We start from the raw sequence: 42,801 nt of genomic DNA, 5'->3' as shown, positions 1-42,801 counted from the left end.
GGGGTCAAGAAATAAAAATTGGTTGCCGATGCGGCGATCTTCCATGACGTAAAGAAATCCTTCACGCAGTGGCCTTATTGCGTACGCAGCCTGAGTCAGGGCGCCAGCCTGATGCGCGTGATGCAGGTTGTCTGGCAATTGCGGCAGGCGCTCGCGCAAGCCGGAGTTGCCGCCGACGGCGGCGTAGCGCAGCGGCAGAATGGTGAAGCTGCGGGTACAGCTGACCGCTGGGCCTGCGGCTAGCGGTACGCTGAGGGCTTCGCAGGCAGCCCGATTAATAGCGAAGAGCTTGTCCATGCTGATCATGGTGGCGTCCTTATCGAGGCTGGCAGAAGAGGGGGGCTTGCAGGGCCTCTGCCAGCGGGCGTTTGAGCTCGCTTGCTTCGGCAACGGCCTGCGTCCATGCGGCCGACTCAGCCAGCGCATCGCCGTTGAGGGCCGTCATGGTCACGTAGCTGATCAGGTCGTGCTGGCGGCTCAGGCCAGCTTTGCGAGCTGCACTCAAATGCGCGCGAGCAATGCCTAGGCGAATCATGTGGCATTTGCCGGTCATGCCTGCAGCTGCCATCGCGGTGCCGATGGCGTCGGCCAAGGTGTATTCCAGCGGGTCGCCGGTCAGCGCCTGCCAGCAGGCCGAGTCCAGCTCGAAGGTGTCGCCTTGGCTGGTCGGCGCGCGATCCTCTCCCTTGAGGCATACCCAGCGCTCGCGACCTGGGTCAGGTACCGGTAGCCATATTTTATGGATAGGCGCGAGCCACTCGCGTACCGCCGGCAAGTCGCGCCGTGCATGCAGAACCTGGAGGCTGCGTGCGATGTGCCAACGCAGCAGGTAGCTATCGCCATCAGGCGCGACCGTGCGATTGGCCTGGCTCAGGTGCACGAGCAATTCTGGCGGCGGCATCGCACTGACGACCCACGCGCAGATGCCCTCTTTGCCGTAGTGTTCGACGTCCCAGTAGTTGCTCCACTGACCGTCCAGGCCATAGTGGGGCGCTGGCGTGATCAACCGCGGCCCAAGTGCCTGCAGGTTGGCGAATTCGGGCTGCTGAAGTAATGGCAACGCATATTCCTTGATGAGGCGTAGCAGTTCGCTGCGATTTCGCTCGCTCAAGCGGCTTATCTCGACGATGCCTGTCAGGCGGTAACGTGGGTTGCGCAGTACATCGATGATCTCGTTTCCAAGTTTTGTGGCCGGTGTGGTCATGCTTTGGCTCCTTCGAGGCGGACAACACTGCGCCCCTCTTGAATAGCTTTGAGCAGGCAGCTCAGGCAGACAGGCTCACCCGGCTCAGGCTTGCCGCTGATGCTGAAGGCGTAGGAACTCCCCTCAGGTGCTTGACCGATAGGCCCTTTGAAATTGAGCGCAACACCGTCGAGGGTTATCCCGGAGGCATCCAGGCGTAACGTGCCGCCCGGCGATTTGATCGAGAAGCTGCCAGCGACCTCGATCTCGAAGTCCTGGGTCTGGTAGCGAATCGCTTGGCCGACTTTCAGGTCGACGTGGCCAGCGACCTGTTGTTCGAGGTGCCCGCCGATGTCGACGGTGTGGTTGGCAGTTGTGGTGTCGCGGCGGTGGTTGCCGACCTGCTCGGTGCGGTCCTGAGCGATCGTGATGCTGTGGTGGCGGCCGATTTCGAGCACGTCATCGCGACCAATCTGATGCTGACGATCCTGGCCAATCGAGACCTTTTCATCATTGCCTATCGACTCTGTGCGGTCATGGCCGACGTTGAGAGTTTCATCACGCTCGACTTGCTCGGCGCGATCATTGCCGACCTGGGTGGTTTCGTTGTGCCGGACCACGTTGTTCTGATCTTTCTGGGCGTGAATGAACACCTCTTGGCGGTCCAGTTCGTCCTCGAAGCGCAGCTCATTGAAGCCTTGCCCTTTGTGGGTCTGACTTTTGATGGTCATACGGGTCTTGTGCTGCGGCAAATCATAGGGCGGCAGCTGATTGGCGCAGTAGGTGCGACCGGTAATCAATGGCTGATCGGGATCGGAATTGACGTATTGAACGATCACTTCCTGGCCGATCCGCGGTATGGCCATCGACCCCCAACTGCCGCCTGCCCAGCCCTGGGCGACGCGGATCCAGCACGAGCTGAACTGGTTGTCCCTGCTTTCTCGGTCCCACGGAAAGCTGACTTTGACCCGGCCCCACTGGTCGCAATAAATCTCTTCTTCGGGCGGCCCGACCACTGTCGCCATGTGCGGCCCGTCAATCCGCGGCCTGGCCAACAATGCGGGCTTCCAATCGGTGCGCCCCGGTACCAGCACCGCATGCTGGACATAATGTGTGCCCTGGTCGGCATCCGCTGCCTCTTCCTGCAGGCTGGTGAACTGGCTGCCGACATGACGCACGCTGATCACCCGCCAGTGAGCGTTGAGGTCTTCGCGGGGATGATCGATCAGATTGAAGCTCAGCCCAGGTTGCAGACGAACATCGTCGCCTTCGACTTCAGCCAGGCGCACCGCATGGCGGCGCGCGGTCAGCCGCGTCTGGGTAAACGGCTTACCAACCACATCGAGGTTATAGCGGCCGGGATAGTCGAAGCGTTCGTACTTGGTGCAGGGCAGCTTCCACTGGCTGGCAACCACGCCGTGTTGTTGGCGGTAGGCTGGCCGCAGGAAGGTGTAGTCGCGTTGCTGCTGGTGAGTGGTTGCCACCTGCTCGCTATAGCGAAGCCTGCGCAGGCAAGGGCCGGCGGGATCGCCGCCACTGTTGGAGTGATACAGCACGCTGAGCGGATCGGCAGTGCCGTCCTCGGCATAGCTGCGCAGATCGCCTGCGGGCTTGATGACGCTTCTGTTGATCTGCCCGAGGCTCATCACCCGGTCGGTAACGCGCAGGGTGTGAGCAGTAGCACTGTGGTCAAAGCTGTAGATGTAGCCTTCTTCCGCAGCCAGACGTGCAATGAAGTCGAGGTCGGTCTCGCCGGCTTGCACGCAAAACTCGCGGACCTGGTGGTCGCACGTTGTGCTGAATTCAGTCTGGGTCAGGCCTTGGCGCTTGAACATGACCTCGAGGATCTGTGCTGGGCTCTGCTGCTGGAAGATTCGCCAGTTGGAGCGCAGGCGTGCGCGTGCCAGTTGTGGTTCGACTACGGCTTGATAGCGGGTGCGATAGAAACCGCTTTCGCCCTGGCTGAGGCTGCTGATTAAACCATGCACGTAGCGCACTGGCTGCTGGTCGCGGCAAATGGTGAACAGCGCTGGCTTGTCAATCAGCTCGGCGAAATCTACATCAGCTCGGTAGCAGATCAGCTCCAGCGTGAGCTTGAAAGGCGTGCTGAGGGTTTCTTCGAGGGTGAATGACACCACTTCGAACGGCGTGCGGCTGGCCAGAGGCGCGAAGCAGAAGCTCAGGTCGGATTGGCTGGGCATGGGACGTCCTTTTCAGCGTCTGCAAGCGTCGCCGATAGGGCCGATGATTTGCCGACGGGGCTGGGGGCGGGCCGCTTTTTTCACGGCTTTGATTGCCTGCCAACCATACCGGGGTAGGGCTTTTGAGGGACCTATCCGGGTTCTGATAAGGACGTAGGAAAATTCGCTATCGAGGGTGAAAGGCTACCCGGCTGGCTGCCTAGCCCCGCCGCGCCGGCAGCAACGCCAACGCAACCCCACCGAGCACCACCAGCGAACTCAGCCCGAAGCGCCAGGTCAGTGGCTCGCCCAGCAACAACACCCCACCAAGCGCAGCCAGCACCGGCACACTCAACTGCATGGTCGCCGCCTGCTGCGAGCTGATGCGTTTGACCACGCTATACCAGAGACTGTAACCGGCACCTGAGGCCAGCACGCCGGACCCGAGCGCATACAGCACGCCTTCGCCACTCCAGCGCAGCGATGCGCCGCTCAGTGCCATTGCCGCAAGGGCGACAAGCACCAGCGGCAGGCTGCGCAGGAAATTGCCTGCAGTGGCTGCCAGCGGGTCGGCTGACCCTTTGCCCAGCAGTGAATACGCGCCCCAGGCAATGCCTGCGGTAAGCATGACCAACGCGCTGGCAAGCGGCGGGGCGTCGGTGCCGGGCAGCAGCAATGCAAGGAGCCCGGCGAAGGCAATCAACATCCCTAGCAGCACCTTGCGCTGCAGCGGTTCGCCTCGACATATGCCGAAAGCGAACATGCTCATCTGTACTGCCCCGAACAGAATCAGCGCGCCGGTGCCTGCACTCAGTTGCAGGTAGGCGAGCGAAAACAGCCAGGCATAGGCGAACAGGGCAAGCCCTCCGGCCCAGCTGCCTGCCGGATTGCGAGGCCGCCGAGTGCAATACGCCAATGCGGCGAGCACTACCGCGCCACTACCGAGCCGGATCGCCGTGAAGGCGGTGGCATCGATGGCGCCGTCGCGCAGGGCCAGACGGCAGAATACCGAGTTGGCGGCAAATGCCAGCAAACTCAAAAGAATGGGCAGCAGCAGCGATCGGTGGGTTACCGGCGCGCTGAGCGTGGTCTTGTCGTGCATAAGCAACAGGGGCCTGAACAGCTTGGCGAGCAAGCCTGCGTCGGGTGGTCGTGTACGTAGTCTTGCCGGGCTTGAGTGGGATCGCAACGCTACTTTCGAGATGTATTGCTTCAGGGTGTGCACGAATCATCTGCGTGAAGTCTGATTGATCGATTCCAGATGGCTATCTAATCTGCAGGGACATTCCACCAACTCGGGAAATTGGCCATGTCCGCGCGAATCGTTCTGACTGACACCGGCAGCACAGATGTACTGCAACTGGAGACTGTGCAACCGCAGCAGCCAGGTCCGGGTCAGGTCTGGCTTGAACAGACTGCCATCGGCGTCAACCCGCTCGACCTGCTGCAACGCAGAGGCGCTGCGCCGCTGGCGCTGCCAAGTGGCTTGGGGCTGGAGGGTGCAGGGCGGGTAACGGCCGTGGGCGAGGGCGTCGCCAAGCTGCAGGTTGGCGATCGGGTTGCCTATGCCACCGGGCCGATTGGCAGCTACGCCAGTGGCCGCTTGTACCCGGCCGAGCGGCTGGTCAAGCTGCCGGCCTCGGTCAGTGATGACCAGGCCGCCGCAGTGTTGTTCAAGGGCATCACCGCGCAGTACTTGATCAAGACTACCTATCCAGTAAGTCCCGGCACTCAGCTGTTGGTCTACGGTGCCGGTGGCGCGGTGGGCCAGCTGCTGGTGGCGTGGGCCCGGCACCTCGGCGCGACGGTGATCGGTGTGGTGTCCCGGCCTGAAAGTGTCGGTCGCGCACAGGAGGCAGGCTGCGCGCACGTCCTGGTATTTGATGCGGCGACCTTGGCCGCTCAGGTCAAGGAACTGACTGCGGGGCAGGGCGTGGACGTGGTATACGACAGCATCGGTAAAGTGTCGCTGCAGGCCTCCCTGGACAGCCTGCGCCCGCGCGGCCTCCTGGTGTCGTTCGGCGCGACCTCGGGTGCCCCTGCGCCCATCGAAGTGAGCACGCTCAATGCCAAGGGCTCGCTGTACCTGACTCGCCCGTCGCTGGCGGCCCATACCCAGACGGCCGAGGAATATCAGCAGCGCGCGGCTGACGTGCTGGAGGCTGTCAGCCAAGGTATCATCCAGCCGCGTATCTGGCGCCGCTACCCGCTGGCTGATGTTGCTCAGGCTCATACGGACCTGGAGCAGGGCCGTTCCGAGGGAGCGCTGATACTGATCCCTTGACCCCGCTTGAGAACCTGCCCATGGACGCCTTCGACAGCCGCCGCGCCGATGAACTGGCAAGCTTGCTGGCCTTGCACGAGCAAGGTTCATTTGCCGCTGCCGGGCGCCAGCTTGACCGCCACCCGTCGGTGCTGTCGCGGCGTTTGAGTGCGCTCGAGCAGCGCCTGGGGATTCGCCTGGTCGAACGCACTACCCGCCAGTTGCGTTTCACCGATGAGGGCGAGCGACTGGTGCAGCGGCTGCGCCAGGCCAGCCGCTTGATCGATGAGGCCGAGCAGGAAGCGGCTGAGGGCGCCGCAACCGTGCGGGGTCGTCTACGGCTGGCGCTGCCGGCGGCCATGGGCAGGCGCTGGCTGAGTGGGCTGCTGGCCGACTTCGTCCTTGCGCATCCGCAGGTAACGATGGAGGTCGAGTACTCAGACCGGTTCGTCGATCTGGTGGCTGAGGGTTTTGACGCGGCGATCCGTATCGGTGAGCTGGCAGACAGCCGGTTGGTGGCAAAAAAGCTCTGCGATCATCTGCGCATCCTCTGCGCATCGCCGGAGTACCTGGCCAAACATCCCACGCTTCAAATCCCTGCTGACCTGGCAGAGCATAACTGCCTGGGTTTCAGTGGCTTGCGCTCGTTTCCTGAGTGGAACCTTACGGCCGGTGCGCAGCATGTCAGCGTCAAGGTCTCGGGCTCACTGCGCAGCAATGACAATGAAGCCTTGCTGGAGGCGGCCCGTCGGGGTGTCGGCGTTATCGCTGGCGGCGACTGGTTGATGATCGAGGATCTGGCCGCCGGCAGGCTGGTACGCGTGCTGCCGGACTGGCAACTGGATGTCACGGCCGGAATCTACCTGGTACGGCCCTCGGCGCGATTGCACACTGCAGCCGTCGGCGCACTCAAGGACTGGCTGCAACGCTCATTCCAATCAGGACCACCGTGGCGAATCAAGACCTAGAATATTGATTATTAAGTTCTTGTAAGCCACTGATTTATAATGCTATCGCTTGGCGATTGCGTGCTGCACGCATTGGTCGTAATAGGTTTTCTTGATGGCCGCAGGCTTGAGCCGAGAGCGGCTGTTGTAGGTCTGCTCCGTGATCCCGAAGGCGGTCATGCGCATCCACGGCTTGGCGAACTTGCGCGCTTGCAGGCGCTTGCGCGTGGCGTACACGTTTACCCCGGAAAGCTTGGCCTGCTGCGCCTCGGCGGCAATCTGCGACCCCCAGCTACACACGTTGCGATCGTTCTGGCTCAAGGCTTTGGCCTGGACTGTGATAGCGAAGGTCGCCAGCAGGCAGCCGGCCATGGTTCCTAGAAATACCCGCATGATGCTGTCCTAAGCTTCTGAAGGAGAACGAAGTTTGCCCTCGCTTTCGAGGTTTGGGGGCCAGCAATTTGCCGCTATTCGGTACGGGCGCCGAGGCGCAAAACAGGCAGTGCCAAAGTATCAATAAAAACCGCAGTCTGCGTATGTGATCGTACAACTGCTTGCGCTATCATGGTGCCTGTCTCTCAAGGTGAACTACAGGGCATGACAGAGCAGCAGGTACAGGCAAGGACCCGGCGCAAGCCGCGCAGTCTGGCCCAGGAATTGGTCACGGTGCTGACCGAACGCATCCGCAGTGGTCAGCTCAAGCGCGGCGACAAGCTGCCGACCGAGTCGCAGATCATGGCTGAGGAAGGCGTCAGCCGCACCGTGGTGCGTGAGGCTATCTCGCGGTTGCAGGCTGCCGGGCAGGTCGAGACACGTCACGGTATCGGCACGTTCGTGCTCGAGGCCTCGCCTGGCAGTGGCTTCCGCATTGATCCCGCCACCGTGGTTACCCTGCGTGAAGTGCTCGCTGTGCTCGAGCTGCGCATTGCCCTGGAGATCGAATCTGCCGGGCTGGCGGCGCAGCGACGCACCGACGAGCAGTTGAGCGGGATGCGTGCGGCGCTGGATGAGATCAACGAAGGCGCTGCGCATGCGTCCGATGCGGTATCGGCAGACTTCCAGTTCCACCTGCGGATCGCCCAGGCCAGCGGCAATCACTATTTTGCCGACATCATCAATCACCTTGGCACCAGCATCATCCCGCGCACGCGGCTCAATTCGGCGCGTATTGCCCAGGATGACCAGGCGCATTACATGAGCCGTCTGCGCCATGAGCACGAGGCGATCTACGAGGCGATTGCGCGGGGCGATAGCGAAGGGGCGAAGATGGCGATGCGCATGCATCTGTCCAACAGCCGTGAGCGGCTGCGTCAGGCGCATGAGGCTGCTGAGGCGCAAGGGGTGTAGATTTTTGGGGCTGCTTTGCAGCCCTATCGCGACACAAGGCCGCTCCTACAGTCGACCGCGTCCGCCAGAGGTACGCGGTCGACTGTAGGAGCGGCCTTGTGTCGCGATAGGGCCGCGCAGCGGCCCCAAAAGCTTAAAGCGAGCCGTCACTCCACTGCCCATTCACCAACCGACGCAATCCCAGCGGATTACCATCCTTGAGCGCCTCAGGCAGCAACGCCTGCGGGTAGTTCTGGTAGCACACCGGCCGCAGGAAGCGATCGATCGCCAAGGTCCCCACCGAAGTACCGCGCGCATCCGAAGTTGCCGGATACGGCCCGCCGTGGACCATCGCATCGCAGACCTCAACGCCAGTCGGATAACCGTTGATCAGGATCCGGCCAACTTTCTCTTCCAGCAGCGGCACCAACCAGGCATACGCCTCGAAGTCTTCCGCCTCGCCGATCAGGGTCGCGGTCAACTGGCCACGCAGGCCTTGCAGGGCTGCCCGCAGCTGCTCGTTGTCCTGCACCTCGACCGCCACGGTGGCTGGGCCAAACACCTCTTCCTGCAGCAGTGGGTCGGCATTCACCAGCAGGCTGGCGTCCGCTTTGAACAGCTGCGCACGCGCCTGTGAACCTTCCTGCGCCTGGCCCGCCAGATGCTCGATGCCGGCATGTGCCTGCAGGTGCTCAAGGCCGCTGACGTAGCTGCGCAGGCCGCCGGCGTTGAGCATGGTCTGCCCTGCCTGAGCGTCCAGCGCCTGGCCAACATTGGCTAGCAAGGTGCTGAACTCGGCGGAACGCAGTCCGATGACCATGCCCGGGTTGGTGCAGAACTGCCCCGCGCCCATGCACACCGAGCCTGCCAGCTCGCGGGCGATGGCCTCGCCACGCTTGGCCAGCGCACCCGGCAGGACGATCACCGGGTTGATGCTCGACATCTCGGCAAATACCGGGATCGGTTGCGCACGCTCTGCGGCCATCCGGCACAGTGCATCACCGCCTTTGAGCGAGCCGGTGAAGCCGACCGCCTGGATTGCCGGGTGCTTGACCAGCCACTCCCCGACGCCGCCACCGAAGACCATGTTGAACACGCCTTTGGGCATGCCAGTGCGCTCGGCGGCGCGGATGATCGCGCAACCGACCAGGTCGGCCGTGGCCATGTGGCCGCTATGCGCCTTGAACACCACCGGGCAGCCGGCGGCCAGCGCTGCAGCGGTGTCGCCGCCAGCGGTGGAGAAGGCCAGCGGGAAGTTGCTCGCACCAAACACTGCGACCGGGCCTACGCCAATGCGCATCTGGCGCAGATCAACCCGCGGCAATGGTTGACGATCAGGCAGGGCCAGATCGATGCGCGCACCGAGGTAGTCGCCACGGCGCAGCACCTGTGCAAATAGACGCATCTGGCCGCTGGTGCGGCCACGCTCGCCCTGGATGCGCGCAGCGGGCAGGGCAGTCTCGCGGCAGACGATGGCGACAAAGGCGTCGTCCAGTTCATCCAGCTCGGCGGCGATGGCTTCGAGGAACTCGGCGCGGCGGGCGGGTGCCAGCTGGCGGAATTCAACGAATGCTGCGCCAGCTGCGCGGGCGGCCTGGTCCACTTCGGTTTCGGTGGCCTGCACGAAGCTGTACGGCAGCGCTTCGCCAGTGGTGGCGTCCAGGCTCTGCAGGCGTTGGCTGCCAGCGGCGCTGCGCTGGCCATTGATGAAGTTGTGGCCGAGAATCTCAGGCATGTCTTGCTCCTGTTGAAGTACACAATGGATAGGACAGATCCCGCTGCGGCCCACGCTGCAAGCGCGGCGGCAGCGGGCAAAGCGATCAGGTGATCGGTGCCGGGTTGAACAGGGTGATGTCGTTGTGCAGGCGGTGCTGTTCGGCCCAGGTCTGCTTGCGGCCGCTGGCCACGTCCAGGTAGTAGTGGAACAGCTCCCAGCCCAGCTCTTCGATGCTCGAGCGGCCGGTAGCGATGCGCCCGGCGTCGATGTCGATCAGGTCTGGCCAGCGCTGGGCCAGCTCGGTGCGGGTACACACCTTGACCACCGGCGCCATGGCCAGCCCGTACGGCGTGCCGCGGCCGGTGGTGAACACGTGCAGGTTCATCCCCGCCGCCAGTTGCAGGGTGCCGCAGACGAAGTCGCTGGCAGGGGTTGCGCAGAAGATCAGACCCTTGCGCTCGACCCGTTCACCCGGGCCAACCACCCCTTGAATGGCGCCGCTGCCGGATTTGACGATCGAGCCCAGCGACTTCTCGACGATATTCGACAGGCCACCTTTCTTGTTGCCCGGAGTGGTATTGGCGCTGCGGTCGGCCGCGCCTTGCTCCAGATAACGGTCGTACCAGTCCATCTCGCGCACCAGCGCATCGGCAACTGCCGGCGTTTCAGCGCGCGAGGTGAGCATATAGATGGCATCGCGTACCTCGGTGACTTCCGAGAACAGCACGGTGGCACCGGCGCGCACCAGCAGGTCAGCGGCATAACCCAGCGCGGGGTTGGCGGTGATGCCGGAGAAGGCATCGCTACCGCCGCATTGCATGCCCAGGATCAGCTCGGCGGCCGGCACGGTCTCGCGGCGGCGTTGGTCGAGCTTGATCAAGCGTGCTTCGGCCAGGGCCATGATCTGTTCGATCATTTCGACAAAACCGAGGCTGGCGTCCTGCAGGCGGTACAGCCACGGGTCGCTGAGATCCACCGAGGGGTCGTTTTCATGCATGACCTGGCCGGCCTGCAGTTTCTCGCAGCCCAGGCTGATGACCAGGGCTTCGCCGCCCAGGTTCGGATTACGCGCCAGGTTGCGCACGGTGCGGATCGGGATGTAGGCATCGCGGGCGTTGATCGCCACACCGCAGCCATAGCTGTGAGTCAGCGCCACCACGTCATCGACATTGGGGTATTTGGGCAGCAACTCGCTGCGGATGCGCTTGACCGCATGGTCGAGCACGCCGGCCACGCACTGCACCGTGGTGGTGATACCAAGAATATTGCGCGTACCGACGGTGCCATCGGCGTTGCGGAATCCTTCAAAGGTAAAACCCTCCAGCGGCGGCAGAGGAGCAGGGACGGCGTCACAGCGCGGCAGGCTGTCGAGTTCGGGTGCGGCCGGCATCGACAGCTGGCTTTCCTGCACCCAGCTGCCTTTGCGCAGCGGTTCCAGGGCATAGCCGATGATCTGCCCGTAACGCCGTACTGGCTCGCCTTCGGCGATATCCAGCGTGGCGACCTTGTGGCTTTGTGGCACTGCTTCAACCAGGGTCAGGCCGTCGGCAAAGCGGGCGCCTTCGCCCAGGCCACCGTCGTTGACCACCACCACTACGTTGTCATCTTCGTGCAGGCGCACGTAGCGGGGCGAGTCGGAAGTTTCGATCAGCTGCATGTTCAGGCCCTTCTTGTAGTTATCTCAGGCTTTGTTCGAGACGCCTGCACCCACTTCAACAGGTGCAGGCGCAATCACTCAGTGGCGCGAGCTGGCCAGTTCGCTGCTGGCCGGCTGGGCTGGTTCATCATTGGGCACGTCGCGCAGCTCGATACGCTTGATCGGGCCGACGATCACCAGGTAGCTCAGCACCGCGATCAGGGCGTTGGCACCGACATACACCAGTGCCCACTTGAACGAGCCGGTGGCGCTGATGATGTAGCCGATGATGATTGGCGTGGTGATCGAGGCGATGTTGCCGAAGGTGTTGAACATGCCTCCGGACAACCCGGCGATCTGCTTGGGCGAGGTATCCGATACCACCGCCCAGCCCAACGCACCAAGACCCTTGCCGAAGAACGCCAAGGCCATGATCGCCACCACCATCCACTCGGCGTCGACGTAGTTGCAGATGACCATGCTGGTGGAGAGCAACAGGCCGACCACGATCGGCGCCTTGCGAGCGAAGGTCAGTGAATGACCACGACGCAGCAGGCCATCAGACAATACGCCACCCAATACACCGCCGACGAAGCCGCAGATCGCTGGCAGCGAAGCAATGATGCCCGCCTTGAGGATCGACATGCCGCGTTCCTGCACCAGATACACCGGGAACCAGGTCAGGAAGAAGTAGGTGATGCCGTTGATGCAGTACTGGCCAAGGTAGATACCGACCATCATGCGACTGCTGAGCAGTTGTTTGATGTAGGCCCACTTCGGCCCGCTGGCGCCAGCGGCCTTGGGTTTGTCCATGTCGACCAGGCCGCCGTTGCGCTCGATATGGTCGAGTTCTTCGGCACTGATCATTGGGTGTTCTTTGGGGTTGTAGATCAACTTCATCCAGGCCGCCGAGAAGGCGATACCCAGCACACCCATGACCACGAACACGTGTTCCCAGCCCCAGGCGTGGACGATCCAGCCCATCAGCGGCGCGAACAGCACGGTGGCAAAGTACTGCGCCGAGTTGAAGATCGCCGATGCGGTACCGCGTTCAGCGGTTGGGAACCAGGCCGCCACGATGCGCGCGTTACCGGGGAACGACGGTGCCTCGGCAAAACCGACCATGAAGCGCAGCATGAACAGGGCGATGATCGCGTTGGCCACCGGCAGGTAGCCGACAAAGCCCTGCAGCACAGTGAACAGCGACCAGGTGAAGATACTGAAGGCGTAGACCTTCTTCGAGCCGAAGCGGTCGAGCAGCCAGCCGCCGGGGATTTGCCCGAGCACGTAGGCCCAGCCGAAGGCCGAGAAGATGTAACCGAGGGTGACCGCGTCTATCCCTAAATCTTTCTGCAGACTGGAGCCGGCGATCGAAATGGTCGCTCGGTCTGCATAGTTGATCGTGGTCACGACGAAGAGCATGAACAAGATCAGATAACGTACATGCGTTTTTTTCGTCGCTTGCATGAAGGCGTACTCCCACTAGTTATTTTTGTGCGGGGATCGATAAATCCGGAGCGGGCGTGGCCTCGCTCCGGTTGCGGCATTGGCAGGCCGCGGGTCGCTTATTGCGGGCCCATCTTGTCCATCAGGGCGGCGAGCATTTCATACTCTTCGCCGGTCAGGTCGGTCAGCGGCGAACGCACTAGGCCTGCGTCGTAACCGGCGATCTTGGCGCCAGCCTTGACGATACTCACGGCGTAGCCGGCTTTGCGGTTACGGATGTCCAGGTACGGCAGGAAGAAGTCGTCGATCAGCTTGCCGACGGTGGCATGGTCTTCGCGGGCAATGGCGTGGTAGAAGTCCATCGCGGTCTTCGGTACGAAGTTGAACACCGCCGAGGAGTACACCGGTACACCCAGTGCCTTGTAGGCAGCTGCATACACTTCGGCGGTCGGCAGGCCGCCGAGGTAGCTGAAGCGATCGCCCAGGCGGCGGCGGATCGACACCATCAGCTCGATATCGCCCAGGCCATCCTTGTAACCGATCAGGTTCGGGCAGCGCTCGGCCAGGCGCTCGAGCAGCGGCGCGGTCAGGCGGCAGACGTTACGGTTGTAGACCACCACACCAATCTTGACCGATTTGCACACCGCTTCGACGTGATCGGCAACACCGTCCTGGCTGGCTTCGGTCAGGTAGTGCGGCAGCAGCAGCAGGCCTTTGGCACCCAGGCGCTCGGCTTCCTGGGCGTACTCGATGGCCTGGCGGGTAGAACCACCGACGCCGGCCAGAATTGGCACCGAATGCTCGCAAGTGTCGACTGCAGTCTTGATCACCTGGCTGTATTCGCTGGCAGCCAGGGAGAAGAACTCACCGGTGCCGCCGGCGGCGAACAGGGCAGTAGCGCCATAGGGGGCAAGCCATTCCAGGCGCTTGATGTAGCCCGCCTGATTGAAGTCGCCCTGGGCATTGAAGTCGGTTACCGGGAACGACAGCAGACCGTGGGAGAGGATGGACTGCAGCTCTAGTGGATTCATTGTTGTTGGTTTCCTGTGGCGCTTTTGGGGTGGTGAATCAATCTGAGAGGTAAGTTATCGTACAACTGCATCGATGGCTAGTCCTTGGGGGAAGATTTTTTGTTGGATAGGTTTCGGGTTGGATAGTGGGGGCTCGTGAGGCGCTCGCCCTGGGGGGCAACCTTTCGTCTCTGAGACTGAGTTGCTGGAGGATGCCGGGGCTGCCTTGCAGCCCTTTCGCGACACAAGGCCGCTCCTACAGGGACGGCGTAGGTCGCGGGTGCGCGCTGTCTGTAGGAGCGGCCTTGTGTCGCGAAAGGGGCGCAGAGCGCCCCCAAGAATTTCGAATTCAAGAGAAATACGAAAATCATGAAGAGGGGCAGATGACGAGCGCCAGTCATCCTATCTCTGCCTAGGTGGCAAAAAAAGGACCGCGGGGACAGGCACAAGCCCGCCACCCGCTTCCACGGGAGGTGTTCTGGGACCAGCAGAGGGTGACCGGGGAAGCGGGGGCGGCCTTGCGCCGCCCCGCGATCAAACTAACGAAGCAGGGAGTCAGGCAGCCTGGTTGCGCTTGCTGGCCTGGGACTTGCGGAACTGGGCGCGGCAAGCATCGCCAAACGCCTCGAAAATCTTGATCGAGTCAGGGTTTTTCGCCGCTTGCCACTCCGGGTGCCACTGCACCGCGAACAGGAAGGGCGAAATGCTTGGGCCATGGATGGCCTCGACCAAGCCGTCTTCAGCCTGGGCGATCGGCTCAAGGCCCTCACCCAGGTTGCGCAGGCCTTGGCCATGCAACGAGTTGACCCGGATCTGGTCAGTGCCCAGGGCATCCCGCAGCCAGCTGCCTGGCTTGATGGTGACGCTGTGCACAGCTTGGTACTGCACCTCAACCGGATCCTCGGGGTTTTCCCGGTGATCATTGAAGCCCGGCTCGGCGTACACCTTCTGGTAGATATCGCCGCCCAGCGCGACGTTGATTTCCTGCATGCCGCGGCAGATGCCGAAAATCGGCAGGCCGCGGGCCAGGGCCAGCTTGACCAGCGGAATGTCGAACAGGTCGCGGTTCTTGTCCTGGCCTTTGCCTGGCGTCTCGTTCTCCTGGCCGTACAGGGCCGGGTCGATGTTGCTGCCAGCACCGGTCAGGTAGACGCCGTCGGCCATATCCAGATAACGCTCGAGGTCATCGGTGCCGCAGCAGGTCGGAACCAGCACAGGCAGGCAGTCGGCGAAGTCGACCAGCGGGGTAATGTATTTGTGGGTCATGACCTGATAGTCATGGCCTTTGCGCTCTTGGCTGCCCATGGTCATCAGGACGACAGGTTTGCGCAGGGAAGTTTGCTTGTTGCCAATGTTGCTGTTGGACATATGTCACCTTGGGACAGGTGCTTCCTGTCGATATTGTGCAGGCGCACGGCCTGGGCCTTGTGTGCGGCCTGGAGCCCCGAGCACTGCCGGCTCGCTGAAGGAGACGATGCCGGTCGGGGCTTGTCTCTAGCTTGCCAGAGCCGTTCGATATGTCAAACGAGGCGTGAGCGCTTTAACGCCGGTTTCAGGGCGCTTGCGGGAGGCGGAGCCTTGGCTGGCAAGGGTTTGGCAGGGGTTTTGGTAAATGTAATTAACGACGCAGTTGGATCATTGCAGCGCTGCAATGATCCAGCCCTTGCGCTGCGGCGTATCAGTGCAGGATCTGCTTGAGAAATGCCTGGGCCCTGGCCGTTTTGGGTTGCCCAAAAAACGTCTGTGGCGGGCTGTCTTCGATGATCTGGCCACCCTCAAGGAACAGCACCCGCTCTGCCACCTGGCGGGCAAAACCCATTTCATGGGTGACGCAGAGCATGGTCATGCCGGTACCGGCAAGCTTCACCAATACATCGAGAACCTCGGCGACCATCTCCGGATCGAGCGCCGAGGTTGGCTCATCGAACAGCATGATCCGCGGCTTCATGCACAGGGCACGGGCAATCGCCACGCGCTGCTGCTGGCCGCCGGAGAGCTGGCTGGGGTATTTGTCGGCTTGGCTTTCGATGCCGACCTTGCTCAGGTACATCCGCGCTCGCTCTTCGGCGTCCTTGCGCGACAGCCCGCGCACGCTGGTTGGGGCCAGCAGGCAATTGTCGAGCACGCTCATGTGCGGGAACAAGTTGAAGTGCTGGAACACCATGCCGATTTCGCTGCGCACCTGCGCGGCCTGGCGTGAGGGCTTGGCCAGGTCGATGCCGTCTACATGAACGCTGCCTTGCTCGGCGATCTCCAGGCGGTTGATGCAGCGGATCAAGGTTGATTTGCCCGATCCGGAAGGGCCGCAGAGGACGATACGCTCGCCTTCGCGCACCTGCAGGTTGATATCGCGCAGCACGTGGAAGGCGCCGTAGTGCTTGTTCAAGCCTTCTATGTCGATCAGCACTGGGCGGCTGTCGGCTTCAGGGGCAAGGCTGGCAAGGCTCAAAGGTGCGGTCATGTTGTTGTTCTCCCGCTGGTTTAGTCAAAGCGTGCCGCGCGGTAAGGCGCAGGGTCGGTGAACGGCTGCTCGCCGGTCATCATTTCAGCGAGCAGGCGGCCGGTCACCGGGCCCAGGGTCAGGCCGTGATGGGCGTGGCCAAAGTTGAACCACAGGCCCTTGTGCCGTGGCGCGGGGCCGATTATCGGGCGCATGTCCGGCAGGCAGGGACGCAGGCCCAGCCAGGGCTGCTCGTCGAGGCGTTCGCCGAGGGCAGGGAACAGCCGGCGAGCAAGGGCTTCGCAGCGCTGCAACTGGATCTCGTTGGCCGGGGCGTCGCTGGCGGCAAACTCGATGCCGGTGGTCAGGCGGATGCCCTGCGCCATCGGCGCCAGCACATAACCACCCTGGGTATCGCAGATCGAGTGCTGCAGTTGCGCGTCGCCGCGGGTGCCATAGTGCATGTGATAGCCGCGCTTGATACCCAGTGGAAACCGATAGCCCAGCGGGCCGAACAGCTCGGCCGATTGCGGTCCGAGGCAGACCACGACTTCATCGGCCGTGACCGGGCCACGCTGGCTCTGCACCTGCCACTGACCGTCAAGCTGGCGCAGGCTGCGTGCATCACCATGGAGGAACTGCCCGCCACGCTGGACGAACAGCGCGGCATAGCCACGGGTCAGGCCGCCTGGGTTGCGCACGGTTTTCGGGTCGAGCCAGTGAATGCCGCCAACTACGCCGCCGTCCAGTTGCTGCTCGCGGGCCTGCAGTTGGTCACGTTCGAGGATTTCGTACTGCAGGCCATAGCGCGCCAGGCTTATTACATCCTCCTTGGCCTGAGCGAACAGCCTTGGGTCGCGGAACACTTCGATCCAGCCTTTGGCCTGGACCAGTTCGCTCAGCCCGGCAGCGGCAATCAGCGCGTCGTGTTCCTCGACGCTGCGCTGCACCAGCGGCAGCATATCGGCGGCGGCGCTGGCCAGTCGGCCGGGTGCTGACTGAAGCCAGTAACGCAGCAGCCAGGGCGCCGCCTTGGGCAGGTGCAACAGGCTGTAGCGCACATCCGGCTGGCGGTTCAGGCCATAGCGCAGCAACGCGCCGACGTTACGCGGAAAGGCATAGGGGATGACGCTGGAGCGTTCGATCAGGCCGGCGTTGCCATGGCTGGTGCCGCTGCCCGGCTGGTCACGGTCGATCAAAACGACCTGGCGGCCGCGCGCTTGCAACTGCAACGCGGTACTGACACCGACGATCCCGGCGCCCAGAACAATGGTTTGGCAATGCATGGAGCGTATCCTTGGGTCAGTTCAGGTGGCGACCGAGGCGGCCTTCCAGGTATTTCAGGGTGCGCCGGACGACTTCCACGATCAGCAGGTAGAGCACGGCGGCCCACAGGTAGATCTGGAAGTCGAAGCTGCGCGAAAACGCCAGTTTGGTCACGCCCATCAGGTCGTAGAGGGTGACCAGCGAGGCAATTGCGCTGGCCTTGATCATCAGGATCAGCTCATTGCCCAGCGGGCCGATGGCGACTAGCAGCGATTGCGGCATGACCACCTTGAAGAATGTGGTCGAGCGCCTGAGGTTGAGTGCGCGGGCGGCCTCGAACTGTCCTGGGGCGATTGCCAGCAGGCTGCCGCGGAAGATCTCGGCCTGATAGGCAGCGGTGTTCAGGGTGAATGCCAGCAGCGCGCAGTACCAGGCCTCACGGAAGAACCACCACAGCCCCACGTCCTGCCAAAAGCTCTTGAACGAGCCGAGGCCGTAATACAGCAGAAACAGCTGCGCCAGCAGTGGTGAACCGCGGAAGAAGTAGATATAGCCAGCCGCCATTCGATTGAGCACGGTCTTGTTGGAGATCCGCGCCAGCGCCAGCAGCAGGCCAAGCACGGCGCCGAGGGTGAACGAAATCGCCACCAGCTTGGCAGTCACCAGCAGGCCATCGATGAAGCGCGGCCCGTAGCGCTGCAGCAGGTCGGGGTCGACCACCAGCGCCAGTAATTGTTCGAAGCTCATGCCCGCGCTCCTTGCAGGTGCCGGCTATAGCGCCGTTCGATGAAGGCAAAAACCCGCCCTGACAACGCCGAGAACAGCAGATAGCCGAGGCAGGCGACGCCATAGAAGAACATCGGCTCCTTGGTCACGCTGACGGCGAGGTTGGTCTGGCGCATCAGGTCGACCAGCGAGATGGTCGAGACCAACGAGGTGTCCTTGAGCAGCGACAGCCAGTTGTTGGACAGGCCGGGCAGGGCGATCCGGGTCAGTTGCGGCAGTACCACCTTGAAAAACCCGGTACGTTTACTCAGTCCCAGTGCCGAGCAGGCTTCGAGCTGGCCCTTGGGCAGGGTCTTGAACGCCGCCAGCCAGATTTCGCTGGAGAACGCAGCAAACACCAGGCTGAAGGCAATCATCGCGGCCAGGAAAGTATTGATCAGTACCTCACCGTCATAGCCCAGCGCCGCCAGCAGCTTTTGTGCCGCGATCTGGCAGCCGTAATAAATGATCAGCAGCGTAAGCAGCTCAGGCAGGCCGCGAAACACCGTAGAAAAGGTGGTAGCCCAGGCCCGCGGCAGGCGTTTGCGTGAGCGCGCGGCCATTGCCACCAGCAGGCCCAGCGGCAAACCGATCGGCAGGCAGGCCAGCGCCAGTGACACCGTGACCAGCGCGCCGGCCAGCAACGCCGGGCCCCAGCCACCGCTGGCAAAAGACAACAAAGACAATTGATCGAGCATGGGTGCTTCCCCAGCCAGGTGAGCTTGGCGGCGCGCAAGGCAGGGCGCCCACGGCGCGAAGCCTGCCTTGCGCTGACCGATCAGTTATAGATGTCGAAGGCAAAGTACTTGCTGGCGATCTTCTGATAGGTGCCGTTGGCGACAATCTCGCTCAGCGCCTTGTTCAGCCGCTCGCGCAGCTGCTGATCGTCCTTGCGCACGGCAATCGCTGCATTGGCCTTGGTCTGGTTGACGTCACCAAGCACCTTGCAGCAGTCCTTGCCGTTTTTCTGCTGCCAGTCGAGCAGCGGAAACTTGTCGGCGATGACGCCGTCCAGGCGCCCGGCAGCCAGGTCGGCATTGGCCTCATCCATGGTCGGGTAGAGCTTGACGTTGGCGCCGGCCGGGCCGTACACGTCCTCGGCATAGATAGCCTGGGTCGAGGACGACTGGGCGCCGACCGTGTAGCCCTTGAAGTCGGTCTGGGCATCGGTGATCGGGCTGTCCTTGGCGACCGCCACGGACAGTGGTGTGCGGTAGTAGTGGTCGGTGAAGGCGATCTTCTTGCGCCGCTCTTCGGTGTCGATCATCGAGGCGACTACGGCGTCGTACTTTTTCGCCATGAGTGCCGGAATGATGCCTTCCCAGTCTTGCGCCACCAGGGTGCACTCGACTTTCATCTGCTCGCACAGGGCGTGGGTGATGTCGATGTCAAAGCCATGCAGCTTGTTATCGGCATCGACATAGTTGAAGGGCGGATAAGCGCCCTCTGTGGCGAAACGCAGGGTCTCAGCGCTGGCCGCACTCGCCAGCAGCAGGGCACACGCGCCCACCATAGCCATGGTCTTGTTCATCTCGTACCTCTGGGTTGCACTCTTGCTATTGTTGTTTGTCCGCGGGCCACGAGGTGTAGCCGACGAACTCGTTATGTAGAGCGGCAGTCGCTTCCAAGCGTTTTTCAACATCCGGCCCGAGCTTCTTGCAGACCTCGTTGACCATCAGGTGCACCCACGACAGCATCGCCGAGGTGGATTCCCAGAACAGATTGAATTCGGTGGGGATGCGGAACACCTCATCGGCGTTGGCATCTGCCCAGTCACAGAAGGTGTCGGTCACCAGGGTGACCGGGATGCCTGCCTGGCGTGCCTTCTGGCACAGCAGCAGGGCATGGCGCGAATAGCGGCGTGCCTCGAACACCACCAGTGCGCAGTGTTCGGGGCGGGTCAGCAGCACGTCGCCAAAGTGCCCGGCGCTGCCATCCACAGCCTGTACGCCATCGCGCAGGTAGTGCAGCAAATGGGTCATGCACTGGGCGACGCCGCGTTCGGTCTGAAACCCTGCGACAAACACCCGTGGCCGCTGCGCCAGGCGCTGAGCAACCCGGTGCCAGGCCTCGCTACGGCTGTACTCGTGGACGCGCACCAGCGCGGCGATTTCCAGCTCCAGGCTGCCGGCGCTCTGGCTGTCGTCGTGCTGCTGGCGGTACTCCTGCAAGCGGTCACCGACCAGCCACGGGCCATCGCCGAGGTCGTTCTGCAGGTCCTGTTTGAGCGCCTTGAGATGGGCGTAGCCGAGCGAGCGGCAGAAGCGGCCTACGCTGGATTCGCTGACGCCGAGCTTTTCCGCGATGCTGGCGGAGGTCTGGAACGGTACTTCATGCAGGTTGCCGAGCATGTAGCTGGCGATCGTGCGGCCTGAGGCAGCTGCGCCGTGCAGGCTGTTCTCCAGGCGTTGCTTGATCGTTTGGCTCATGTCGGACTCCGGTCGGGTAGGGCGTGGAATAGAAAATGAATGTTTTCTGTCATCAAGTCAACAATTGACAGATAGCTGTCATGTGGCCGACAGTTTTCACCCGTGGCACACTCCGAGCCAAACAATTTCAACAAGGAGCTCCAGATGTCTGCATCCTCCACCAGCGGTACCGTGCGCATGCCCTTTGCCGAACTGCAGACGTTATTGCAGGCGATCCTTGAACAGCACGGTTGCAGCGAGCCGGTGGCGGCAGCGCTGGCTTTCAATTGCGCCAGTGCGCAGCGCGACGGCGCCCATAGCCATGGCGTGTTCCGTATTCCGGGCTACGTATCGACGCTGGCCAGTGGCTGGGTTAACGGCAAGGCGCTGCCCGAGGTGACCGACGTAGCCTCTGGCTACGTGCGCGTAGATGCCGGCGGTGGTTTCGCTCAGCCCGCGCTGGCGGCAGCGCGGCCGTTGCTGCTGGCAAAGGCGCGCAGTGCCGGGATCGCGGTGTTGGCAATTCATAACTCGCACCACTTCGCCGCGCTGTGGCCGGACGTCGAACCGTTTGCCGATGAGGGGCTGGTGGCCTTGAGTGTGGTCAACAGCATGACCTGTGTAGTCCCGCACGGTGCTCGCCAGCCGCTGTTCGGCACCAACCCGATTGCCTTTGCCGCGCCCTGCGCCGAGCACGATCCGATCGTGTTCGACATGGCCACCAGCGCCATGGCCCATGGTGATATCCAGATCGCTGCACGCGAGGGGCGGCAACTGCCGCTGGGTATGGGCGTAGACGCCAGCGGCCAGCCGACCACCGACCCGCAGGCAATCCTCGACGGCGGTGCGCTGTTGCCGTTTGGCGACCACAAGGGCTCTGCGCTGTCGATGATGGTCGAGTTGCTCGCGGCGGCGCTGACCGGCGGTAACTTCTCCTGGGAGTTCGACTGGTCGGCGCATCCGGGGGCGAAGACGCCATGGACCGGGCAACTGTTGATCGTCATTGACCCGAGCAAGGCCGAGGGCGAGCGTTTTGCCCAGCGCAGCCGCCATTTGCTGGAGCAGATGCAGGCGGCCGGCCTGTCACGCATGCCCGGCGAGCGGCGCTATGGTGAGCGCGCCACGGCCGAGCGCGAAGGCGTCGCAGTGAGCGAAACCGAGCTACAGGGCCTGCGCCAATTGCTCGGCTGATCGTCTTGTTGCACCGGTAGCAGTACCCGGGCTGTGCAACCTTGCACAGACCCGTTGCAGCAAGGTGATGTTTCTCTGCCCCGACTCCGGGTATCCTCGCTAAAGCTTTTCCGAACTGTGCTGATTCAAGGAGCTGTGCGCTGTGTTCAAACATGTCGATGCCTATGCCGGCGATCCGATCCTCTCGTTGATGGAAACCTTCAAGGCCGACCCGCGTGCGGCCAAGGTCAACCTGAGCATCGGCCTGTACTACGACGCTGCCGGCATCGTGCCGCAGTTGGCGGCAGTGGCCGAGGTTGAAAAACGCCTGGCCAACCAGCCTCACGAGGCTTCGCTGTACCTGCCAATGGAAGGTCTGGCCAGCTATCGTCAGGCAATCCAGGCGCTGCTGTTTGGTAACGACCACCCGGCAGTGACCGGAGGCCGTGTGGCTACCGTGCAGACCGTGGGTGGCTCGGGCGCGTTGAAAGTCGGCGCCGACTTCCTCAAGCGCTACTTCCCGCAGTCCGAAGTCTGGGTCAGCAATCCGACCTGGGACAACCATCGCGCCATCTTCGAAGGCGCGGGTTTCAAGGTGAATACCTACCCGTACTTCGACACCACTACCCGTGGCGTCGACTTCGCCGGCATGCTGGCTGCGTTGCAGACCCTGCCCGCCAACAGCGTGGTGCTGCTGCACCCATGCTGCCACAACCCGACCGGTGTCGATCTGGACCAGAACCAGTGGCAGCAGGTTGTCGAAGTGGTCAAGGCACGCGAGCTGATCCCGTTCCTCGACATCGCCTACCAGGGCTTCGGCGAAGGCCTGGAGCAGGATGCCTACGCCATCCGCGAAATGGCCCGTGCCGGCGTGCCGTGCCTGGTCAGCAACTCGTTCTCGAAGATCTTCTCGCTGTACGGCGAGCGCGTTGGCGGGCTGTCGGTGGTGTGCGACGATCAAGCCAGCACTCAAAGCGTGCTTGGCCAGCTCAAGGCAACCGTGCGCCGCAACTACTCCAGCCCACCCGCATTCGGTGCGCAACTGGTTGCCGGCGTGCTTGGCGATGCCAGCCTCAATGCACAGTGGGCAGCAGAAGTCGAAGTGATGCGCCTGCGTATCCTCGAGATGCGCCAAGGCCTGGTCGATCTGCTTGGCGAGCTGCTGCCAGGGCAGGACTTCACGTTCTTCCTCGAACAGCGCGGCATGTTCAGCTACACCGGCTTCAGCGTCGAGCAGGTCCGCCGTCTGCGTGACGAGTTCGGCGTTTACCTGATCGACAGCGGTCGGGTGTGCATGTCCGGTCTGCGTCCAAGCAACCTGCGCCAGGTTGCCGAGGCGTTCGCCGCAGTCCAGCGCTAAGCAGGGCAGGGGCCAGCAATCGGCCCCTTTTACCCAGACTGGCAACACCCGGTTGCCCCTGGGTTGTCATGACAAGTGCAACCGCCGCTCGGACAGGGCTTCGCAAGCGCCACCTTTCAGTGCACAATCGCGCCCCTCTTTTTCGGTTGAGGTGCGCGAGCCTTGTGTTTCGCCACGCTCAGCCTGTTGCAGTCTTGCGAGTGGAGTTGCACCCGGATGAATGAGCAGGCCTCAAGCGTTGAACAACGCTTCGAACAAACCACCAGCGCCACCCTCGGCAGCTGGGCACGACAAGACACCACCTGGATGCTCGGCCTGTTTGGCACCGCGATTGGCGCCGGCACCCTGTTTCTGCCGATCAACGCTGGCCTGGGCGGTTTCTGGCCGCTGCTGATCCTCGCCGCGCTGGCGTTCCCGATGACCTACTACGCCCACCGCGGCCTGACCCGCTTCGTGCTGTCCGGGCGTGGCGGCGACATCACCGAGGTGGTCGAGGAGCATTTCGGCCTCAAGGCCGGCGCGCTGATCACGGTGCTGTACTTCTTCGCGATCTTTCCGATCCTGCTGATCTACAGCGTGGCCCTGACCAACACCGTCAGCAGCTTCATGGAGCATCAACTGCACATGACCCCGCCACCGCGGGTGCTGCTGTCGTTTGGCCTGATCCTCGGCCTGCTGGCGATCGTGCGTTGCGGTGAACAGGCCACGGTCAAGGTCATGAGCCTGCTGGTGTACCCGTTCATTGTCGCCCTGGCCTTGCTGGCGCTGTACCTGGTGCCGCACTGGAGTGGCGGTATTCTCGATACCGCGATGCAGGTGCCAACCGGCTCTGCGTTCCTGCATACCGTATGGCTGGCAATCCCGGTGATGGTGTTCTCGTTCAACCACTCGCCGATCATTTCCGCCTTTGCCGTCGACCAGAAACGCCGTTACGGCGAGCACGCCGACGAGCGCAGCGGGCAGATCCTGTCGCGTGCGCACCTGTTGATGGTGGCAATGGTGCTGTTCTTCGTCTTTAGCTGCGTGCTGACCCTGGACAGCGCTCAGCTGGCCGAAGCCAAGGCGCAGAACCTGTCGATCCTGTCGTACCTGGCCAACCACTTCAGCAACCCGACCATCGCCTTTGCCGCACCGCTGATTGCCTTTATAGCCATTGCCAAGTCGTTCCTGGGCCACTACATCGGTGCCAGCGAAGGCCTCAAAGGCATTATCGGCAAGACTGGCCTGCGCCCTGGGGCCAAGGCGCTGGACCGTATGGTCGCCGCGCTGATGCTGGTGGTGTGCTGGATCGTCGCCACGCTCAATCCGAGCATCCTGGGCATGATCGAATCGTTCGGCGGGCCGATCATTGCCGCGCTGCTGTTCCTGATGCCGATGTACGCCATCCGCAAGGTGCCGTCGATGCGCAAGTACAGCGGGGCGATGTCCAACCTGTTCGTGGTGTTCGTAGGCCTGGTTGCGATCAGCTCGGTAGTCTACTCACTGGCCGGCAGCGTGCTCGGCTGGTGATGCCTGCTTTATAAGAAGATGCCCGGACCGCCAGCTGCGCTCCGGGCATTTTTTTGTTCACACAAATCCCCCGGCAGTAGAACAATTTCATCGCTACCCATAGGCTTGCGCGGCGCTTCATGCTTAACTCGGTGTCCTTTTCAAACACCGCATAAGGATTCCGCTCATGGCTCAAGTGACCCTCAAAGGCAACCCGGTTCAGGTCAAAGGCAACCTCCCGCAAGCTGGCGCTCAGGCACCTGCGTTCTCGCTGGTTGGTGATGGCCTGGCTGACAAGTCGCTGCAAGACTACGCCGGCAAGCGCAAAGTGCTGAACATCTTCCCAAGCGTCGACACGCCAACCTGCGCGACCTCCGTGCGCAAGTTCAACGCCCAGGCCAACGAGCTGAACAACACCGTTGTGCTGTGCGTATCGGCTGACCTGCCGTTTGCTCAAGCGCGCTTCTGCGGTGCCGAAGGCCTGGAAAACGTCCAGAACCTGTCGACCCTGCGTGGCCGCGAATTTCTCGAAAACTACGGCGTAGCCATTGCTGACGGCCCGCTGGCTGGCCTGGCGGCGCGCGCTGTTGTCGTCATCGACGAGAACGACAAAGTGCTGCACAGCGAGCTGGTTGGCGAGATCGCCGAAGAGCCGAACTACGAGGCGGTCCTGGCTGTCTTGAAGTAAGCCCAGCGGGGCCGCTCTGCGGTCCATGCACGCTACAAGCAATACCCTGAAACGGCCTGGACCCTGCTCCAGGCCGTTTTCATTTAAAGTTCATTGCGTTAGCAACGTCAGTCCAAGGTAAATGCCCTGTAAAGCTGCTTTGCTAAACCGGCATCAATGCTTATCGTTCACCCTCCCAAGTCGCCGTTTCCGAACAAGGTTCGTTCAAGCCATGCAAGCTCCTGTCTCCCGCTCCCCCCGTCGCTGGCTGTTTGGCCTGCTGATCCTGGTCCTGGTGGCCCTGTTGGCCTGGTGGCTGTGGCCTGCCGCGTCGACGCCCAAGGACCAGGCCGGGCGCGCAGGCAAGAGCGGTCGGCCCGGTTTTGGCAGTTCTGCCGAGGCTGTGCCAGTGCGGGTAGAGCCGGTGCAGGTGGGCGACTTCCCGCTGTACTACAAGGCGCTTGGCACTGTGACCGCCAACAACACGGTCAACGTGCGCAGCCGCGTCGCCGGTGAGCTGATCAAGGTCCACTTCAAGGAAGGCCAGCAGGTCAAGGCCGGCGACCTGCTCGCCGAGATCGACCCGCGCAGCTACCGCATCGCCTTGCAGCAGGCCGAAGGCACTCTGGCGCAGAATCAGGCGCAGTTGAAAAACGCCCAGGTTGACGTGGCCCGCTATAAAGGCCTGTACGCCGAAGACAGCATCGCCAAGCAGACCCTGGACACCGCTGAAGCCCAGCTGGCGCAGTTTCAGGGCTTGATCAAGACCAATCAGGCCGCGGTCAGCGATGCCCGGCTCAATCTCGATTTCACCCAGATCCGCGCACCGATCAGCGGCCGCCTGGGCCTGCGTCAGCTTGACCTGGGCAACCTGGTTGCGGCCAACGACACCACGGCGCTGGTGGTGATCACCCAGACCGAGCCGATCAGTGTTGCCTTCACCTTGCCCGAAACCGAGCTGACCACCGTGCTCGATCGTTACCGCAGCGGCGCTGTTCTGCCCGTCGAGGCCTGGGACCGCAACGAGAGCAAGCTGCAGTCCAGCGGCGAGCTCGGCAGCCTGGACAACCAGATCGACACCACCACCGGTACCCTCAAGTTCAAGGCGAGCTTTGCCAACAAGGATCAGGCGCTGTTCCCCAACCAGTTCGTCAATGTGCGCCTGCTCGCCGACACCCTCAAACAGGTGATCATGGCCCCTGCGGCTGCGATCCAGTTCGGCAACGACGGCAGCTTTGCCTATGTGGTCAACGGTGAGAGCAAGGTCAATATCCGCAAGCTCAAGGTCGGCCCGAGCGATGGCGAGCGCAGTGTGATCCTCGAAGGCCTGGTCGCGGGCGACCGCTTGGTGCTCGAAGGCACCGACCGCCTGCGTGAAGGCAGCGCGGTAGAAGTGGTGGAAGACAGCTCGCAAGTACCGACCACCCCCGGCCAGCATCTGCAAGGCCAGGACGGCAGTGGCACCAGCGAGGCTGGCACGTCGGGCAAGGCGGGCGCATGAACCTCTCGCGGCTGTTCATCCTGCGCCCGGTCGCCACCACGCTGAGCATGCTGGCGTTGGTCCTGGCTGGCCTGATTGCCTACAAGCTGTTGCCGGTGGCGGCCTTGCCCCAGGTCGATTACCCGACCATCCGGGTCATGACTCTATATCCCGGCGCCAGCCCGCAGGTCATGACCAGCGCGGTCACTGCGCCGCTGGAGCGCCAGTTCGGGCAGATGCCGGGCCTCACCCAGATGGCCTCGACCAGCTCCGGCGGCGCCTCGGTGCTGACCCTGCGCTTCAGTCTCGACATGAACATGGACGTTGCCGAGCAGCAGGTGCAGGCCGCGATCAACGCCGCCAGCAACCTGCTGCCCAGTGACCTGCCGGCGCCACCGGTGTACAACAAGGTCAACCCGGCCGATACGCCGGTACTGACCTTGGCAATCTCGTCCAAGACCATGCCGCTGCCCAAGCTCAACGACCTGGTCGATACCCGCGTCGCGCAGAAGCTTGCCCAGATCAGTGGCGTGGGCATGGTCAGCATTGCCGGCGGCCAGCGCCAGGCGGTGCGGATCAAGGTTAACGTCGATGCCCTCGCAGCCAACGGCCTCAACCTGGAAGACGTGCGCACCTTGATCGGCGCGTCCAACGTCAACCAGCCCAAAGGCAACTTCGACGGCCCGACCCGGGTGTCGATGCTGGATGCCAACGACCAGCTGCGCTCGCCCGAGGAATACGCCAACCTCATCCTCGCCTACAACAACGGTGCGCCGCTGCGCCTGAAAGACGTGGCCGAGATCGTCGATGGCGCCGAAAACGAACGCCTCGCGGCGTGGGCCAACGAGAACCAGGCCGTGCTGCTGAATATTCAGCGCCAGCCCGGCGCCAACGTCATCGAAGTGGTCGACCGGATCAAGGACCTGCTGCCGTCGATCACCGACAACCTGCCGGCTGGCCTGGATGTGATGGTCCTGACCGACCGCACCCAAACCATCCGCGCTGCGGTTACCGATGTGCAGCACGAGTTGCTGATTGCCATCGTGCTGGTGGTGATGGTGACGTTCGTGTTCCTGCGCCGGGTCAGTGCCACCATCATCCCCTCGATTGCCGTACCGCTGTCGTTGATCGGCACCTTTGGTGTGATGTACCTGGCCGGCTTTTCGATCAACAACCTGACGTTGATGGCGCTGACCATTGCCACCGGCTTCGTCGTCGATGATGCCATCGTCATGCTGGAGAACATTTCTCGGCATATCGAGGAGGGCGAGACGCCGATGCAGGCTGCGCTCAAGGGCGCCCGGCAGATTGGCTTCACCCTGATCTCGCTGACCTTCTCGCTGATCGCCGTACTGATCCCGCTGCTGTTCATGGCTGATGTGGTCGGCCGCCTGTTCCGCGAGTTTGCCATCACCCTGGCGGTGGCGATCCTGATTTCGCTGGTGGTATCGCTGACCCTGACGCCGATGATGTGCGCGCGCTTGCTCAAGCGCGAGCCGAAGGAAGAAGAGCAGAGCCGCTTCTATCGCGCCAGCGGCGCCTGGATCGACTGGTTGATCGAGCACTACAGCCGCGGGTTGCGTTGGGTATTGCGCCACCAGCCGTTGACCCTGTTGGTTGCCATTGCCAGCATGGTACTGACCGTGGTGCTGTACATGGCCGTACCCAAGGGCTTCTTCCCGGTGCAGGACACCGGGGTGATCCAGGGCATCTCCGAAGCGCCGCAGTCGACCTCGTTCGCCGCCATGAGCGAGCGTCAGCAAGCGCTGAGCAAGATCATCCTGCAGGACCCTTCGGTGCAAAGCCTGTCGTCCTACATCGGCGTGGATGGCGACAACGCCACGCTCAACAGTGGCCGCTTGCTGATCAACCTGAAACCTCACGGTGAACGTGACGTCAGCGCCACACAAGTGATCGCCCGCCTGCAGCCGCAAGTCGACAAGCTGGTTGGTATCCGCCTGTTCATGCAGCCGGTGCAGGATTTGAGCATTGAAGACCGGGTCAGCCGTACCCAGTACCAGTTCAGTTTGTCGTCGCCCGACGCCGACATGCTCGCCACCTGGAGTGGCAAACTGGTGCAGGCCCTGCAACAGCGCGCCGAGCTGCGCGACGTGGCCAGCGACCTGCAGGACCAGGGCTTGCAGGTCTACCTGGTGATCGATCGCGACATGGCCAGCCGGCTGGGCATCAACGTCTCGCAGATCACCAATGCGCTGTATGACGCCTTCGGCCAGCGGCAGATTTCCACCATCTACACCCAGGCCAGCCAGTATCGAGTGGTCCTGCAGTCGCAGAACGCCGCCAATATCGGCCCGGCGGCGCTGGAGTCTATTCACGTCAAGGCCAGCGATGGCGGCCAGGTGCGACTGTCGGCACTGGCGCGGATCGAGCAGCGCCAGGCGCAGTTGGCGATCTCCCACATCGGCCAGTTCCCGGCGGTGATGATGTCGTTCAACCTGGCACCCGGTGTGGCGCTGGGTGAAGCGGTGGCGGCGATCGAGCAGGTGCAGCAGGAGATCGCCATGCCGATCGGCGTACAGACCCGCTTCCAGGGCGCTGCCGAGGCGTTCCAGGCCTCGCTGTCGAGCACCTTGTTGCTGATTCTGGCGGCTGTGGTGACCATGTATATCGTGCTCGGCGTGCTCTACGAGAGCTACATCCACCCGATCACCATCCTCTCGACCCTGCCGTCGGCGGCGGTCGGCGCCTTGCTGGCGCTGCTGATCAGCGGCAATGACCTGGGCATGATCGCCATCATCGGCATCATCCTGCTGATCGGTATCGTCAAGAAGAACGCGATCATGATGATCGACTTCGCCCTGGAGGCCGAGCGCAATCAGGGCATGACCCCGCATGATGCGATCTACCAGGCGGCGCTGCTGCGCTTCCGGCCGATCCTGATGACTACGCTGGCGGCGTTGTTCGGCGCGGTGCCGTTGATGCTTGCCACCGGCTCCGGCGCCGAGCTGCGCCAGCCGCTGGGGCTGGTGATGGTTGGCGGGCTGCTGGTCAGCCAGGTGCTGACGTTGTTCACCACACCGGTCATCTACCTGTACTTCGACCGCCTGGCCCAGCGCTGGCGGCCACGCGATGATGCCAAGCAGGCGCAAGCATGAACCTGTCCGGGCCGTTCATTCGCCGACCAGTCGCGACCATGCTGCTGAGCCTGGCGATCATGCTGCTGGGCGGGGTCAGTTTTGGCCTGCTGCCGGTGTCGCCGCTGCCGCAGATGGACTTTCCGGTGATCGTGGTCTCGGCCAACCTGGCCGGCGCCAGCCCCGAGGTGATGGCGTCGACAGTGGCCACGCCGCTGGAGCGCAAGCTGGGTGCCATCGCCGGCGTTACCACCTTGACCAGCAGCTCCAACCAGGGTTCGACCCGGGTCATCATCGGTTTTGAGCAAGGCCGCGACATCGACGGCGCCGCGCGGGAAGTGCAGGCGGCGATCAACGCCACGCGTAACCTGCTGCCCAGCGGTATGCGCAGCATGCCCACCTACAAGAAGATCAACCCGTCGCAGGCGCCGGTGATGGTCATCGCGTTGACCTCCAGCGTGCTGCAGAAGGGCCAGCTGTACGACCTGGCCGATACCATTCTGTCGCAGAGCCTGGCCCAGGTCAGTGGAGTAGGGGAAGTGCAGATCGGCGGCAGCTCGCTGCCAGCAGTCCGTATTGCGCTCGAGCCACAGCTGCTCAACCAGTACAGCCTTTCGCTGGATGAGGTGCGCACGGCAGTGAGCAATGCCAACCAGCGCCGGCCAATGGGCTTTGTCGAGGATGCCGAGCGCAACTGGCAGGTGCGCGCCAACGATCAGCTGGAAAAAGCCAAGGACTATCAGTCGCTGGTGATTCGCCAGAAGGACGGCGCCATCCTGCGTCTGTCGGACGTTGGTACCGTCACCGATGGCGTCGAGAACCGTTACAACAGCGGCTTTTTCAACGACCAGAGCGCGGTGCTGCTGGTGATCAACCGGCAGAACAATGCCAACATCATCGAGACCGTGGCGCAGATCAAGCAGCAACTGCCTGCGCTGCAGTCGCTGTTGCCCGCCAGCGTCAAGCTGGACATCGCCATGGACCGCTCGCCGGTGATCAACGCGACGCTCAAGGAAGCCGAGCACACCTTGCTGATCGCTGTAGTGCTGGTGATCCTCGTGGTTTACCTGTTCCTCGGCAACCTGCGTGCCTCGCTGATCCCAAGCCTGGCGGTGCCAGTGTCGTTGGTCGGCACCTTTGCGGTCATGTATCTGTGCGGCTTCTCGCTGAACAACCTGTCGCTGATGGCGCTGATCCTCGCCACCGGGCTGGTGGTCGACGATGCCATCGTGGTGCTGGAGAACATCTCCCGACATATCGAGAACGGCCAGCCGCCCATGCGCGCGGCGTTTCTCGGCGCCAAAGAGGTGGGCTTCACCCTGCTGTCGATGAACGTCTCGCTGGTCTCGGTGTTCGTCTCGATCCTGTTCATGGGCGGCATCGTGCGTAGCCTGTTCCAGGAATTCTCGATCACCCTGGCGGCAGCGATCATCGTCTCGCTGATCGTTTCGTTGACGTTGACGCCAATGCTCTGCGCGCGCTGGCTCAAGCCCCACGAGCAGCAGCCCAACCGCCTGCAGCGCTGGAGCGACCGCCAGCATCAGCGCATGGTTGCCGGTTACGACCGCAGCCTTGGTTGGGTCTTGCGCCATCGCCGCCTGACCCTGCTCAGCCTGTTGCTGACCATCGGCGTCAACGTGCTGCTGTATGTGGTGGTGCCCAAGACGCTGATGCCGCAGCAGGACACTGGCCAACTGATGGGCTTTGTCCGTGGCGACGACGGCCTGTCGTTCAGCGTGATGCAGCCGAAGATGGAAATCTACCGGCGTGCGCTGCTGGCCGACCCAGCGGTGCAGAGCGTAGCGGGCTTCATCGGCGGCAACAGCGGCACCAACAACGCCATGGTGCTGGTGCGCCTGAAGCCGATCAGCGAACGCAAGATCAATGCCCAGCAGGTGATCGAGCGCCTGCGCAAGGAGCTGCCCAAAGTGCCCGGCGGGCGCTTGTTCCTGATGGCCGACCAGGACCTGCAACTGGGCGGCGGTGGCCGCGATCAGACCTCTTCGCAGTACCTGTACACCCTGCAGAGCGGTGATCTCGCCGCGCTGCGCGAGTGGTTCCCGAAAGTCACTGCGGCAATGCGCGCGCTGCCTGAACTGACCGCCATCGACGCCCATGACGGCGCGGGCACTCAGCAGGTGACGCTGGTGGTCGACCGTGATCAGGCCAAACGCCTGGGCATCGACATGGACATGGTCACCACGGTGCTCAACAACGCCTACAGCCAGCGGCAGATCTCGACCATCTACGACAGCCTCAACCAGTATCAGGTAGTGTTGGAGATCAATCCCAAGTATGCCTGGGATCCAAGCACGCTGGAGCAAGTCCAGGTGATCACCGCCGACGGCGCGCGGGTGCCGCTGTCAGCCTTTGCCCGCTACGAGAACAGCCTTGCCAACGACCGAGTCAGCCACGAAGGCCAGTTCGCCTCGGAAGACATCGCCTTTGACGTGGCCGAGGGCTACAGCACCGATCAGGCCATGGCCGCGGTCGAGCGGGCAGTGGCAAGGCTCGGCCTGCCGGAAGATGTGATTGCCAAGCTTGGCGGTACCGCCGACGCGTTCAGCAAGACTCAGGAAGGCCAGCCGCTGATGATCCTCGGCGCCTTGGTGCTGGTGTACCTGGTGCTGGGGATTCTCTATGAAAGCTACATCCACCCGCTGACCATCCTCTCGACCCTGCCATCTGCTGGCGTGGGTGCACTGCTGGCTATGTACGTAACAGGCGGCGAGTTCAGCCTGATCTCGCTGTTGGGGCTGTTCCTGCTGATCGGCGTAGTCAAGAAAAACGCCATCCTGATGATCGACCTGGCTCTGCAACTGGAGCGCAACGAAGGCTTGTCGCCGGAAGAGTCGATCCGCCGGGCCTGCCTGCTGCGGCTGCGCCCGATCCTGATGACCACCATTGCCGCCATACTCGGCGCCTTGCCGCTGCTGCTGAGCAATGCCGAAGGCGCCGAGATGCGCCAACCGCTGGGTCTGACGATTATCGGCGGGCTGGTGTTCAGCCAGGTACTGACGCTTTATACAACGCCTGTGGTCTACCTCTACCTCGATCGCCTGCGCCACCGGTTCAACCATTGGCGCGGTGTACGTACCGACGCTGCACTGGATACCCCGCTATGAATTTTGCCCAAACTCCACTTCACCGTGCCTTGCAGCTGCTGGGCCGCGGCCGTGGCTCGCGCCTATTTGGCGCCAGCCTCTGCGTGCTGATGCTCAGTGCCTGTACCTTGAGCCCGGATTACCAGCGGCCCGAGCTGAGCACGCCTGCCCAATTCAAGCAGGCCGAAGGCTGGACTCAGGCCAAACCGTCGGACGCGATTGCCCGTGGCGCCTGGTGGGAACGGTACGGTGATGCCCAGCTCAACAGCCTGGTCGAGGAGCTCAATCGCAGTAACCAGACCGTCGCTCAGTATGAGGCGCAGTACCGTCAGGCCACCGCATTGATCCGCAGCAGCCGCGCGTCGTTGTTCCCCAGCCTCGATCTGTCGGCGGGCAAGAATCGCTCGGCGCAGGGCACCGGCAGCAGCAGCTCGAGCCTGTCGAACAACAGCAGCGGTATCCGCAATACCTACACCACCCAGCTCGGGGTGAGCTGGGAGATCGATCTGTGGGGCAAGTTGCGGGAAACCCTCAATGCCAACGAAGCCAGTGCCGAGGCAAGCTTTGCCGACCTGGCAGCGATGCGCCTTAGCTTGCAGTCGGAACTGGTGCAGAACTATCTGCAACTGCGGGTGACCGATGAGCAGAAGCGCTTGCTCGAGGCCACCGTGGCCGCTTACGAGCGCTCGCTGAAGATGACCGAAAACCAGTACCGCGCAGGGGTATCCGGACCAGATGCGGTAGCCCAGGCGCGCACCCAGCTCAAAAGCACCCAGGCCGACCTGATCGACCTGATCTGGCAACGCGCCCAGTATGAAAACGCCATCGCCGTGCTGATGGGCAAGGCGCCCGCGGACTTTGCCCTGGCAGACAGCAAGTCGATCCCGGCGCTGCCGCAGGTGCCGCTGGCGCTGCCCTCGCAATTGCTCGAGCGGCGGCCTGATATCGCCTCGGCGGAGCGCAGTGTGATGGCTGCCAACTCGAGCATCGGCGTGGCCCGCGCGGCCTATTTTCCGGACTTGAGCCTGAGCATGAGCGGCGGCTACTCGAGCAGCAGCTTCAGCAACTGGATCGAGCTGCCAAACCGCTTCTGGTCGGTCGGGCCATCGCTGGCCATGACTTTGTTCGATGCCGGTAAACGCAGCGCCGAGGTGGACCGCACGGTTGCCGTGTACGACCAGACCGTGGCGCAGTACCGGCAGACCGTGCTCGATGGCTTCAGGGAAGTGGAAAACTACCTGATCCAGCTCAAAGTCTATGGCGATGAAGCAGTCGTACGCCAGGAAGCGCTGGAGGCCGCACGCCAGTCGCTGCGCCTGACCGAAAACCAGTACCGGGCCGGCCTGATTGGTTACCTGGACGTAGTCAACGTGCAGGCGACCGCGCTGAGCAACGAACGCAGCGTGCTCAACTTGCTGCAAGGGCGACTGATCGCCAGCGTGCAGTTGATCGCCGCGTTGGGGGGCGGTTGGGATAGTCAGCAGGCGTTCAGCCAAGCACAACAATAGGGTGAATCCGACGCCGAATTGACGCCGTGAAAGCGGCGTTTTCACCGGTTTGGACACGCCTGTTCTGGGTACTGGCACTCTTATGGCCCAGCCCCGCGAAATGCCGTGCGTTTCGCCAAGGCTTGAGTACAATCAGCGGCTTTTCCGGGCCCTCCCTGCGCCCGATGCCGGAACCCCCATGCTAATCGGTAGTTATTCCCCCGCGCTGGTGTTGATATCACTGTGCGTGGCTATTCTTGCTTCCTATACCGCACTGGACCTGACCGGGCGCATTGCCACGGCCAAGGGGCGTGCCGTTCATCTGTGGATGTGCGGCGGGGCGCTGGCCATGGGTAGCGGGGTCTGGTCGATGCATTTCATCGGTATGCTCGCCTTCAGCCTGCCAATCGACCTGGGCTATGACCTGACGCTGACACTGGTGTCGTTGCTGATCGCAGTGCTGTCATCCGGCTTTGCCCTGTGGCTGATCAATCAACCCAGCCTGCCGCTGCTGCAATTGGCCTGCGGCGCGTTGATCATGGGCACCGGCATCAGCAGCATGCACTACATGGGCATGGCCGCGATGCGCATGCAACCAGGGATCGATTACGATCCTCAGTTGTTCAGCGCTTCATTGGCGATCGCGGTATGTGCATCCGCTGCAGCGCTGTGGATCGCTTTCCGCCTGCGCCGGCAGACCCCATATGTGCGGCAAATCCGCGTCGCTGCAGCCGTACTGATGGGCATCGCGATCGTTGGCATGCACTACACCGGCATGGCCGCGGCAAGCTTTCCTGAGGGTAGTTATTGCGGCGCGCTTGGCACAGGCCTGAAAGGCGATGGCCTGGTCTACCTGGTACTGATCACCACCCTCGCGGTACTTGCCGTAGCCTTGCTCACGTCGGTGCTGGATGCACGTCTGGTCGCGCGTACAACCGAGCTCGCTCGCTCGCTGACGCTGGCCAACCAGGAACTGACCCAGCTGACCCTGCACGATATCCTCACCGGGCTGCCCAATCGCACGCTGTTGGCTGACCGCATCGAGCAGGCCATCGCCAAGGTGAGCGAGCAGGGCACCTGCTTTGCCCTGATGTTCATCGATCTGGACGGCTTCAAGCCGGTAAACGACGCCTTCGGCCATCATGTCGGCGACCAATTGCTCAAGGCCGTGGCCGAGCGCCTGCGTGGTCACTTGCACAGCCAAGACACGCTGGCGCGAATCGGTGGCGATGAGTTTGTGCTGCTGGTCGAGTTGCAGGAGCCGGGGGACGCAATGGGCGTCGCAATCAAGCAGGTGAACCTGGTGTCGCGGCCGTACCGGGTGGCGGAGCATGACCTGCAACTGACTGCCAGCCTTGGCATCGTGCTGTACCCAGGCAATGGCATGGACCAGCACGAGCTGCTGCGCAACGCCGATGCTGCCATGTACCACGCCAAAAACGCTGGCAAGAACGGCTACAGCTTTTTCGACGGTTCGATGAATAGTGACGCACGTCAGCAGCTGCAGTTGCTGCAGGACCTGCGTGTCGCGCTGCAACAGGGCCAGTTCCGCCTGCATTACCAGCCCAAGTTCGACGCCGTCCGGCGGGTACCGATTGGCGCCGAAGCCCTGCTGCGCTGGGAGCATCCGCAACATGGGCTGTTGTACCCGGACCGTTTCATCAGCCTGGCCGAGAAGACCGGGTTGATTATTCCTATCGGCGAATGGGTGCTTGGCGAAGCCTGTCGGCAGATGCGTCAATGGCTGGAGCAGGGGCAAGAAGACTGGCGCATCGCGGTAAATCTTTCGGCCATCCAGTTCTGCTACGCCGGCCTGATCGACGGGGTTGCCGAGGCATTGCAGCGCAATCAGTTGCCCGCCAACCATCTGACCCTGGAGATCACCGAAACCACCGCCATGCGTGACGCGGACGCCAGCCTGCTGGTGTTGCAGAAGCTGTCGGACATGGGCGTGGATATTTCCATCGACGATTTCGGTACCGGCTACTCGAGCCTGATGTACCTCAAGCGTCTGCCGGCCAATGAGCTGAAGATCGACCGCGGCTTCGTCCGTGATCTGGAGCATGACAGCGACGATGCAGCGATCGTCTCGGCAATCGTGGCTCTAGGCCAGGCGCTGGGCCTGCGGATCGTTGCCGAGGGTGTCGAGACCGACAGCCAGCAGGATTTCCTCACCCGACTCGGCTGTGACTCGTTGCAGGGTTATCTGATGGGCCGACCGGTGCCGGCAGAGCAGTTCATGGCAGGGCTCGCCGCGCGCGATGCGCCTCGGATCAGCTAAACCGCGGTGCGTAGCGAATAGGAGGGGATGAATGCGGCCATTTCATCCTCGACGGCTTCGATGATGCGCTCGACATCGCTGGCGGCCATGATCGCGCTGCAGGGGATACCGGCAATGGCCAGCACGGTTTCGCCCGACTCACGATCAAACAGGCGCACGATCATGCTGCGCGGTGCATCCATGCTGGCTTCAAAGCCCAAAGGATGAAAGTGCCAGCGCATCACCTGGCAAGCATTGGGAAACGTCATCTTGTTCATGCTTGCCTCCTCGACCTTGTGCAGGAAAGGGCTGAGAGTTGCGCCGTCAATTGGCGGTAAGGACTGTAACCTTAGCACCTGAGGCGGTAGTTTCTCGCACAAAAGATGACATTTATACCAATGCTTGACCTCGGTCACAGCTGGCGCATTCAGGCAAACGTTTTCGTCGCCACATTCAGCCCAGCAAGCCCGCAGCGATATTGATGGTGATCCCCAGAATCGCCGTATTGAAGACAAAACCCACCAATGATTGCGCCAGGACTACCCGACGGATGCCGCGGTCGGCAACGCCGACGTCGGAGGTCTGGACGGCCACGCTGAGGGTGAAAGCGAAGTAGTGGAAGTCCCAATAGTCCGGGTTGCGCTCGCCATCGGCGAAGCGCAGGGGCGGTTCTGGCAGTGCCGAGGTGTAGAACAGGCGCGCGTAGTGCAGGCTGAAGATGCAGCCGATCAGCAGCCAGGAACCGGCTACGGTCAGCCCGGTGTACAGGTAGTGCACCGTCAACTCGCTACCGTGCAGGTCTTGACTGGCTGCCAGTTGCAGCACCACTGCAGCCAGGCTGGCAATGGCTGCCAGGCACACGGCGAACAACACCAGGCCGGCATTCTCGTCTTCGATCTGCGCGACCTTGCGAACCTTCGCCGGTGTCGCCCGCCAGCTGAGCCACAGCACCAGCAGCACATACAGCCAGACACCCAGGTTCCAGCCGGCCAGCAGGTGCTGGATCAGGGTTTCGGCCGGGATCAACCAGCCGCCAACCAGTCCGGCGAGGGTGGCAATCGTCAGGCGAGGGTGAGAGCGGGTCAGACGGTGCAGTGCCATAGGGCCTCGCTGGCAGGGGCGGTGAGCTTCACTTTAGCGCTTTGGGCTGGCGCAGTGCACAACTTCGCAAGCGACGGTGCACACGGGCATCTGCTGGTCAGCATCAGCGTGGTGTTTCCGGTACCATCAGGGCTCGTAGGGCCAAACCTGTTGCATATCAAGATGATGGCATTGATTGCAGCTTGAAGTTCAAGGAATAGGATTCACGTTTTGACCGATTCTCTGCAAAACCCCCTGTTGCAGTATCTCGCCCGGCTGGCGCCTTCCAGCCAACTGACCATGCGCTACATTCTGCAGGACGCTGCCGACCGGCTCGGTTTCATCGACTGTGATATCGCCGATGTGCCGTGGCACCAGCTTGAGCCTGGGCACATCATCGCCCTGGTCGCGGCGCTGCGCACAGACGGCTACGCGCCCAATACCTCTTCGCTGTACGTCAATGCCGTGCGTGGGGTGATGAACGAAGCCTGGCGCCAGGGCTTGATAGGGCATGAACAGCTGCTGCGCATGCGTGAGGTCAAACCGGCGACCGGCAGCCGACTGCCGCCCGGGCGCAATCTGCGGCGCAGCCTGATTCGTGAACTGATGGATGCCTGCGCCGCTGACCCGCGTCCGCAAGGGGTGCGGGACGCTGCGATCATCGCGCTGTTGTACGGTACCGGCATGCGTAAGTCCGAGTCGGTGGATATCGACCTGGCGCAGGTCGATTTCACCGAGCGCAGCTTGCAGGTGGTGGGCAAGGGCAACCGGCAGTTGGTCAAGTACGCACCGGCCTGGGCGTTCGAAAAGCTCCAGGCTTGGCTGGACTTGCGCCGTGAGCAGCTACCCGTCGGCGAAGCCGATGATGAGTTCCTGTTCAATCGCATCCGCCGCGGCAATCACATCACCCGCGCGCGCATCACCAAACATGCGATCTATTACATCGCTCGCCAGCGCGGCGCGCAGGTCGGGGTCAAGATCATGCCGCATGACTTTCGTCGGGCGTTCATTACCCGGGTTATCGAAGAGCACGATCTGTCGATTGCGCAGAAGCTGGCCCACCATGCCAATATCCAGACCACGGCGGCCTACGACCGCCGCGATGACAACGAGCGGCGCAGGGCGGTGGATCGGTTCGACTACTGAGGCGCTTGGCTATGCAGGTCAGGCGACGTCGATCAGCACGATTTCGCTGTCTTCCAGGGCCGTCACGGTCAGCACCGGCTCTTGCTCGATGGCCAGACCATCACGCGTCTCGACCCGCACGCCGTTGACTTCTATGCTGCCTTTGGCGGGTACCAGGTAGCCACGGCGGCCTTCATCGAAGCTATAGCGTGCTGTTTCACCGGCCCGCAACGTGGCGGCTACCAATCTTGCGTCGGAACGGATTTGCAAACTCTGCTCGTCGCCGCAGCGACCGCTGGCCAGGGTCACAAAGCCTTCGCCGCGCTCGCCTTTGGGAAACGGGCGGACGTCCCAAGCCGGCGCTGCGCCAACACGTTCAGGGATGATCCAGATCTGGAAAATTCGGGTGTCGACCTTCTCCAGGTTGTACTCGCTGTGGGTGATGCCGCTGCCAGCACTCATCACCTGCACATCGCCGGCCTCGGTGCGGCCCTTGTTACCCAGGCTGTCCTCGTGGCTGATAGCACCCTCGCGGACGTAGGTGATGATCTCCATGTCACGATGCGGATGCGGCGGGAAGCCGCTGCCGGCGGCAATAAGGTCGTCATTCCAGACCCGCAGGTTGCCCCAGTGCATGCGCGCTGGGTCATAGTATTCAGCGAATGAAAAATGATGATGAGCGTCAAGCCAGCCGTGATTGGCATGGCCCAAGCTGGCAAAAGGTCTGAGGTGCAGCATGAGCGTCCGCTCCCTGAATAGCGTTGATGGAGCCATGATGCAGCTAAAAATAATCGAATATAAGCGTAAATAACGGCTTAAAAATATCGTTTTGATCGATGTATGCATCTGCAGTCAATTATGCGATTCATCGGCTAATAGGCTGATGTGCAAGAAATTGCTGGCGATTTTTAACGGTTGCAGCCACCATAAGCCGATGTACTGACCGCACCGGAGTGACCGTGTCGTACGAGCTTCCCAAAAGCCCCGCCCAACTGATTCCACCTGCCCAACTGCCCTGGTTACGCCGCTTGGCCGCGCGACTGTTGGGCCGAGGCTTGAGCAGGCTGCAGGCGCAGCACCGCGACTCGTGGTTTCTCGGCCATGCCACCGGCCAGCGCAGTGGGCACGTCGATGGCTTGCGTGAGGGCTTTGAGCAAGGTCGCGCCCAGGGCTACGAAGCCGGCCGGCAGGTGCTGGTGATTCGGGATACTCGACCAGAGCACGGTGCGGGCCCTGGGCAGGACACCAATCTGTTCGAAGACTGGCGTTTGCCCCTCAGCGCGGAGCTGAAAAAACGCTTCAAGGCTGACGTTGCCCAGCGCCTGCCAGCGACCGCGCAGCCAAGCGCCGCGCAGTGGAAGTTGATCTTCAGTGATACGCCGTCGACTTGCGTGGTGGCGGGCGCGGGTGCCGGCAAATCGACCTCGCTGGTCCTGCGCATCTTGCTGTTGCGCCACTATCTGGGCTACGAGCTGGATGCGATGACCGTGGTGACCTTCACCCGCGAGTCACGGCTGGACTTCATCAAGCGCCTGCAGCAGGTTTTTGCCCTCTGGCAGATCGACCTGGCGCCCGCTGCTGCTCGCGAGCTGGTGCGTACCTTCCATTCGCGGATCCTGCCGTTGGTGCGCAGCCTGCCGGGGTTTGCCCAACTGCGCGCATTCGAGAACCTGGGCAATGACAACCAAGGTGCGAGCGAGGCCGATAGCAACCCGTTCGATCTGCGCCTCAATGACGCTCAGCGCCAACAGTTGAATAGCTGCTACAGCGACCTGCTCGGGGCCAATCCGCGCTTTGCCGAGCTGATCTCAGCTCTACGTCGCGAGGCCTTGCAGCTCAAACCGTTGGACCCAGATCACCCGGACGTGCAAAAGCGCGTGCAAGTGACCCAGCTGGCAGCTCAGCGCGATGAAGAGCTGTGTGATGTGATCGAAGATCTATGGTTTGGCGCGGGCGCGTGGCCGATCAAGGGCATCAAGCCTTGCCGCGAAACGCTACAGATCCGCGGCAGTCAGTTTCATGTGCATGGGCGCCTGGTTGGCCAGGACGCCTGGGTAGTGCTCGGCTTTGATCCAAACGAAAGTGCCCAGTACCAGCGCCCCGGCGCCAAGCTGACTGTTCGTGCAGAGTGGGCGGTAAAGCGCACCCTGTTTCAAGCTTTCTGCGATAAACCACTGATTTGGCTAGATAACTATGCCGGTGCCAAGCGCTTGGCGGCCACCTTGGCAGGTGATGCCGTGGCCGGTCCGGGCTTTGAATACAAGGTCAATGGCGAGCTTGCCCCGGCGCCGTTGCTGGATGCTTTTGTCAGCGCCGCTGGCTTCATCGAAAACCTCGGGCTGGATGTCAGTGCGGCCGTGACGGCCATGAGCTTCCCGCCAGGCGACAGCGATGCCGTGTTCTTCGAGGCGCTGGCGTTGTTCTGGAAAGCCCTCGAGTCGCATCTGCTGGCGCAATCTCCACCGGTAATGAGCTACAACCGCATGTTCGCCTTGTTTGGCGAGAACAACCCAGAGAATCTGCGGCTGTTGCCCGACCCATTGCTGCGCCCGCTGGCGCATCTGATGATTGACGAGTTCCAGGATGTCTCGCCGCAGATCGTCAGCTGGCTGCGCGCGAGCCTTGCCGAGATTCGCCGCCGGGGCCCGGCCATGCACATTGGGCGCAACGCTCAGCATGCATCATTGATGTGTGTGGGTGACGACTGGCAGTCAATCTACGGCTGGCGCGGCAGCTCGCCCAAGTACTTCATTGAATTCAGCAAGACGTTCCCGTCGCCGGCCAATACGCGGGTCATGTTGGTCGATAACTACCGCAGTCAGCAGCATGTGATCGATGCGGCAGAGCACATGGTCAAGGGCACTGCGGCAATTGCTGGCAAAAAAGCGCGGGCCAGTGGTCCCGCGGCAACGCTGCCATTGTCGCCGGTCAAGGTGCTTGAGCGGGACGAGGCTGCGCTCGGCCAGACCGTACTCGAACACTATCAACGCGGCGAGTCAGTGATGATACTGTTTCGAAAAAGCAGCGATAAGTTGTTGATTGCAGAGCATATAGATCAAGTGCGTGTCATGGACTCAACGTTGCCAGCAGAGCAGCGTCGGCTGCGCCAGTTGACTTACCACAGCGCCAAAGGGCTGCAGGCAGATGCAGTATTCATGCTGGGGGATTGTCAGTACCTGACCAGCTCGCCCTACAAGAATCAGGTCTACCGCCTTGCCGGGCTGGGCCGTGCCGGTGATGCGCAGGCATTCGACACGGCGCAGAAAGAGGAGGTGCAGCGCCTGGCTTACGTGGCCATGACCCGAGCGGTCAGGCACTGCTATTGGCATGTGGAAGCGGCCCGCGGCGAAACCGTGAAACTGCCACGGGCGGCGACTCAGGTCGATGGCCGGCAGCCCTTTTTCGAAGACCTGCGCGGGACCTGATGGGGCGGTTAGTCGGTTGTGCCTTCGAAGCTGCGGGTAATGCTCTCCAGCAGGCCTTGTTCAACGGCTTTCTGCTCACGGAGCAGCGCATCGATTGCAGCCTGATATTGAGCCGAGTTCAGCTCGACCCGCAGCAGACTGCCGCTTGAGTCGAGCAGCGGTACCCGCAGGGTGTCCTGCAGCGCTTTGATCACCGAGGCGGAAAGCCGGGTGACCGGGTCGTTGCTGTCATCGAGGCAGTATTCGAGGTAATCCAGGCCCGCTCTCCAGTAGTCGGTCAGGGCCAGGAACTGGTCGGCATTCTGCGCGCGCACGCTTTGCGCCCATGCTGGCTGCTCCAGCAGCCAGGCATGCCGGGCCAGCGGATTCTGGTCAAGGCGCGTTACCTCCTGCGCCACATTGCTGCGGATCCGGTCATTGAGCATTGCGATCTGCTCATACAGCATGCCGCTGCTGGGTTCCGGGTAGTCCAG

The 42,801-nt window shown here is 62.5% G+C and carries 34 protein-coding genes (1 of these 34 running past the window's edge); 14 read left to right on the top strand and 20 right to left on the bottom strand.

Going from position 1 to position 42,801, the window contains the following annotated elements; all coding sequences use genetic code 11:
• The 4 genes from ACQZ2L_RS08985 to ACQZ2L_RS08970 form a co-directional block, all read right to left on the bottom strand.
• On the bottom strand, positions 1-306 hold a 306-nt coding region (locus tag ACQZ2L_RS08985; RefSeq protein WP_430325713.1), incomplete at its 3' end, for a toxin VasX.
• A gap of 10 nt (positions 307-316) precedes the next feature.
• Entirely contained in the window at positions 317-1,204 is an 888-nt protein-coding gene (locus ACQZ2L_RS08980; RefSeq protein WP_430325712.1) for a DUF4123 domain-containing protein, read from the bottom strand.
• Entirely contained in the window at positions 1,201-3,384 is a 2,184-nt protein-coding gene (locus tag ACQZ2L_RS08975) for a type VI secretion system Vgr family protein (protein ID WP_430325711.1), read from the bottom strand. The genes ACQZ2L_RS08980 and ACQZ2L_RS08975 overlap by 4 nt, the downstream gene beginning before the upstream one ends.
• Positions 3,385-3,583: 199 nt before the next feature.
• On the bottom strand, positions 3,584-4,465 hold the full coding sequence (locus ACQZ2L_RS08970) for a DMT family transporter (RefSeq protein WP_430325710.1): 882 nt from the start codon (positions 4,463-4,465) through the stop codon (positions 3,584-3,586).
• A 207-nt stretch (positions 4,466-4,672) separates the two neighbouring features.
• Here ACQZ2L_RS08970 and ACQZ2L_RS08965 point away from each other — a divergent pair, with 207 nt between their 5' ends.
• A complete protein-coding gene (locus tag ACQZ2L_RS08965; protein ID WP_430325709.1) occupies positions 4,673-5,647 on the top strand; it encodes a quinone oxidoreductase family protein in 975 nt (324 codons plus the stop codon).
• Between the two features lie 20 nt (positions 5,648-5,667).
• The gene (locus ACQZ2L_RS08960; protein ID WP_430325708.1) at positions 5,668-6,594 is read left to right on the top strand and encodes a LysR family transcriptional regulator; all 927 of its coding nucleotides are present in this window, start codon (positions 5,668-5,670) and stop codon (positions 6,592-6,594) included.
• A gap of 42 nt (positions 6,595-6,636) precedes the next feature.
• Here the strand turns inward: ACQZ2L_RS08960 and ACQZ2L_RS08955 are convergent, their stop codons facing one another.
• Positions 6,637-6,966: a hypothetical protein gene (locus tag ACQZ2L_RS08955; protein ID WP_430325707.1), complete on the bottom strand. Its 330-nt coding sequence runs from the start codon at positions 6,964-6,966 to the stop codon at positions 6,637-6,639.
• 204 nt (positions 6,967-7,170) lie between these two features.
• On the opposite strand from ACQZ2L_RS08955, the gene ACQZ2L_RS08950 reads away from it, so the two are divergent.
• Positions 7,171-7,920, top strand: a complete 750-nt coding sequence (locus tag ACQZ2L_RS08950; protein WP_314872784.1) for a FadR/GntR family transcriptional regulator — start codon at positions 7,171-7,173, stop codon at positions 7,918-7,920.
• Between the two features lie 133 nt (positions 7,921-8,053).
• Here ACQZ2L_RS08950 and ACQZ2L_RS08945 read toward each other — a convergent pair whose 3' ends face one another.
• From ACQZ2L_RS08945 to ACQZ2L_RS08895, 11 genes are all read right to left on the bottom strand, one after another.
• The gene (locus ACQZ2L_RS08945; RefSeq protein ID WP_430325706.1) at positions 8,054-9,634 is read right to left on the bottom strand and encodes an aldehyde dehydrogenase (NADP(+)); all 1,581 of its coding nucleotides are present in this window, start codon (positions 9,632-9,634) and stop codon (positions 8,054-8,056) included.
• A gap of 85 nt (positions 9,635-9,719) precedes the next feature.
• The gene (gene garD, locus ACQZ2L_RS08940) at positions 9,720-11,273 is read right to left on the bottom strand and encodes a galactarate dehydratase (RefSeq protein WP_430325705.1); all 1,554 of its coding nucleotides are present in this window, start codon (positions 11,271-11,273) and stop codon (positions 9,720-9,722) included.
• Between the two features lie 78 nt (positions 11,274-11,351).
• Positions 11,352-12,719 (bottom strand): MFS transporter, encoded by a 1,368-nt coding sequence (locus ACQZ2L_RS08935; protein ID WP_103437500.1) that lies wholly within the window; start codon positions 12,717-12,719, stop codon positions 11,352-11,354.
• A gap of 98 nt (positions 12,720-12,817) precedes the next feature.
• Positions 12,818-13,729 (bottom strand): 5-dehydro-4-deoxyglucarate dehydratase, encoded by a 912-nt coding sequence (kdgD, locus tag ACQZ2L_RS08930; protein WP_430325704.1) that lies wholly within the window; start codon positions 13,727-13,729, stop codon positions 12,818-12,820.
• A 534-nt stretch (positions 13,730-14,263) separates the two neighbouring features.
• Entirely contained in the window at positions 14,264-15,076 is an 813-nt protein-coding gene (locus ACQZ2L_RS08925) for a gamma-glutamyl-gamma-aminobutyrate hydrolase family protein (protein ID WP_430325703.1), read from the bottom strand.
• 310 nt (positions 15,077-15,386) lie between these two features.
• The gene (locus ACQZ2L_RS08920; protein WP_430325702.1) at positions 15,387-16,169 is read right to left on the bottom strand and encodes an amino acid ABC transporter ATP-binding protein; all 783 of its coding nucleotides are present in this window, start codon (positions 16,167-16,169) and stop codon (positions 15,387-15,389) included.
• 20 nt (positions 16,170-16,189) lie between these two features.
• Complete coding sequence (locus tag ACQZ2L_RS08915; RefSeq protein ID WP_430325701.1) at positions 16,190-17,434, bottom strand: FAD-dependent oxidoreductase; 1,245 nt, start codon at positions 17,432-17,434, stop codon at positions 16,190-16,192.
• Positions 17,435-17,450: 16 nt separating this feature from the next.
• The gene (locus tag ACQZ2L_RS08910; RefSeq protein WP_430325700.1) at positions 17,451-18,161 is read right to left on the bottom strand and encodes an ABC transporter permease; all 711 of its coding nucleotides are present in this window, start codon (positions 18,159-18,161) and stop codon (positions 17,451-17,453) included.
• Positions 18,158-18,877 (bottom strand): ABC transporter permease, encoded by a 720-nt coding sequence (locus tag ACQZ2L_RS08905; protein WP_430325699.1) that lies wholly within the window; start codon positions 18,875-18,877, stop codon positions 18,158-18,160. Before ACQZ2L_RS08905 ends, ACQZ2L_RS08910 begins: the two co-directional genes overlap by 4 nt.
• A gap of 80 nt (positions 18,878-18,957) precedes the next feature.
• Positions 18,958-19,710: a transporter substrate-binding domain-containing protein gene (locus ACQZ2L_RS08900; RefSeq protein ID WP_103437493.1), complete on the bottom strand. Its 753-nt coding sequence runs from the start codon at positions 19,708-19,710 to the stop codon at positions 18,958-18,960.
• 25 nt (positions 19,711-19,735) lie between these two features.
• Positions 19,736-20,608: a MurR/RpiR family transcriptional regulator gene (locus ACQZ2L_RS08895; protein ID WP_430325698.1), complete on the bottom strand. Its 873-nt coding sequence runs from the start codon at positions 20,606-20,608 to the stop codon at positions 19,736-19,738.
• Positions 20,609-20,752: 144 nt separating this feature from the next.
• On the opposite strand from ACQZ2L_RS08895, the gene ACQZ2L_RS08890 reads away from it, so the two are divergent.
• The 9 genes from ACQZ2L_RS08890 to ACQZ2L_RS08850 all read left to right on the top strand — a co-directional run bounded on the left by ACQZ2L_RS08890 (position 20,753) and on the right by ACQZ2L_RS08850 (position 36,719).
• Positions 20,753-21,778: an Ldh family oxidoreductase gene (locus ACQZ2L_RS08890; RefSeq protein ID WP_430325697.1), complete on the top strand. Its 1,026-nt coding sequence runs from the start codon at positions 20,753-20,755 to the stop codon at positions 21,776-21,778.
• 142 nt (positions 21,779-21,920) lie between these two features.
• Positions 21,921-23,117 carry an aromatic amino acid transaminase gene (locus ACQZ2L_RS08885; protein WP_101319728.1) on the top strand — a complete coding sequence of 399 codons (1,197 nt, stop codon included), beginning with the start codon at positions 21,921-21,923 and terminating at the stop codon, positions 23,115-23,117.
• A gap of 216 nt (positions 23,118-23,333) precedes the next feature.
• Positions 23,334-24,626: a serine/threonine transporter gene (locus ACQZ2L_RS08880; protein ID WP_430325696.1), complete on the top strand. Its 1,293-nt coding sequence runs from the start codon at positions 23,334-23,336 to the stop codon at positions 24,624-24,626.
• 166 nt (positions 24,627-24,792) lie between these two features.
• Entirely contained in the window at positions 24,793-25,293 is a 501-nt protein-coding gene (gene tpx, locus ACQZ2L_RS08875) for a thiol peroxidase (protein ID WP_101319724.1), read from the top strand.
• A 211-nt stretch (positions 25,294-25,504) separates the two neighbouring features.
• Entirely contained in the window at positions 25,505-26,773 is a 1,269-nt protein-coding gene (locus tag ACQZ2L_RS08870; RefSeq protein WP_430325695.1) for an MdtA/MuxA family multidrug efflux RND transporter periplasmic adaptor subunit, read from the top strand.
• The gene (locus tag ACQZ2L_RS08865) at positions 26,770-29,868 is read left to right on the top strand and encodes an MdtB/MuxB family multidrug efflux RND transporter permease subunit (RefSeq protein ID WP_430325694.1); all 3,099 of its coding nucleotides are present in this window, start codon (positions 26,770-26,772) and stop codon (positions 29,866-29,868) included. Before ACQZ2L_RS08870 ends, ACQZ2L_RS08865 begins: the two co-directional genes overlap by 4 nt.
• The gene (locus ACQZ2L_RS08860) at positions 29,865-32,972 is read left to right on the top strand and encodes an efflux RND transporter permease subunit (RefSeq protein WP_430325693.1); all 3,108 of its coding nucleotides are present in this window, start codon (positions 29,865-29,867) and stop codon (positions 32,970-32,972) included. Before ACQZ2L_RS08865 ends, ACQZ2L_RS08860 begins: the two co-directional genes overlap by 4 nt.
• Positions 32,969-34,459 carry an efflux transporter outer membrane subunit gene (locus ACQZ2L_RS08855; RefSeq protein WP_430325692.1) on the top strand — a complete coding sequence of 497 codons (1,491 nt, stop codon included), beginning with the start codon at positions 32,969-32,971 and terminating at the stop codon, positions 34,457-34,459. The genes ACQZ2L_RS08860 and ACQZ2L_RS08855 overlap by 4 nt, the downstream gene beginning before the upstream one ends.
• A 178-nt stretch (positions 34,460-34,637) precedes the next feature.
• Entirely contained in the window at positions 34,638-36,719 is a 2,082-nt protein-coding gene (locus ACQZ2L_RS08850) for a putative bifunctional diguanylate cyclase/phosphodiesterase (RefSeq protein WP_430325691.1), read from the top strand.
• Here the strand turns inward: ACQZ2L_RS08850 and ACQZ2L_RS08845 are convergent.
• Positions 36,716-36,976: a DUF1652 domain-containing protein gene (locus tag ACQZ2L_RS08845; RefSeq protein WP_430325690.1), complete on the bottom strand. Its 261-nt coding sequence runs from the start codon at positions 36,974-36,976 to the stop codon at positions 36,716-36,718. The genes ACQZ2L_RS08850 and ACQZ2L_RS08845 overlap by 4 nt on opposite strands.
• A 175-nt stretch (positions 36,977-37,151) precedes the next feature.
• Positions 37,152-37,799 carry a DUF1345 domain-containing protein gene (locus ACQZ2L_RS08840; RefSeq protein ID WP_186697929.1) on the bottom strand — a complete coding sequence of 216 codons (648 nt, stop codon included), beginning with the start codon at positions 37,797-37,799 and terminating at the stop codon, positions 37,152-37,154.
• A 210-nt stretch (positions 37,800-38,009) separates the two neighbouring features.
• Here ACQZ2L_RS08840 and ACQZ2L_RS08835 point away from each other — a divergent pair, with 210 nt between their 5' ends.
• Entirely contained in the window at positions 38,010-38,924 is a 915-nt protein-coding gene (locus tag ACQZ2L_RS08835) for a site-specific integrase (RefSeq protein ID WP_430325689.1), read from the top strand.
• Positions 38,925-38,942: 18 nt separating this feature from the next.
• Here the strand turns inward: ACQZ2L_RS08835 and ACQZ2L_RS08830 are convergent, their stop codons facing one another.
• Complete coding sequence (locus ACQZ2L_RS08830) at positions 38,943-39,641, bottom strand: pirin family protein (RefSeq protein ID WP_430325688.1); 699 nt, start codon at positions 39,639-39,641, stop codon at positions 38,943-38,945.
• A gap of 188 nt (positions 39,642-39,829) precedes the next feature.
• Here ACQZ2L_RS08830 and ACQZ2L_RS08825 point away from each other — a divergent pair, with 188 nt between their 5' ends.
• The gene (locus ACQZ2L_RS08825) at positions 39,830-42,328 is read left to right on the top strand and encodes a UvrD-helicase domain-containing protein (protein ID WP_430325730.1); all 2,499 of its coding nucleotides are present in this window, start codon (positions 39,830-39,832) and stop codon (positions 42,326-42,328) included.
• An 8-nt stretch (positions 42,329-42,336) separates the two neighbouring features.
• On the opposite strand, the gene ACQZ2L_RS08820 is transcribed toward ACQZ2L_RS08825, so the two are convergent.
• Positions 42,337-42,801: the final stretch of an NEL-type E3 ubiquitin ligase domain-containing protein gene (locus tag ACQZ2L_RS08820; RefSeq protein ID WP_430325687.1), read on the bottom strand. 4,425 nt of this gene lie beyond the right edge of the window; 465 of the gene's 4,890 nt are visible here — the last part of the coding sequence; its start codon lies off the right edge, out of view; it ends in the stop codon at positions 42,337-42,339.

The sequence above is a fragment of the Pseudomonas shirazensis genome, from assembly GCF_050496565.1.
In the GTDB taxonomy this organism is placed as follows: Bacteria; Pseudomonadota; Gammaproteobacteria; order Pseudomonadales; family Pseudomonadaceae; genus Aquipseudomonas; species Aquipseudomonas shirazensis_A.
This window is presented reverse-complemented; position numbering and strand designations above follow the sequence as displayed.

Bases quoted from the DNA above. Each gene is read 5' to 3' on its own strand.
- ACQZ2L_RS08980 (WP_430325712.1), bottom strand. From the start codon at position 1,204: ATGACCACACCGGCCACAAAACTTGGAAACGAGATCATCGATGTACTG.
- ACQZ2L_RS08975 (WP_430325711.1), bottom strand. From the start codon at position 3,384: ATGCCCAGCCAATCCGACCTGAGCTTCTGCTTCGCGCCTCTGGCCAGC.
- ACQZ2L_RS08970 (WP_430325710.1), bottom strand. From the start codon at position 4,465: ATGCACGACAAGACCACGCTCAGCGCGCCGGTAACCCACCGATCGCTG.
- ACQZ2L_RS08965 (WP_430325709.1), top strand. From the start codon at position 4,673: ATGTCCGCGCGAATCGTTCTGACTGACACCGGCAGCACAGATGTACTG.
- ACQZ2L_RS08960 (WP_430325708.1), top strand. From the start codon at position 5,668: ATGGACGCCTTCGACAGCCGCCGCGCCGATGAACTGGCAAGCTTGCTG.
- ACQZ2L_RS08955 (WP_430325707.1), bottom strand. From the start codon at position 6,966: ATGCGGGTATTTCTAGGAACCATGGCCGGCTGCCTGCTGGCGACCTTC.
- ACQZ2L_RS08950 (WP_314872784.1), top strand. From the start codon at position 7,171: ATGACAGAGCAGCAGGTACAGGCAAGGACCCGGCGCAAGCCGCGCAGT.
- ACQZ2L_RS08945 (WP_430325706.1), bottom strand. From the start codon at position 9,634: ATGCCTGAGATTCTCGGCCACAACTTCATCAATGGCCAGCGCAGCGCC.
- garD (WP_430325705.1), bottom strand. From the start codon at position 11,273: ATGCAGCTGATCGAAACTTCCGACTCGCCCCGCTACGTGCGCCTGCAC.
- ACQZ2L_RS08935 (WP_103437500.1), bottom strand. From the start codon at position 12,719: ATGCAAGCGACGAAAAAAACGCATGTACGTTATCTGATCTTGTTCATG.
- kdgD (WP_430325704.1), bottom strand. From the start codon at position 13,729: ATGAATCCACTAGAGCTGCAGTCCATCCTCTCCCACGGTCTGCTGTCG.
- ACQZ2L_RS08925 (WP_430325703.1), bottom strand. From the start codon at position 15,076: ATGTCCAACAGCAACATTGGCAACAAGCAAACTTCCCTGCGCAAACCT.
- ACQZ2L_RS08920 (WP_430325702.1), bottom strand. From the start codon at position 16,169: ATGACCGCACCTTTGAGCCTTGCCAGCCTTGCCCCTGAAGCCGACAGC.
- ACQZ2L_RS08915 (WP_430325701.1), bottom strand. From the start codon at position 17,434: ATGCATTGCCAAACCATTGTTCTGGGCGCCGGGATCGTCGGTGTCAGT.
- ACQZ2L_RS08910 (WP_430325700.1), bottom strand. From the start codon at position 18,161: ATGAGCTTCGAACAATTACTGGCGCTGGTGGTCGACCCCGACCTGCTG.
- ACQZ2L_RS08905 (WP_430325699.1), bottom strand. From the start codon at position 18,877: ATGCTCGATCAATTGTCTTTGTTGTCTTTTGCCAGCGGTGGCTGGGGC.
- ACQZ2L_RS08900 (WP_103437493.1), bottom strand. From the start codon at position 19,710: ATGAACAAGACCATGGCTATGGTGGGCGCGTGTGCCCTGCTGCTGGCG.
- ACQZ2L_RS08895 (WP_430325698.1), bottom strand. From the start codon at position 20,608: ATGAGCCAAACGATCAAGCAACGCCTGGAGAACAGCCTGCACGGCGCA.
- ACQZ2L_RS08890 (WP_430325697.1), top strand. From the start codon at position 20,753: ATGTCTGCATCCTCCACCAGCGGTACCGTGCGCATGCCCTTTGCCGAA.
- ACQZ2L_RS08880 (WP_430325696.1), top strand. From the start codon at position 23,334: ATGAATGAGCAGGCCTCAAGCGTTGAACAACGCTTCGAACAAACCACC.
- tpx (WP_101319724.1), top strand. From the start codon at position 24,793: ATGGCTCAAGTGACCCTCAAAGGCAACCCGGTTCAGGTCAAAGGCAAC.
- ACQZ2L_RS08870 (WP_430325695.1), top strand. From the start codon at position 25,505: ATGCAAGCTCCTGTCTCCCGCTCCCCCCGTCGCTGGCTGTTTGGCCTG.
- ACQZ2L_RS08865 (WP_430325694.1), top strand. From the start codon at position 26,770: ATGAACCTCTCGCGGCTGTTCATCCTGCGCCCGGTCGCCACCACGCTG.
- ACQZ2L_RS08860 (WP_430325693.1), top strand. From the start codon at position 29,865: ATGAACCTGTCCGGGCCGTTCATTCGCCGACCAGTCGCGACCATGCTG.
- ACQZ2L_RS08855 (WP_430325692.1), top strand. From the start codon at position 32,969: ATGAATTTTGCCCAAACTCCACTTCACCGTGCCTTGCAGCTGCTGGGC.
- ACQZ2L_RS08850 (WP_430325691.1), top strand. From the start codon at position 34,638: ATGCTAATCGGTAGTTATTCCCCCGCGCTGGTGTTGATATCACTGTGC.
- ACQZ2L_RS08845 (WP_430325690.1), bottom strand. From the start codon at position 36,976: ATGAACAAGATGACGTTTCCCAATGCTTGCCAGGTGATGCGCTGGCAC.
- ACQZ2L_RS08840 (WP_186697929.1), bottom strand. From the start codon at position 37,799: ATGGCACTGCACCGTCTGACCCGCTCTCACCCTCGCCTGACGATTGCC.
- ACQZ2L_RS08830 (WP_430325688.1), bottom strand. From the start codon at position 39,641: ATGCTGCACCTCAGACCTTTTGCCAGCTTGGGCCATGCCAATCACGGC.